This is a genomic window from Treponema succinifaciens DSM 2489 (genome assembly GCF_000195275.1).
Classification (GTDB): Bacteria; Spirochaetota; Spirochaetia; order Treponematales; family Treponemataceae; genus Treponema_D; species Treponema_D succinifaciens.
Window position 1 is genome coordinate 460,398 of record NC_015385.1, and the last position, 57,671, is coordinate 518,068.

At 41.3% G+C, this 57,671-nt stretch carries 48 protein-coding genes, 3 tRNA genes and 3 rRNA genes (1 of these 54 only partly in view); 44 read left to right on the forward strand and 10 right to left on the reverse strand.

From position 1 onward, the window contains the following. Positions 1-20 precede the first annotated feature (20 nt). The 4 genes from TRESU_RS02170 to TRESU_RS15050 all read right to left on the reverse strand — a co-directional run bounded on the left by TRESU_RS02170 (position 21) and on the right by TRESU_RS15050 (position 1,672). On the reverse strand, positions 21-686 hold the full coding sequence (locus TRESU_RS02170) for a hypothetical protein (protein WP_013700683.1): 666 nt from the start codon (positions 684-686) through the stop codon (positions 21-23). A gap of 26 nt (positions 687-712) precedes the next feature. Continuing rightward, positions 713-1,048 carry a PcfJ domain-containing protein gene (locus tag TRESU_RS02175; protein WP_081454743.1) on the reverse strand — a complete coding sequence of 112 codons (336 nt, stop codon included), beginning with the start codon at positions 1,046-1,048 and terminating at the stop codon, positions 713-715. Positions 1,049-1,197: 149 nt separating this feature from the next. Then, positions 1,198-1,470, reverse strand: a complete 273-nt coding sequence (locus tag TRESU_RS14825) for a hypothetical protein (RefSeq protein WP_013700685.1) — start codon at positions 1,468-1,470, stop codon at positions 1,198-1,200. Positions 1,471-1,501: 31 nt separating this feature from the next. Then, entirely contained in the window at positions 1,502-1,672 is a 171-nt protein-coding gene (locus tag TRESU_RS15050; RefSeq protein ID WP_169309726.1) for a hypothetical protein, read from the reverse strand. Positions 1,673-2,610: 938 nt separating this feature from the next. Here TRESU_RS15050 and TRESU_RS02185 point away from each other — a divergent pair. The 19 genes from TRESU_RS02185 to TRESU_RS02275 all read left to right on the forward strand — a co-directional run bounded on the left by TRESU_RS02185 (position 2,611) and on the right by TRESU_RS02275 (position 22,117). Next, a 16S ribosomal RNA gene (locus TRESU_RS02185) occupies positions 2,611-4,153 on the forward strand. Positions 4,154-4,233: 80 nt separating this feature from the next. Continuing rightward, positions 4,234-4,307: transfer RNA gene (locus TRESU_RS02190), tRNA-Ala, on the forward strand. A 76-nt stretch (positions 4,308-4,383) separates the two neighbouring features. Continuing rightward, positions 4,384-7,331: ribosomal RNA gene (locus TRESU_RS02195) — 23S ribosomal RNA — on the forward strand. Positions 7,332-7,377: 46 nt separating this feature from the next. After that, positions 7,378-7,487: ribosomal RNA gene (rrf, locus tag TRESU_RS02200) — 5S ribosomal RNA — on the forward strand. The 16S, 23S and 5S rRNA genes sit together here with 1 tRNA gene alongside, the layout of an rRNA operon. A gap of 260 nt (positions 7,488-7,747) precedes the next feature. Continuing rightward, positions 7,748-8,905, forward strand: a complete 1,158-nt coding sequence (locus TRESU_RS02205; RefSeq protein ID WP_245535656.1) for an ISAs1 family transposase — start codon at positions 7,748-7,750, stop codon at positions 8,903-8,905. 108 nt (positions 8,906-9,013) lie between these two features. After that, complete coding sequence (locus TRESU_RS02210) at positions 9,014-9,760, forward strand: hypothetical protein (protein WP_013700688.1); 747 nt, start codon at positions 9,014-9,016, stop codon at positions 9,758-9,760. Beyond that, positions 9,761-10,366: a penicillin-binding protein activator LpoB gene (locus TRESU_RS02215; RefSeq protein ID WP_013700689.1), complete on the forward strand. Its 606-nt coding sequence runs from the start codon at positions 9,761-9,763 to the stop codon at positions 10,364-10,366. Between the two features lie 68 nt (positions 10,367-10,434). Then, a complete protein-coding gene (locus TRESU_RS02220) occupies positions 10,435-11,841 on the forward strand; it encodes a COG3014 family protein (RefSeq protein ID WP_013700690.1) in 1,407 nt (468 codons plus the stop codon). After that, positions 11,829-12,863, forward strand: a complete 1,035-nt coding sequence (locus TRESU_RS02225) for an LPP20 family lipoprotein (protein ID WP_013700691.1) — start codon at positions 11,829-11,831, stop codon at positions 12,861-12,863. Before TRESU_RS02220 ends, TRESU_RS02225 begins: the two co-directional genes overlap by 13 nt. Before the next feature lie 47 nt (positions 12,864-12,910). After that, a tRNA-Asn gene (locus TRESU_RS02230) sits at positions 12,911-12,983 on the forward strand. Between the two features lie 181 nt (positions 12,984-13,164). Continuing rightward, the gene (htpG, locus tag TRESU_RS02235) at positions 13,165-15,135 is read left to right on the forward strand and encodes a molecular chaperone HtpG (RefSeq protein ID WP_013700692.1); all 1,971 of its coding nucleotides are present in this window, start codon (positions 13,165-13,167) and stop codon (positions 15,133-15,135) included. A gap of 99 nt (positions 15,136-15,234) precedes the next feature. Further along, positions 15,235-15,966, forward strand: a complete 732-nt coding sequence (locus tag TRESU_RS02240; protein WP_013700693.1) for a GTP pyrophosphokinase — start codon at positions 15,235-15,237, stop codon at positions 15,964-15,966. 195 nt (positions 15,967-16,161) lie between these two features. Continuing rightward, positions 16,162-16,536: a metal-dependent transcriptional regulator gene (locus TRESU_RS02245; RefSeq protein ID WP_013700694.1), complete on the forward strand. Its 375-nt coding sequence runs from the start codon at positions 16,162-16,164 to the stop codon at positions 16,534-16,536. Position 16,537: 1 nt separating this feature from the next. Further along, on the forward strand, positions 16,538-17,977 hold the full coding sequence (gene argH / locus TRESU_RS02250; RefSeq protein ID WP_013700695.1) for an argininosuccinate lyase: 1,440 nt from the start codon (positions 16,538-16,540) through the stop codon (positions 17,975-17,977). 22 nt (positions 17,978-17,999) lie between these two features. Next, entirely contained in the window at positions 18,000-18,770 is a 771-nt protein-coding gene (locus TRESU_RS02255) for an amino acid ABC transporter substrate-binding protein (protein ID WP_013700696.1), read from the forward strand. Positions 18,771-18,837: 67 nt separating this feature from the next. After that, on the forward strand, positions 18,838-19,512 hold the full coding sequence (locus TRESU_RS02260) for an amino acid ABC transporter permease (protein WP_013700697.1): 675 nt from the start codon (positions 18,838-18,840) through the stop codon (positions 19,510-19,512). Next, the gene (locus TRESU_RS02265) at positions 19,496-20,254 is read left to right on the forward strand and encodes an amino acid ABC transporter ATP-binding protein (RefSeq protein ID WP_013700698.1); all 759 of its coding nucleotides are present in this window, start codon (positions 19,496-19,498) and stop codon (positions 20,252-20,254) included. The genes TRESU_RS02260 and TRESU_RS02265 overlap by 17 nt, the downstream gene beginning before the upstream one ends. A 69-nt stretch (positions 20,255-20,323) precedes the next feature. Next, positions 20,324-20,397: transfer RNA gene (locus TRESU_RS02270), tRNA-Asp, on the forward strand. 70 nt (positions 20,398-20,467) lie between these two features. Continuing rightward, entirely contained in the window at positions 20,468-22,117 is a 1,650-nt protein-coding gene (locus TRESU_RS02275; RefSeq protein WP_013700699.1) for a putative manganese-dependent inorganic diphosphatase, read from the forward strand. Between the two features lie 6 nt (positions 22,118-22,123). On the opposite strand, the gene TRESU_RS02280 is transcribed toward TRESU_RS02275, so the two are convergent. Next, complete coding sequence (locus tag TRESU_RS02280) at positions 22,124-22,477, reverse strand: Hpt domain-containing protein (protein WP_013700700.1); 354 nt, start codon at positions 22,475-22,477, stop codon at positions 22,124-22,126. A 288-nt stretch (positions 22,478-22,765) separates the two neighbouring features. On the opposite strand from TRESU_RS02280, the gene TRESU_RS02285 reads away from it, so the two are divergent. From TRESU_RS02285 to TRESU_RS02300, 4 genes are read left to right on the forward strand one after another with little or no spacing between them, the layout of a single operon-like run. Then, a complete protein-coding gene (locus TRESU_RS02285; protein ID WP_013700701.1) occupies positions 22,766-23,728 on the forward strand; it encodes an ATP-binding cassette domain-containing protein in 963 nt (320 codons plus the stop codon). Continuing rightward, a complete protein-coding gene (locus TRESU_RS02290) occupies positions 23,715-24,440 on the forward strand; it encodes an ABC transporter permease (RefSeq protein ID WP_245535689.1) in 726 nt (241 codons plus the stop codon). The genes TRESU_RS02285 and TRESU_RS02290 overlap by 14 nt, the downstream gene beginning before the upstream one ends. Positions 24,441-24,443: 3 nt before the next feature. Continuing rightward, positions 24,444-26,510 carry a Gldg family protein gene (locus tag TRESU_RS02295; protein ID WP_013700703.1) on the forward strand — a complete coding sequence of 689 codons (2,067 nt, stop codon included), beginning with the start codon at positions 24,444-24,446 and terminating at the stop codon, positions 26,508-26,510. Positions 26,511-26,527: 17 nt separating this feature from the next. Continuing rightward, on the forward strand, positions 26,528-27,070 hold the full coding sequence (locus TRESU_RS02300; RefSeq protein ID WP_013700704.1) for a DUF4340 domain-containing protein: 543 nt from the start codon (positions 26,528-26,530) through the stop codon (positions 27,068-27,070). Between the two features lie 7 nt (positions 27,071-27,077). Here TRESU_RS02300 and TRESU_RS02305 read toward each other — a convergent pair whose 3' ends face one another. Continuing rightward, positions 27,078-27,845: a pseudouridine synthase gene (locus tag TRESU_RS02305; RefSeq protein WP_013700705.1), complete on the reverse strand. Its 768-nt coding sequence runs from the start codon at positions 27,843-27,845 to the stop codon at positions 27,078-27,080. Between the two features lie 443 nt (positions 27,846-28,288). Between TRESU_RS02305 and polA the strand changes: the two genes are divergently transcribed. From polA to TRESU_RS02405, 20 genes are all read left to right on the forward strand, one after another. Then, the gene (gene polA / locus TRESU_RS02315; protein WP_013700706.1) at positions 28,289-31,078 is read left to right on the forward strand and encodes a DNA polymerase I; all 2,790 of its coding nucleotides are present in this window, start codon (positions 28,289-28,291) and stop codon (positions 31,076-31,078) included. Further along, the gene (gene coaE, locus TRESU_RS02320) at positions 31,078-31,674 is read left to right on the forward strand and encodes a dephospho-CoA kinase (protein ID WP_013700707.1); all 597 of its coding nucleotides are present in this window, start codon (positions 31,078-31,080) and stop codon (positions 31,672-31,674) included. Before polA ends, coaE begins: the two co-directional genes overlap by 1 nt. 113 nt (positions 31,675-31,787) lie before the next feature. After that, positions 31,788-32,726: an SPOR domain-containing protein gene (locus TRESU_RS02325; protein ID WP_013700708.1), complete on the forward strand. Its 939-nt coding sequence runs from the start codon at positions 31,788-31,790 to the stop codon at positions 32,724-32,726. Between the two features lie 5 nt (positions 32,727-32,731). Continuing rightward, positions 32,732-33,214 (forward strand): Cys-tRNA(Pro) deacylase, encoded by a 483-nt coding sequence (gene ybaK, locus TRESU_RS02330; protein WP_013700709.1) that lies wholly within the window; start codon positions 32,732-32,734, stop codon positions 33,212-33,214. Positions 33,215-33,285: 71 nt separating this feature from the next. Then, on the forward strand, positions 33,286-34,635 hold the full coding sequence (rsxC, locus tag TRESU_RS02335; RefSeq protein ID WP_013700710.1) for an electron transport complex subunit RsxC: 1,350 nt from the start codon (positions 33,286-33,288) through the stop codon (positions 34,633-34,635). Beyond that, positions 34,632-35,663, forward strand: coding sequence for an RnfABCDGE type electron transport complex subunit D (locus TRESU_RS02340; RefSeq protein ID WP_013700711.1), 1,032 nt, complete (start codon positions 34,632-34,634; stop codon positions 35,661-35,663). The genes rsxC and TRESU_RS02340 overlap by 4 nt, the downstream gene beginning before the upstream one ends. Further along, positions 35,660-36,262 (forward strand): RnfABCDGE type electron transport complex subunit G, encoded by a 603-nt coding sequence (locus TRESU_RS02345; RefSeq protein WP_013700712.1) that lies wholly within the window; start codon positions 35,660-35,662, stop codon positions 36,260-36,262. Before TRESU_RS02340 ends, TRESU_RS02345 begins: the two co-directional genes overlap by 4 nt. A 1-nt stretch (position 36,263) precedes the next feature. Further along, positions 36,264-36,881 (forward strand): electron transport complex subunit RsxE, encoded by a 618-nt coding sequence (gene rsxE / locus TRESU_RS02350; protein ID WP_013700713.1) that lies wholly within the window; start codon positions 36,264-36,266, stop codon positions 36,879-36,881. Continuing rightward, positions 36,878-37,456: an electron transport complex protein RnfA gene (locus TRESU_RS02355; protein ID WP_013700714.1), complete on the forward strand. Its 579-nt coding sequence runs from the start codon at positions 36,878-36,880 to the stop codon at positions 37,454-37,456. The genes rsxE and TRESU_RS02355 overlap by 4 nt, the downstream gene beginning before the upstream one ends. A gap of 17 nt (positions 37,457-37,473) precedes the next feature. Beyond that, positions 37,474-38,295: an RnfABCDGE type electron transport complex subunit B gene (locus TRESU_RS02360; RefSeq protein ID WP_013700715.1), complete on the forward strand. Its 822-nt coding sequence runs from the start codon at positions 37,474-37,476 to the stop codon at positions 38,293-38,295. Between the two features lie 27 nt (positions 38,296-38,322). Continuing rightward, positions 38,323-38,487, forward strand: coding sequence for a hypothetical protein (locus TRESU_RS15055; RefSeq protein WP_013700716.1), 165 nt, complete (start codon positions 38,323-38,325; stop codon positions 38,485-38,487). Then, positions 38,484-39,977, forward strand: a complete 1,494-nt coding sequence (locus TRESU_RS02365) for a Na+/H+ antiporter NhaC family protein (RefSeq protein ID WP_013700717.1) — start codon at positions 38,484-38,486, stop codon at positions 39,975-39,977. The genes TRESU_RS15055 and TRESU_RS02365 overlap by 4 nt, the downstream gene beginning before the upstream one ends. Positions 39,978-40,144: 167 nt before the next feature. Next, positions 40,145-41,440 carry a uracil-xanthine permease family protein gene (locus TRESU_RS02370; RefSeq protein WP_013700718.1) on the forward strand — a complete coding sequence of 432 codons (1,296 nt, stop codon included), beginning with the start codon at positions 40,145-40,147 and terminating at the stop codon, positions 41,438-41,440. A 4-nt stretch (positions 41,441-41,444) separates the two neighbouring features. After that, complete coding sequence (gene upp / locus TRESU_RS02375) at positions 41,445-42,080, forward strand: uracil phosphoribosyltransferase (RefSeq protein WP_013700719.1); 636 nt, start codon at positions 41,445-41,447, stop codon at positions 42,078-42,080. Between the two features lie 90 nt (positions 42,081-42,170). Then, on the forward strand, positions 42,171-43,988 hold the full coding sequence (locus tag TRESU_RS02380) for an alanine--tRNA ligase (RefSeq protein ID WP_013700720.1): 1,818 nt from the start codon (positions 42,171-42,173) through the stop codon (positions 43,986-43,988). 61 nt (positions 43,989-44,049) lie between these two features. Next, a complete protein-coding gene (locus tag TRESU_RS02385; RefSeq protein WP_013700721.1) occupies positions 44,050-45,129 on the forward strand; it encodes an MOSP complex formation periplasmic protein, TDE1658 family in 1,080 nt (359 codons plus the stop codon). Positions 45,130-45,138: 9 nt separating this feature from the next. Then, on the forward strand, positions 45,139-45,624 hold the full coding sequence (gene nusB / locus TRESU_RS02390) for a transcription antitermination factor NusB (RefSeq protein WP_013700722.1): 486 nt from the start codon (positions 45,139-45,141) through the stop codon (positions 45,622-45,624). Then, on the forward strand, positions 45,621-47,483 hold the full coding sequence (locus TRESU_RS02395) for a tetratricopeptide repeat protein (RefSeq protein WP_013700723.1): 1,863 nt from the start codon (positions 45,621-45,623) through the stop codon (positions 47,481-47,483). The genes nusB and TRESU_RS02395 overlap by 4 nt, the downstream gene beginning before the upstream one ends. A 134-nt stretch (positions 47,484-47,617) precedes the next feature. After that, positions 47,618-47,890, forward strand: a complete 273-nt coding sequence (locus TRESU_RS02400; protein ID WP_013700724.1) for a co-chaperone GroES — start codon at positions 47,618-47,620, stop codon at positions 47,888-47,890. A gap of 251 nt (positions 47,891-48,141) precedes the next feature. Beyond that, positions 48,142-48,993: a sigma-70 family RNA polymerase sigma factor gene (locus TRESU_RS02405; protein WP_013700725.1), complete on the forward strand. Its 852-nt coding sequence runs from the start codon at positions 48,142-48,144 to the stop codon at positions 48,991-48,993. On the opposite strand, the gene recG is transcribed toward TRESU_RS02405, so the two are convergent. From recG to dnaE, 3 genes are read right to left on the reverse strand one after another with little or no spacing between them, the layout of a single operon-like run. Further along, entirely contained in the window at positions 48,974-51,160 is a 2,187-nt protein-coding gene (gene recG, locus TRESU_RS02410; RefSeq protein WP_013700726.1) for an ATP-dependent DNA helicase RecG, read from the reverse strand. The two genes, TRESU_RS02405 and recG, sit on opposite strands and share 20 nt — an antisense overlap. Beyond that, the gene (locus TRESU_RS02415; protein WP_013700727.1) at positions 51,161-51,742 is read right to left on the reverse strand and encodes a YggT family protein; all 582 of its coding nucleotides are present in this window, start codon (positions 51,740-51,742) and stop codon (positions 51,161-51,163) included. It abuts the gene before it with no gap. A gap of 21 nt (positions 51,743-51,763) precedes the next feature. Continuing rightward, the gene (gene dnaE / locus TRESU_RS02420; RefSeq protein ID WP_013700728.1) at positions 51,764-55,405 is read right to left on the reverse strand and encodes a DNA polymerase III subunit alpha; all 3,642 of its coding nucleotides are present in this window, start codon (positions 55,403-55,405) and stop codon (positions 51,764-51,766) included. A 130-nt stretch (positions 55,406-55,535) separates the two neighbouring features. Between dnaE and TRESU_RS14595 the strand changes: the two genes are divergently transcribed. Beyond that, complete coding sequence (locus TRESU_RS14595) at positions 55,536-55,739, forward strand: transposase (protein ID WP_281054711.1); 204 nt, start codon at positions 55,536-55,538, stop codon at positions 55,737-55,739. 106 nt (positions 55,740-55,845) lie between these two features. Here TRESU_RS14595 and TRESU_RS02425 read toward each other — a convergent pair whose 3' ends face one another. Further along, positions 55,846-57,671, reverse strand: the 3' portion of a protein-coding gene (locus tag TRESU_RS02425) for a methyl-accepting chemotaxis protein (protein WP_013700729.1). 280 nt of this gene lie beyond the right edge of the window; 1,826 of the gene's 2,106 nt are visible here — the last part of the coding sequence; its start codon lies beyond the right edge, outside the window; its stop codon occupies positions 55,846-55,848.

Genomic DNA, 57,671 nt, shown 5'->3' on the forward strand with positions numbered 1-57,671 from the left:
GCGATTTGGTTCAGTGCGTTTTACACACCATTTTCCCAACTTCCAAAGCAATATGACGACTGACGAGCCATTACATCTCCCGATTCATCTCCATATTTTTTGAACGATTCAAAAGCCGCCTTTAGCTGATTCTCGTTTTTTGCAATTTCATGCGAGCCGTGTATCATACAGAAATTTTCTGTTCCGAATGAAGTTCCAAAATTCTTTTCATACACATCTTTAAATGAAAAAAGCTCGTCCTTGTCAGAAAAAACTCCGAAACGAAGTCCGCAGTCTTCACGGTCAAGAAGCTTCCATTTTTTCTTGATTTTCTTCCATGCGGCAACCGATTTTTCTTCATCAAAATCATTTTTCTGCTCAGGATACAAAATTTTTGGAATTGCACTCTCTGGCTCAAGACACGGATTTAACAAAAGCATTTTTGTGCAGATGAAAACTGAAACGGCATAAAATGCACCGAGAGAAGATGCAATCACAAAATCCGCATCTTTTACATCAGAGGAGATTTTCTCAAATGATTCCTCTGGCTTTAAGAGGTCGTAAGTATTGGCAGAAAATTCATATTTGCCAGACCACTCATCTTCAAGCATTTTTTTGACATTCTGTGCAGATGAGCCGTTTCCGCTACCGCCAAGACCGTGAATGTAGATTGCTTTTCTTTTTGCTTCCATTGATTTACTATTCATTTTTATTCTGACTCATATCTTTTACTTTAAAAGACTTTCTTGAATTTTATATTCTTTGCACGGCACCATTCCTGATATGCAAGTAAATCTTCGCCCTGTAAAACCCGATTTCCTGGTCCTAGTGCCTGACGGATGCTGAATTTTGGTGAAACTTCAATGCAAATCCTATACTTATTCTTGTATTTTGCATACACGATTGTGCAATATTTTTTGCGAGCCAGTTCTGTATAACACCAGCCCACGCAATTGTGCATTTCACTTCCGACTGTCCTCAGTTCTGCGGAGCTTTGGGTCACATAAAAACAATAACGGTCTTCATCTTTTACTTCGACAGTTTCAATTTTTCCGTCACCTGTGCGAATCGTAGTCCTATTTTCGCCACATTTATAGGCAAGGTCAAGGTATGGTTACGCTCAAGACCTTGACTAGAGTTTTTTAAGATTTGTATAAACCCTAAAAAAAAATCCACGCAAGGCTTGCTTGCGTGGAGAAAAAATATACGCGAAATAAGTTATTTTCGTGTGTATTTGTTGCCTTCGTCATCAGTGAACGTTGTACCATTACCACTAATTGTACAAGTTCTCGTTTCAACTTTGCTTGAATCAAGAGCTACGAGCGGACAGTTTGAATTGGTGATTGTTAAAGAATTTTTACCTGAAAGCAATGCTCCATACATAAGTTCTCCAATTTTGTCTTCATCAACTTGGCTTACAGATGTACAATCTACAGAGCCATCTTTTGTCGGGTCAGTTGTATAAGAACCCTTCTCATAATCTAAATCCATAGTAAGAGTTTTACCGTGATCAGTAACCTTACTATACAAGGTGCACTGTATAGTTGTTATTGCTGTAAAAACTAATGGTTCCAGTTCTATCGTCAGAATCCGTGCTAGAGTATGCAACAAGAGCTGATCCTGAACCATCATCGTCATCAGAACAAGATGCGAATCCAAATCCAAGTGCTGCGACCGCCGCAAACACTGCCAATGTATTTAAAAATTTTTTCATAAAATAAACCCCTTAAAAAGTTGATATAGCAGTATTTTACAGAGAGCAAAGCGGGCGCAAAAGTGCGTTTTACGCACTGAAATCTGCCATGCTGCCAAAATCTTTTCTATTAATAGGTCAAAATTTGAGTTTTGCAACAGATGAATTAAATAGCAAGAACCACTTCTGCGCGTCTTCAGTAAGATGAAGCAAAAAGGCAGAAATGTCTGAACTATAATGTAATCAGACTGTCTTCAGTCATGGCATTTCTGCGTTGTTTTGAGTGTGGTGATTCAAAATTTTACGGAGGATGCTTTTTTTTTAATTCATCTAAAACTTAAAATCCAACCTATTATATCTACCCCGGAAAATTGTCAGTGTTTTTTGATAACGCTCAGCACGGCGAATTGATGCGCTTTTTGTTGTGGCTTATTCAGTTTTTATATTAATTAACTTGAAATTTGAGTTCTAAATAAGTCGGGGGCTGAAAAAGTTTTGATAGAAGGTCAGGCCGGAGTTTAGAATGTAAGCAACTATGCTATAGAAAAAATAGCGGAACATTCCTGGAATACTTCTAGTCTTGTGGTATTCAAGCTGAAAATTGTTTTTCAACGTTCCCCCGGCCGTAAACTGTTTACAGCCGGAGCTGGACTTATAAAATTATCTTGGACTGTAGTGAAAAAAATATAAAAAAAAGCGGTTTCAAGGTGTTGACACATCCGTGTGATATGCGGTATATTAATGTCCACCTGCGGCGGCAAGCCGCAAGCTTTTTGAAAGGCATTTATCAGGGATGGACAGCAAAAGCAAGAAACGCTTGTAGGAGAGCAGTTTTGTCGGTGTGTGTTATAGGCGGTCAGATTCGAGAAGATGAGAGGGCCTTTTGAGGCTCTGCGTGTTTATGGAGATCTCCGGTCCCCTCGGGGGCCGAGGAAATAGGCATGGAGAGTTCGATCCTGGCTCAGAACGAACGCTGGCGGCGCGTCTTAAGCATGCAAGTCGGGCGGGATTCACGCGCTTGCGCGTGGTGAGAGCGGCGGACTGGCGAGTAACACGTGGGCGACGCGCCCTCCGGACGGGAATAGCCTGCAGAAATGCAGGGTAATGCCGGATGCGAACACACGGGCTGGAGCCGTGCGTGGAAAGCCCCCACGGGGGCGCCGGAGGAGCGGCCCGCGGCCCATCAGCTGGTAGGCGGTGCAAGGGACCACCTAGGCTACGACGGGTACCCGGCCTCAGAGGGCGGACGGGCGCATTGGGACTGAGATACGGCCCAGACTCCTACGGGAGGCAGCAGCTAAGAATATTCCGCAATGGGGGGAACCCTGACGGAGCGACGCCGCGTGGGCGAGGAAGGCCGGAAGGTTGTAAAGCCCTTTTGCGCGCGAGGAATAAGGGGAGGAGGGAATGCCTTCCCGGTGACTGTAGCGCGCGAATAAGCGCCGGCTAATTACGTGCCAGCAGCCGCGGTAACACGTAAGGCGCGAGCGTTGTTCGGAATCATTGGGCGTAAAGGGCGTGTAGGCGGCCCTGCAAGCCTGGCGTGAAATCCCGGGGCCCAACCCCGGAACCGCGCTGGGAACTGCTGGGCTTGAGCCGCTGTGGCGCAGCCGGAATTCCAGGTGTAGGGGTGAAATCTGTAGATATCTGGAAGAACACCGATGGCGAAGGCAGGCTGCGAGCGGACGGCTGACGCTGAGGCGCGAAGGCGCGGGGAGCGAACAGGATTAGATACCCTGGTAGTCCGCGCAGTAAACGATGCACACTGGGTGTCCGGGCATGAGCCCGGGTGCCGAAGCGAACGCGTTAAGTGTGCCGCCTGGGGAGTATGCCCGCAAGGGTGAAACTCAAAGGAATTGACGGGGGCCCGCACAAGCGGTGGAGCATGTGGTTTAATTCGATGGTACGCGAGGAACCTTACCTGGGCTTGACATACACAGGGACCGCCTGGAGACAGGCGGGCGCAGCAATGCGCCTGTGAACAGGTGCTGCATGGCTGTCGTCAGCTCGTGCCGTGAGGTGTTGGGTTAAGTCCCGCAACGAGCGCAACCCCTGCCGCCAGTTGCCAGCATGTAGAGGTGGGCACTCTGGCGGAACTGCCGGCGACAAGCCGGAGGAAGGCGGGGACGGCGTCAAGTCATCATGGCCCTTATGTCCAGGGCTACACACGTGCTACAATGGCAGGCACAGAGTGAAGCGAGGCCGCGAGGCGGAGCGAAACGCAGAAAACCTGCCGTAGTCCGGATCGGAGTCTGAAACCCGACTCCGTGAAGCTGGAATCGCTAGTAATCGCGCATCAGCACGGCGCGGTGAATACGTTCCCGGGCCTTGTACACACCGCCCGTCACACCATCCGAGTCGGGGATGCCCGAAGCGGGCAGGCCAACCGAAAGGGGGCCGCTCTCGAAGGTATGCCCGGCGAGGGGGGTGAAGTCGTAACAAGGTAGTCGTACCGGAAGGTGCGGCTGGATCACCTCCTTTCTAAGAGAAGGGGAGCGGCAAGTGTGCGCCGCAAGAAGGGCGTTTCTTCTTGACGCTTCTGCTGTCTGTTCCTTGTGCCTGGGGATTTAGCTCAGTTGGCTAGAGCATCGGCTTTGCAAGCCGAGGGTCAGGGGTTCAAGTCCCCTAATCTCCAGTAACGAAGAAAGCTGTTTGAAACTGATAGGGAAGGAAGACGAGACGAGAAGGTAAGAAAGAGGAAGAGGCAATATGGCCAAGCGAGAACAGGTCCATGGCGGATGCCTTGGGGCCGCAAGGCGATGAAGGCCGCGGCAAGCTGCGAAAAGCCCGGGGGAGGAGCACACATCCTGTGATCCCGGGGTAGCCGAATGGGGCAACCCGCGCGCCGGGAGGCGCGCACCGCGCGGGCGAATGAAATAGCCCGGCGGAGCCACACCGCGTGAAGTGAACCATCTAAGTAACGCGGGAGAAGAAATCAACAGAGATTCCCTGAGTAGCGGCGAGCGGAAGGGGAGGAGCCCAAACCGCCTAGAGCGGGGTTGTAGGGCCGCATGGGGATGACCCGCGGAGGGGAACGAATCGGGACGCGCAGCGGAAGGAGCCGGAGAGCTCCGCCGGAGAGGGTGACAGCCCCGTACGCGCAACGCGCCCCGCCTCCGTGATGCGGTGCCTGAGTAGGGCGGGGCACGAGGAACCCTGCCTGAATCCGGGTCGACCACGATCCAAGGCTGAATACTCTGCGGCCACCGATAGCGAAGAAGTACCGTGAGGGAAAGGCGAAAAGAACCCCGGCGAGGGGAGTGAAAGAGAACCTGAAACCATGGACCGCCAAGATGCCGCGGGCACAGGAGCTTGCGGCGTGTCTTTTGTAGAATAAGCCTGCGAGTCGCGGTGCGCGGCGAGGCCAAGGGATTGCAGTCCCGGAGCCGGAGGGAAACCGAGTCCGAACAGGGCGGAGAAAGTCGCGCGTCGCGGACCCGAAGCCAATGTGATCTTACCATGGGCAGGGTGAAGCAGGGGTGAGACCCTGTGGAGGCCCGCACGGTAATCTGTTAAAAAAGGTAGCGATGACCTGTGGTAAGGAGTGAAAGGCTAAACAAACATGGAGATAGCTGGCTCTCCCCGAAATGCCTTTAGGGACAGCCTCGCGCAGGGACGCCGGAGGTAGAGCTCTGGACGGGAGAGGGGGAGTCAAATCCTACCGGTTCCGACCAAACTGCGAATGCCGGCGCCTGTCGCGCGGGAGTGAGACTGCGAGCGACAAGGTCCGTAGTCGAGAGGGAAACAGCCCGGACCGCCGGCCAAGGCCCCAAAGCCATGCTGAGTGTGAAATGAGGTGCGGATGCGCAGACAGCCAGGAGGTTGGCTCAGAAGCAGCCATTCCTTGAAAGAGTGCGTAACAGCTCACTGGTCGAGCATCCGCGCGCAGACAATGTAGCGGGGCTAAGCATGGCGCCGAAGCCGCGGATTCGCGCCTTATGGCGCGACTGGTAGGGGAGCATTCCGCTGACCCATGAAGGCGCGCCCGCGAGGGGCGCTGGAGGAGGCGGAAGAGAGAATGCAGGCATAAGTAACGAAAAGACGGGTGCGATCCCCGTCCGCCGGAAGCCCGAGGTTTCCAGGGTAAAGGCAATCTGCCCTGGGTAAGCCGGCCCCTAAGGCGAGGGCGAAAGCCGTAGCCGATGGGAAATCGGTCCATAGTCCGATGCTTCCCCATGTTTCGAGGGCAGGACGCATGAGGCGAGGCCAGGCCGGAGAACGGTAGTTCCGGCCGGAGCGGCGAGGCGTCGAGGGCGGCAGGCAAATCCACCGCCCGAGCCGAGCCGTGAGCGAGCGGAGAGAAAGTCGAAGCGAAGCTGGCGCAGCCATGGTGCCGGGAAATACTGTCTAAGGCCAGGCATGGGGGAACCGTACCGCAAACCGACACAGGTGGGCAGGATGAGAAATCCGAGGCGCACGAGCGACCTCGCGTTAAGGAACTCGGCAAAATGCGCACGTAACTTCGGGAGAAGTGCGGCTCATGTTAGAGATGATAATGAGCGGCAGAAAGCAGGCCCAGGCGACTGTTTATCAAAAACACAGCCATCTGCGAACCAGCGATGGGACGTATAGGTGGTGACACCTGCCCGGTGCCGGAAGGTTAAGGGGAGCGGTCAGCCGCAAGGCGAAGCTGCGAACCGAAGCCCCGGTAAACGGCGGCCGTAACTATAACGGTCCTAAGGTAGCGAAATTCCTTGTCGGGTAAGTTCCGACCCGCATGAATGGTGTAACGATTCTGGGCGCTGTCTCAACGCGAGACTCGGTGAAATTTATGTTCCGGTAAAGAAGCCGGATACCCGCAATTAGACGGAAAGACCCCGTGAACCTTCACCGCAGCTTAGCGCTGGGACCCTATTCGGCATGTGTAGGATAGCTGGGAGCCTGCGAGGCGTGGCCGTCAGGCTGCGCGGAGGCGCCGGTGAAATACCAGCCCTGCCGGATGGGGTTTCTAACCCGGCCCCTTGAGCGGGGGCGGGGACAGGGCTAGGCGGGCGGTTTGACTGGGGCGGTCGCCTCCCAAACAGTAACGGAGGCGCGCGAAGGTCCCCTCACTCCGGTTGGGAATCGGAGCGCGAGTGTAAAGGCACAAGGGGGCTTGACTGCGAGGCAGACATGCCGGGCAGGTGCGAAAGCAGGTCTTAGTGATCTGGCGGTTCCGAGTGGAAGGGCCGTCACTTAACGGACAAAAGGTACTCCGGGGATAACAGGCTGATTTTCCCCAAGAGTTCACATCGACGGGAAAGTTTGGCACCTCGATGTCGGCTCATCGCATCCTGGGGCTGGAGCAGGTCCCAAGGGTTTGGCTGTTCGCCAATCAAAGCGGTACGTGAGCTGGGTTCAGAACGTCGCGAGACAGTTCGGTCCCTATCTGTTGCGGGCGTTGGACGCCTGAGTGGGGCTGCCTTTAGTACGAGAGGACCGAGGCGGACAGACCTCTGGCGTGCCGGTTATCCTGCCAAGGGTAGGCGCCGGGTAGCTAAGTCTGGAAGGGATAACCGCTGAAAGCATCTAAGCGGGAAGCCCGCCACGAGACTAGGCGTCCCTAGGGGACGTGATCCCCCTGAAGGCCCCCGGGAGAATACCGGGTCGATAGGCCGCAGGTGCAGGCGCGGCGACGCGCACAGCCGAGCGGTACTAATAGGCCGTGAGGCTTGGCCATATTACCGTTTCCTCTGGACACCGCGTCCGTTTTCCTTTGTCTATACGCCGGCCGCCATGGCGGGGAGGACATGCCCGTTCCCATCCCGAACACGGAAGCCAAGCTCCCCTGCGCCGATGATACTGCCCATGGCGGGAAAGTAGGTAGCGGCCGGCTTTTATCTTATACATGCTTTCATGCCCCTTCGGAAGGGGCTTCTTTTTTTTCCGAGCGGGATGCCGCAGGAGCCACGGAGCCCCCCCCGCGGTTTCCAGCACCTTTGTTGACATCCTGCCGTTTTGAATTATGCGGGTAATGAAAAATAAATTCTATTTTTTTAACTTGTACTTAACTGTTTTTTTGCTTGACAATCAGGGCAAACGCATGTAAAAATTTTTTGTTTAAATCTCTAAACTACTATTTAAAAAATGCACAAAATGGTAAAATTCCCCTTGGGTGGAATTATGCTTTTAAGAGAAAGTCTGGAAGAAATAGACGATTTTAGAGTAAAAAGGTGCAGGAAGTTTGAACTGGCTGATATTTTCCTGCTGGTTTTGTTCGGGCTGCTAAGCGGCATCAAGGACATTGAGCACATAGCTGAATGGGCGGAGGAAGCGGAAGAGTCCATCAAGGGGCTGGTGAAGTTTGAGTTCGGTCCGCCAAGTGCCGACACAATTCTCCGGGTTTTCAGAAATGTGAACGCAGATAAAATCGAGAAAGTTTTTATAAAGTGGGCTCATGGAATTTACGAGAAAGTAAAAATTGAACCGGACAGAACAATTGTTGCCATCGACGGAAAGACGATGTGCGGCTCAAACAAGGTCACGGGAGCAAAGGGAATTCACATTGTAAGTGCATGGGCAGATGAACTGTCCCTCATTCTTGGGCAGGTAAAGACAGATGAAAAGTCAAATGAAATCACTGCAATTCCTGAGCTTCTGGAACTGATTGATATAAGGGGAATGATAATCACAATCGATGCAATGGGCTGCCAGAAAAAAATCTGCGAGAAAATTAAGGAAAAAAAAGCAGACTATGTTCTTTCTTTGAAAGGAAATCAAAGCACGACACACGAAGCCGTAAAAGACTTTTTCTCTATGGATGAAAAGGAGCTTGCAAAATACGGAGTTATAAAAAGCGAAAAGGAATGTAATCCTGACCATGGACGAATTGAAAACAGGCAGTATTACCTGTGCACGAACCTGTCGTGGCTGGAGAATAAAGATGAGTGGCCGGGACTTAAGGCTGTTGCCATGGCACGGGAAGAACGGACTGTAAATGGAAAAACTTCCACAGACATCAGGTTTTTTCTAACTTCACTTGATAACATTGAACTTGTGAAAAAATCAATTCGACTACACTGGGGAATTGAAAACCGCCTTCACTGGTGTCTTGATATGACTTTCAATGAGGACTACAAAAGGCACCGAAAGGATCATAGTCCGGAAAACATGACAGTTATGCGCCGGCTTGCATTAAATATCTTACGCCAAGCAGAAAAACCGGAGAATAAAAAACAGGACAGTTTAAGCAAGCGCACGATCTGGTTTCGGGAAAACCGCCAGTTCCGCCAAACGGTTTTAAGGCTCCTTTAAAATTTCACACTTTCTGTAATTTTATCAGAAAGTGTTTTTACATGCGTTTGCCCTGGCTTGACAATGCTTCAGTATTTATAATACTATTTCTAAATTGGAGGTTTTAAATTGAAAAACTTAGTTAAATGTGTAGCTGTTGCTTTTTCAGTAATAGCACTTGCTTCATGCGGAACAACAAAAGAAACTGTAAAAGTTGTAACAGGTGCTTATGAGCGTTTGGATTGGCAGGGAAGAGCAACTGGAGCAGAAGTGCCGAATTGGGTTGTTGCTGTGGGTGACAATAATAAAAGACAGATTGTAAAAGAGCTTGATCTTGATGGCTATATGGTTTGGAGTTTCAACTCAAACGGACCGGATTTGGATTTTCTCCAGAACTGGACAGACAAAGTTGAACTTCAGAGCAATGTTGCACAGTCTATCAGCACTTCAATTGGACGCGCTACAGAAGCTTCTTTGAAATCAGAGCAGAGTATTGATACTACAAAAAGCGACAAGGCTCTCAAAGATGTTACAACAGTTCTTTCAAATGTACGTGTAAATGGTCTTGAAAAAATTGCTTCATACTGGATTAAGAGCCGCTTCTCTGAATCTGCAAAGCCAAAGGCTGATTCTGATTACAAGACAATGTATACTTACTATTCTGTATGGGCTTTGAAGACCGATTTGTATCAGAGACAGATTAATGCAGCAATGCAGGATCTTCCTGAAAACACAGCACAGGATCCTCTTCTTATGAAACTCATTACAAGATCAATTGAAAAGACAATTCTTAATGAAGATTCAAGTGTTAGTTCTGTATCTTATGACGCAGAAACAGATACTGTAACTTATGAAGAGCCTGGAGCTGAATTCTAAATGAAGAAGTTTGCTTTTTTGTTTGCAGCTGTTTTCACTGGTCTTATAATGGTTTCATGCGGAAGTACAAAAGTTTCTCGCGTTGATTCTGATGAGGTTATTGATTTAGACGGCTACTGGAACGAGTCTGATGTCCGCATTGTTTGTGATTCTCTTATTGAAGAATGTATAAGTTCTCCTAGAATTGCAAAATTTGAAGGACAGCAGGGGCGTGCTCCAGTTGTTATAATTGATTCTATACGCAATCAGAGCAGCGAGCATATTGATACTTCGATTGTTGAGAAGAAATTTCAGACTGCAATAATTAATTCTGGTGTTATGGAATTTGTTTCTAGTAGCACAGAAAGACAGGCACTTAGAGAAGAAAAGGCTGATCAGGCTGACCATTCAACTTATGATACTGCAAAGGAAATGGATCAGGAAACTGGAGCTGACTTCATGCTTAAAGGTTCTGTTAAGACTATTGTTCAGTCCGCTGGCGACAAAACTGTAAGAACTTATTATGTTTATGCAGAGTTGCATGACATTAGAACAAATAAAATTGTTTGGATGGCAGAAAACGACAGCATAAAGAAAGTTATTAAACGTCAGAAAGCAAAGCTCTAGTTTGCACAAAACAGGCATCTTCGGAAATTTTCCGAGGATGCCATTTACTTTAAATCGGAGACGTTTTTATGAAAAAGCTCTCGCTTCTTTCTTTGCTTTTTGTATTTTTTTTTCTAGCTGGATGCGCTTCTACAAAAGTTGACTTGGAAGCCGAAAAATATTTTTCTGAAGGAAATTATTCAGCATCTGCATCCGTTATTCAAAAATCAATAAATAAAAAAAATCCGCCGATAGACAAAGCTCTTGATGTGGCGATTCTAAATCATTATTCAAAAAATTATTTGCAATCTTCAAAGGACTTTAACAAAACTGATCGCCAGATGGAAGATGCTTACACAAAGAGTATCTCAAAATCAACAGGTGCGGCTTCTTTGAATGAAAATATTTCCGATTATACTGGAAATGTTTACGAATATCTTTTGATAAATGCATTTAATTCTTTGAACTATTACAACATGGGTGAATTTGATGAAGCTCTTGTTGAAATCAGAAAGATTGAAAATAAACAAAAAGAATATATTTCAAAATACGGTGAACTTGCTTTGCAGGACTTGGACGTAGACACTGAAACTCTTACTGAATCTGCAAAAACAATGAACGTGAATATGCGTGAAGTTTATAGGCAGACTCCGCGAAAACCTACGGAAGATGACATCTACAAAGATTCTGCATTTGCGCATTATCTTGCTGCTTTGATGTATATTAAGGATAAAAGCGGAACTCCAGAACTTCATGTCCGCGAATATGAGGCGATAAACCGAGGCATAAAATGCGCTTCTTTGCGTGATGACTTGAAAATTCCTTCTGGAATGGGAAGATTGGATTTCGTTTCGTTGGCTGGAAAAATTATTCGCCGTAAAGAAGGAACTGTTTATTTTCCAAGTTTTGCGGCGAATGGAACTCCGATTTTTTTAACTTCTGTAACGATTGGAGACATTACGATTCCGGCTTTTAGACTGAAATATGTTTATCCTTATGTTGAAGCGGATAAAAACGGCAATCTTGTAAAGCCTAGTGATTCAATTTCTTCTATAAAAGTTACGCTTTCTGATGGAAGCAATGATCGCCTTAACCTTATTGAATGGTTTGACGAAGCTGTTCAAAAAGATGTTGCTTTAAGAGCACGCAAGGATTTTATAAGAAGCATATTCCGTAGTACAACAAAAAAAGCTGCCGCTGTAACATCTGCCGCTGTTGCCATAAGAGCTACTCCTGAAAAGTTTCGGTCAATTACAGAAATTGCGGTTACAAAAGCTCTTGACGCTGTGGATTTAGCTGAAACTGCGGACATTCGTCAGTGCCGCTATTTCCCGAGCTTTGCAGCTGGCGGTGGTTTTACTTTAAAGCCTGGAGTTTATTCAGCGAAAGTTGAATATTTTGATACAAATGAAAATCTTGTCGGAACAGAAACTTTCGAGAATTTGGAAGTAACTGCTGGTCGTCCGACTATTGTGGAGTCAATATGTATAAAATAACTAATTTTTTTGCATTGCTTATTTGCGGAATTTCAGTTTGTTTCGCTGCCCGCGTAAAAGAACCAACTTGGGTGAGTGTTCCGAAAAAAGTTTACAATCCTGAAAAATATCTTTCTTACGTTGGAAAAGCAAAAGATAAATCTCAGGCAGAACTTCTTGCGGTAGAAGGAATTGCTTCTGTTTTTGAGCAGGATGTTGCTTCTGCTTCTGTGTCTTCTTCAAGAATGGAACAGGCAAGTAATGAAGGAAAAGTTGCAATTGCAAAGTCTCAGAATTTCAATTCAAAGATAATGCGGAAAGTTGACGTTGACTCTCTTGTCGGCATTGAAATCAAAGAATATTGGACTGATGCTGAAAAAAACATTTATGTTATTGCGGTTCTTGACAAGCCGAAAACTTCGCTCCTTTATTCCAATATGATTGAAAAAAACAATGCGGAAATCAAAAAACTTTTGAACGCCAAAACAGACGATGAATTTTCTTTTGAAAATTATGCGCGGATTGACTTTGCACGTGAAATTTCTGTTTTAAATGAAAAATATCTTTCACGCCTTTCTGTTATTGATTTTGACAAGGCTTCAGAATTGGAAAAGCAGACTGTGAGCGCCGCTGATATAAATGCGATGCTTCTTCAGATTGCAAAGCAAATTCCAGTTTATGTTTATTTTCAGAATGATTCTGACGGCAGAGTTCGTTCCGCTTATGCAAAAATGCTGAATTCGTTTGGCTTTAGAACTTCGCAGGAAAGAAATGAACGCTATTCGTTTACAGGAAGCATGAACTTTGAGCAGAATATTCCAAAAGACAAAAGTTCTGTTCAGTGCAGATATACTTTTAAAGCTGATTTGAAGGATTCTGCATTTGCGCAAAATCTTTTTACACTTTCATTTGACGGAAGAAATTCAAGCAATTCTTATTCTGATGCACAGAACCGTGCTTTGCGTGCTATTGAAGCTCGTGCCGCTGGAAATTCTACAGAAGAATTTAGGAAATTTTTGCAGAATATTGTAGTTCATTATTGACAAAAAAATACATTTTCTGTAATATACTTATACATTCGTAACCGAATGCTCCCTTAGCTCAGTCGGTAGAGCAATGGACTGTTAATCCATGTGTCGCTGGTTCAAGCCCAGCAGGGGGCGCATATAAGACAGCTAATTTGGCTGTCTTTTTTGTTTTAAATTTACAGTTAAAATTTGTTTTTTTCTTGAATTTTTATTATATTTATTGGCAATCAAAAAATTTTAAAATATAGAACTTTTTTTCGCTTAATTTCTTGCTTTTATTGCAGATTTTCAGCCTGAAAAGTTTTGGAGTAAAATCATGGCAAAATATCAGTTTCAGACGGAAGTTAATCAGCTTTTAAAACTTATCATTCATTCAATGTATTCAAACAAAGATATTTTTCTGCGTGAAATTGTTTCAAACGCTTCAGATGCGTTGGACAAATTAAAATATCTTACGGTTTCTGATGATAAATATAAGGATGTTGCTTTTAATCCTCGCATAGACATTTCTTTCAATGAAGAAAAAAAGATTCTTTCAGTTCAGGATTCAGGAATCGGAATGGACGAAGAGGATCTTACAAATAATTTGGGAACAATCGCGCGTTCTGGAACAAAAGCCTTTATCGATATGCTTTCTAAAAATGGAAGCGGCTCTTCGGATTTGATTGGGCAGTTTGGTGTTGGTTTTTACAGTGCATTTATGGCGGCGAGCAAAATTGATGTTTACACAAGGAAAGCTGCTGGCAACGGAAAAGTTTTGCATTGGTCAAGCGACGGAACAAATTCCTATGAAATTGAAGAACTCACGGAAAAATCAGAAGCTTACTGTCAGTATGGATTTGACAAATCTGAAACTGTTGGTTCCGTTATTGAAATTCATTTGAATGACGATTCCAAAGATTATGCTTCAAGATGGAAAATTGACGAGCTTATAAAAAAATATTCAAATCATATTGCTTTCCCGATTTATCTTCATTATGTTCAGACAAAATACAACAAGGACGGAAAGGCTGAAGGAACTGAAAATAAAGTTGACCAGGTAAATTCTGCCAGCGCGCTTTGGAAGCGGAACAAGAGCGAACTTAAAAAAGAAGATTACAATGATTTTTATAAGACAATCAGCCATGATGGAACAGATCCGCTGATGTACGTTCACACTCATGCGGAAGGAACTCAGGAATACACGACTTTATTTTATGTTCCACGCACTGCGCCGTTCGATATGTATCAGGCTGACTACAAAAGCGGCGTTAAACTTTATGTAAAGCGTGTTTTTATAACTGATGATGACCGTGAGCTTTTGCCGTCTTATTTGCGTTTTATCCGCGGTGTTATTGATTCGGAAGATTTGCCTTTGAACGTGAGCCGTGAAATTCTTCAGCAAAACAGAATTCTTGAAACTATAAAAACTCAGTCTGTAAAAAAACTTTTAAGCGAATTCAAAAAGCTTGGTGATGAGGCAAAAAAGCTTGAAGCAAAAACTGAGATTTCAGATGGTGAAAAAGAAACTCTTGAAAAATGGCACGATTTTGTAAAGTCATACAATCGTCCTTTAAAAGAAGGTCTTTATTCTGATTTTGCAAACCGTGATGAAATTGCAGAGATAATACGTTTTAAGTCAACTGCGGATGAAGGCAGTGGTGAAAACAAATGGACAAGTTTTGCCGATTATGTTCAGCGCATGAAACCTGATCAAAAATCAATTTACTATATCAGTGGAAGCGATGAAAAAAATCTTCGTTCTTCTCCTTTGCTTGAGGCTTATAAAAAGAAAGGATTTGAAGTTCTTATCATGGCGGATGACATAGACGATATTGTTATTCCTGCATACGGAAAATACAAGGACTTTGAGCTTAAATCAGTTAGTCGCGCCGGAAGTGATGAAGAGCTTGGAGTTGACAAGGAAGAAGCTAAGAAAAAAGAGGAAGCTTTCAAGCCTGTTCAGGAAAAAATAAAGAAAGCTCTTGAAGGCCGCGTAAAGGATGTTGTTCTTTCAAAGCGTCTTTCTGACAGTCCGAGCTGCATTGTTGTGGACGAGAATGATCCGAGCCTTCAGATGGAACGTATGATGAAAGCGATGGGACAAGGCGGCGGAGATTTTGTAAAGCCGATTCTTGAAATAAATGCGGATCACGCAATTGTAAAAAAACTGGAAGGTCATGTTTCAGAAGATTTTGTAAAAAATGTAAGTGAAGTTCTTCTTGATCAGGCGCTTCTTGTAAGCGGCGCGGAATTAAAAGATCCTGCTGATTTTGTAAAATCACTGAATTCTTTGCTCGCTGAATAAAATTGTATGCAAAAGGCTTTCTGGTTTTCCTGGAAGGCTTTTTGCTTTTTTTATGAGAAATTATTTGTAACGATAATTGCGCATTTTTATTTTTTAGATATGGAAAAAATTGAAACTCCTGATGAATATTTAGTGGAACACGACAATGATCATTTGCAGGGAAAAGAGCTTGCAAAAATTTCATCATTGAATGAAATCAACTCGATGAATCCTAATGATTTTATAAAGATGGCTTTTGAATTTCAGAAGCTCATGATGATTTACGAAAGCGCAATAAAGCAGGTTGTTACAAAACTTGAAATTTTAAACAAAGAATATAAAGTTACAGGCAGAAGAAATCCGATTGAAACAATAAAATCCAGAATAAAATCACCTGAAAGCATTGCCGAAAAACTTGAAAAACGAAAATTGCCGTTTACATTTGAGTCTATGACAGAAAATCTTACGGATGTTGCCGGTGTTCGTGTAATCTGTCCTTACATTTCGGATATTTACACTATAAGGGATATTCTTTTAAAGCAGCCGGACATAAAGCTTTTGAAAGAAAAGGATTACATAAAAGAGCCCAAGAAATCCGGCTACAGAAGTCTGCACATTGTTGTTGAAACGATTGTTTATCTTTCGAATACCGAGCATAGGGTTCCAGTTGAAATTCAGCTTAGAACAATTGCAATGGATTTTTGGGCGAGTCTTGAGCATGAACTTAGGTACAAAACTGAATCTCATATTCCAGCCGGGATTCGCCGTGAGCTTTTGAGATGCGCGGAAACAATCGCAATGACTGACCGTGAAATGGAAGAAATTGCAATTGAGCTTCAGGCTTTGGATTGATCTGCTGGCTATTTCTTTTGAATTCTTGATATTACTAGAAAACTTTTTTTTTCTATAGTATGATGTGTTTGTCTTAGAAATTTCCGTTTGGCAATTTTTAGATGAAAAATCTTATATCAACTGCGCATCTTCATTTGATTGCGGATGTGCTTAAAAAGTCAAGATTTTTTTTCGTTGGCTTTTTGGGAGATTCAATTGTCAGAATTACACGAGTCCGGTGAAGACTATCTTGAGGCAATTCTCAGATTAAAAGAAGAAAATGGAGTTGCAAGGTCCGTTGATGTTGCAAAGCGTCTTGGTGTTTCCAAGCCTAGTGTTAGCCGGGCGATGAGCATTTTGGGCGAAAACGGATATATTACAACTGGCCACATCGGTTCTCTTGAGCTGACTGAAAAAGGGCAGAAAAAAGCCGAGTCCGTTTATGCGCGCCATGTTCTTCTCACAGATTTCCTTGTAAAAATTACTGGCGTTGACAAAGCTCATGCGGAAGAAAATGCGTGCAGAATTGAGCATGATATTGATGAAGATATAAAAGACGGAATTCAAAAGTGGATGGAGCAAAATAAATAAAATGTCAGACGTAAATGAAAAAAATCACGGCACATTGACTGGCGATAATCATGCTGCTCTTTGGAGCGGAAGATTTACAGAAGGTCCGGACGCCGCTGCGGTTGAGTTTGAGACTTCTATCCGTGTTGATGAAAGAATGGCTCTTGATGATATTCACGGTTCGATTGCCCATGCGCAAATGCTTGGCGAACAGAAAATAATTTCAAAATCAGAAAGCTCTGAAATTGTAAAAGGCTTAAAGTCGATTGAAAAAGATTTGATTTCCGGCGAACTGAAAATTGACTATAGTGCGGAAGATATTCATTCATTTGTTGAAGCCGTTCTTACAGACCGCATTGGTGAGCCTGGAAAAAAACTTCATACAGGGCGTAGCCGAAATGACCAGATTGCGTTGGACGAACGTCTTTATTTGCGTCGCATGATTCCCTGCATCCAGAATGAAATTTTAACTCTTATAAAAACACTTTCTGAAATCGCTTCAAAAAATAAAAAATCCTTGCTGACCGGCTATACTCATATGCAGCATGCCCAGCCGGGAACTTTGGCTCAGCATCTTTTGGCATGGGCTTCTATGCTGGTGCGCGACTGGGAGCGTCTTGAAGATTCTCTTAAGAGAATTGAAAAATCTCCTCTTGGCTCTGGAGCTTTGCAGGGAAGCACTTTGCCTCTTGACCGCGAGCTTGTTGCAAAAAAACTTGGATTTTCCGGAGTTACTGAAAATTCTTTGGACACAGTTTCTGACAGAGATTACTGCATAGAATTTACTTCGGATTTTGCGTTGCTTCAAAGCCACTTAAGCCGGATGTGCGAAGAAGTTGTTTTGTGGTCAACAACAGAATTTTCATTTGTTGAGCTAAGTGAAAAATGGTCAACCGGCTCTTCAATTATGCCGCAGAAAAAAAATCCAGACTTTGCTGAATTAATCCGCGGAAGAACAGGAAAAGTTTACGGAGATTTGATAAATCTTCTTACAATGGTAAAAGGCCTTCCGCTTGCCTATGACAGGGATTTACAGGAAGACAAAGAGCCTTTGTTTGATGCCTTTGACACTGTTGAAGCGAATTTAAAAGTTTTTACGGCAATGGTTTCTTCTGCAAAATGGAATCTTGAAAAAATGGCGTCAAGCTGTGAAGGCGGCTTTGCAAATGCCACGGATTTGGCAGAGTATCTTGTGCGCAAAGGGCTTCCGTTTAGAACTGCGCATGGAGTTTCTGCAAAAGCTGTCCGCATGGCAATTGATGCGGGGCTTTCAAAAATTGAAGATTTGTGCCTGGAGGAATTTAAAAAATGCTCTCCGCTGATTGAAGATGACGTTTATGAAATTCTTTCACCAGAATCCTGTGTGGAAAACAGAAAGACAATCGGCGCACCTTCTTCTGAATCAACTTCAGTTCAAATAAAAGCTTTGCTTGCGTTTTGTAAAAAAAGCTTAAAAAAATAATTTTATAAAAGGAGTTTTCAAAATGAAAAAAATTGTTGCAGTTATTTGCGGACTTGTGGTTTGCCTTTCAATGGCGAGCGCAAAAAAGAAATCATCTGGAAAATTTGTTCTTGGGCTTGATGATTCATTTCCGCCGCTTGGATTCCGCGATAAAAATAATGAAATTGTAGGCTATGACATTGACCTTGCGCGCGAAGTTGCTTCTCGCCTTGGACTTGAACTTGTTTGCCAGCCGATTGACTGGTCTACAAAAGAAATGGAGCTTAACACTGGAAAAATCGACTGCATTTGGAACGGACTTACTTTAACTGAAGAAAGAAAACGCGCAATGGCTTGCTCTGAGCCTTACCTTGCAAATGCGCAGGTTGTTGTTGTCCGCAATAATGGTGAAATAAAATCACTTTCGGATTTGAAAGGAAAAAAAATCGGAGTTCAGGCTGGTTCTTCTGCACAGGAAGCAATTGACGGTGCGCCGGATTTCAAAAAAAGCCTAAAGGAAATCGTTGAGTTCAAAGAAAATGTTACTGCTCTTAACGACCTTGAATTTGGAAATCTTGATGGAGTTGTAATGGATTTGGTTGTTGCAGGATATAGCATTACGCAGGGAAAAAAGCCGCTTGTTATTCTTGATGAAACTCTTGCTCCTGAAGAATACGGAATTGCATTCAGCAGAAAAAACAAGTCCCTTCGCGATAAAGTTCAAAAAACACTTTTGGAAATGCAGGCTGACGGAACTGTTGCGAAAATTTCAACAAAGTGGTTCGGCTCTGATATTTCCACAATCGGAAAATAATTATATTTTGTAAAATGCTTTTGCGTCTGGAAAAATTCCGGGCGCATCTTTCTAAAGTAAATTTTAAATGATTGAATTTTTATCTGAATATTTTCTAAGAATCAAAATCGGAAAACTTCTTGCTGTAATGCTTCAAAGCACTTGCGTCAGTTTGGAAGTTTTTTTTCTTACTCTGATTTTTTCTGTTCCGCTTGCGCTTTTTATTTGCTTTGGAAGAATGTCGGCTGTAAAAATTGTGGCTGGAATTACAAATCTTTTTCTGCTGATAATCCGCGGAACCCCTCTGATGCTTCAGCTTATTTTTGTTTACTTTGCGCCCCAGATGATTTTTGGAATTGGCTTTGACAGATTTACGGCTGCGATTGTGGCGATGGTTATAAACTATGCGGCGTATTTTGCGGAAATTTACCGTGGAGGAATTCAATCCATTCCGTTTGGCCAGTATGAAGCTGCAAAGGTTTTGGGCTTTACAAAAAATCAGACTTTCTTTCGTATTATAATTCCGCAAGTTGTGAAACGTATAATTCCGCCGATGGGAAACGAAGTTATTACTCTTGTAAAAGATACTGCGCTTGTTCAGGTTCTGGGCGTGGCGGAACTTTTTCATGTTGCTCAGACTCAGAGCGGACGGCTTGTTAGCGTTATGCCTCTTTTTATTGCAGGCGTTTTTTATTTTATAATGAACTGGGTTGTTTCTAAAGCATTTGATTTCACGGAGAAAAAACTTGGCTACTACAAATAGTGAAATTATAAAAGTTGAAAATCTGAAAAAAAATTTTAGCGGACTAGAAGTTTTAAAGGGCGTTTCATTTTCTTTGCACAAGGGCGAAGTTCTTGGAATAATCGGTCCGAGCGGAAGCGGAAAGTCCACATTGCTTCGTTGTGTCTGTCAGCTTGAAAAAATTACGGACGGTTCAATTTCTATTTGCGGACAAAACATGGTTACGGACGGCGTTTATGTCGATAAAAAAACTTTGAGAAAAATCGGCTTGAACGTTGGACTTGTGTTTCAGAATTTCAATCTTTTTCCACATTTTTCAGTTTTAAAGAATATTACTGAGGCGCAGAGAGTTGTCCTTGGAAAAGAAAAGTCCGAAGCGGAAGAAACTGCGATTTCACTTTTGAAAAAAATGAATCTTGAGCAGAAAGCGTCGTGTTATCCTTGCGAACTTTCTGGCGGACAGCAGCAGCGTGTTTCTATTGCGCGCGCATTGGCACTTAAGCCTGAAGTTTTGTTTTTTGACGAGCCTACATCTGCTTTAGATCCTGAGCTTACTGGAGAAATTCTTGCTGTAATCCGTGAACTTGCCGAGGAAAAAATGACAATGGTTGTTGTTACTCATGAAATGTCTTTTGCCCGGGACACAAGCGACACAATTATTTTTATGGACGGCGGAGTTATTGTTGAGCAGGGAAAAGAAGTCATTGAAAATCCAAGGGAAGAACGCACAAAGCTTTTCTTGAAGCGTTTTAATGAAAAATAAGTTTTTTGTGTTTTTAAGAAAAGCTATTGACAATATAAAGTGCTTTTTGATATGATATTATCACCTTTTGGGGTGTTAGCGAAGCTGGTTATCGCGCTGGCCTGTCACGCCGGAGACCACGAGTTCGAGTCTCGTACATCCCGAAGTCAAGCATCTGTTTTTATACAGGTGCTTTTTTTTGCCTTGGTGCTATCATGTTGTTGAGAGGAATTTATGACAAATAAAGTTTACATAATCGGACACAGAAATCCCGATACTGATTCAGTTGTTGCAGCTGCTGCTTATGCAAGGCTCAAGCATCTTCTTGGAAAAAAAGAATACATTGCTGCCCGCGCTGGAAAATTAGCTCCGCAGACAGAATATATTTTCAAGAGATTTAAAGTTGAGCCGCCTGAATATATTCCGGATTTGATTCCTAAAACTGAATATTACATGAGCGGAGAATATTCTTCTGTAGATCAGGATGTTCCGCTTTGGAATGCTGTGGACAAAATGATAAGCACAAATTCTTCTGTTCTTCCGATTGTCAATGTGGACGGAACTTATCAAGGACTTTTGAATTACAATGCGTTTGCCTTGAATTCATTTAAAATTCTAAGTCCGAAAAAAGATGACATTTTTTTAACAAGCATAAAGCTTATAGAAAAAACTTTGGGCGCAGTTCCGATTGTGGAATTTAACGCTGACGATTATTTTAAATGTTCTTTGATGGTTGGCGATGACGATGCTGATTCTTTTAAGAGCCTTCTTTCTGAGCACAAAAGTGAAAACATTGTTGTTATTACAGGCGACCGTGAAGATATTCAGAAAATGTCAATTGAAGCAAAAGTGCGCGCGGTAATTGTTACAAAAGATTACGTTATAAAAAAAGAGCTTAGAGAACTTGCCCGCGAAAATAAAGTTTCAATTATTTCCGGCCATGATAGCACTGTTGCAACCGCGATGCTTGTAGAATATTCATCTCCTGTAAGTTCTATGGCTGACACAAAAATTCTTCCAGTGAAGGCAAGCGATACAGTGCAAAAAATCCGCGCCCAGCTTGCGCAAAGTCCCACCAGATGCTTGCCTGTTGTTGACGATGATTTTAAAGTTATCGGAATAATCAGTGAAAGCGATTTGCTGCACGAAGCGAATATTCAAGTTATTTTGGTTGATCACAATGAGCCGCAGCAGGCAGTTGAGGGAATTGAAAATTATATAATTAAGGAAATTATTGACCACCACAAAATAAATACGTTTGCAACCCGGATTCCAATTAATTTTATAAACAAGGCTGTCGGCTCAACAAGCACGATTATTGCGAATCTTTACCGCGAAAACAGAATTTCAATTCCGAAAGACATGGCTTCAATTCTTTTATGCGGAATTCTTAGCGACACTTTGATTCTTCAGTCTGCGACGACAACCGAATATGATGTTCTTACCGCTGAATATTTGAGCAACATTACCGAGCTTGACATAAAAACTTTGGGAAACGACATTATAAAAAGTGGAAGCCACATAGACGGACGTTCCGCGGAAGAAGTTGTGCATCAGGATATGAAAGAATATTCTGAAAACAAATTCAAATATTCTGTGAGCCAGATAGAAGTTGACAGCACTCGTGAAATTGTTGAGCGCAAAAAAGAATTCCTTGATTGCCTTGAACAGGAACGAAAGTCGAAAGGAGCTTTATTCAGCGCGCTTCTTGTAACGGACATAACAAAATTGAGCTCGATAATGTTTTTGGCAAGCGATCCAAAATTTGAAGCCGTCATAAATTTCCCGAAACGTGATGAGCATATTTATTATATGAAAGATATTGTTTCGAGAAAAAAACAGCTGATTCCTTTGCTTTCTGAATTGACTGCAAAAGTGAATTAAAATTTTCTACAGATATTTTTTTATTGTTTCTACGATTTTATTCTGAACCGGAAGAATTTCCTGAAGCTTTGCTTTTGCTTCTGGAATTTTTCCTTGGCGCAGAAAGTCTGTAATTTCAGTGTAAGATTTGTAAAGCGGAGTTACAGAAAGATTTCCTGCGTTTCCTTTTAATGTGTGCGACTTGGAAATTGCATTGCTAAGATTTCCACTTGCGATGTCTTGCTCAATTCCGCTGTTCTGTTCAATTGAATCTGGAAATTTTTTCAGCATCATTTCCAAAAGCTGGCTGTTGCCCATAAACCGTTCAAGCGCAGAGTCCATGTCGGCGCCAAGATTTTTCAATTCATTTATCAAATCCACAAAATCCCTCCAGAAAAAATAAAAATTATTTTACTAGATTAAATTTCAAGTTTTTGTAAAAGTAATTGCTAAACTGTCATTCTCGTGCTATGACACGAGAATCTTTGTAAATTTAGATTATCGGGTCAAGCCCGATAATGACATTAAACTATGAAACTCTGTATCTGACCTAATTATATATCAATTTTTTATTATTTCAAATTTATTTTTTGCCTGGATTTCCGGCGGAATATAACCTTGTGAAGTTTAGTTTGTTTTATTATATTAGTAAAAATTAATGAGGTTTATATGATTGAAGTTGAAAATGTGTCTAAACTGTTTGGAAATTTCCGGGCGGTGGACGGCATAAGTTTTTCTATTCAGACTGGGGAAATCGTGGGGCTGCTTGGTCCGAACGGAGCTGGAAAAACAACAACGATGCGAATGATTTCCGGTTTTCTTGAGCCTGATTCTGGAACTGTAAAAATTGACGGACTTGATGTTTTAAAAAATCCAGTTGAGACAAAAAGAAAAATTGGATATATGCCTGAAAGCGCGCCGATGTATTCCGACATGATTGTTGCCGATTATTTAAAATACATTGCTGAAATTGAAGGCCGGAATCCTGCTGAAAAATGCCGTGAGCTTGCCGAAGTCTGCGGACTAAAAGAAGTGATGCACAAAAATATTGGAGAGCTTAGCCGCGGAAACAGACAGCGCGTAGGTCTTGCCCATGCTCTTATGGGAAATCCTGAAATTCTTATTCTTGATGAGCCGACAAGCGGACTTGACCCGAATCAGGTTTTGGAAGTGCGCAATTTGATTAAGCAAATCGGAAAAACTCACACTGTAATTATTTCGACTCATATTCTTAGCGAAGTTGAAATGCTTTGCGGCAGAGTTATTATTATTTCCGGCGGAAAAAAAGTTGCCGACAGTCCGACAGAAGAGCTTCGTGAGCATTTTGGAAATTCGTCTGAAGTCCAGATTTGTGTTTCCGGGGCTTCCACAGAAGAGGCTGAAAAAATATTCCGCGGCATAAATGGCGTTTCAAAAATTCATTCAAGTTTAAATGATGGGAAAATTGAATTTAGAATTTCAGCTGAAAAAAACATTGAAGTTAGACCAGAACTTGCAAAGGCTTGCGTGCAGAACGGCTTGGAGCTTTTTGAAATGCAGCAGAAAAAGAACAGTCTTGAAGATGTGTTTAGAAGTTTAACTTCTGCACATGATTCTGAAAATGGAGTGTATGATAAAAATGAAGAAAAATAAATCTTGGATAGTCATTATGAAACGGGAACTCTGCTCGTATTTTACAAGTCCTGTTGCTTACATTGTTGGCGCGTTGTTTCTTTTGTTCAGCGGATTTTTATTTTTTTCCACATTCTTTTTGGTGAATCGTCCTGAACTTAGAAATTTTTTTGAGTTGCTTCCTATATTGTTCAGTTTTTTTATTCCGGCTATGACGATGCGAATTTTCAGCGAGGAAAAAAAGAGCGGAACAATGGAAACTTTGGTTACGCTGCCTGTTACAAATTTCGACATTGTTGCAGGAAAATATCTTGCAACTTTTGTTTCTAGCATTGCGCTTTTGATTCCGACTTTTTTTTATGTTGCAGCTTGCGCAATTTTTGCATCTTCGCGGATTGATTTTGGTCCTATTGTCGGCGGATATTTGGGAGCTGTGCTTTTGGCTTCGGCTTTTTGTGCGATTGGAATTTTTGCTTCGTCTGTTACAAAAAATCAGATTATTGCATTTTTCCTTGCGTTTGCGATTTGCATTTTCCTTACGATGATTACAGTTTTTTCTGTTTTGCTTCCGGGAATTTTAGTTGGACTTGCTTCGTTCATTTCTTCCACGAGCCACTTTATGTCAATTTCGAGAGGCATAATTGATTCGCGTGATATTTTGTATTTTGTTTCTTTGACAGCAGTTTTTGTTTCTTTGACAGTCTGCGTAATTTCAAATCAAAGGAAAGGTTGAAAAATGAAAAAGGAAAATAAATTTATTTCATGGATAAAAAATCCTTCCGCGGACATCTGGCTTTTTATAGTTGCCGTTGTTCTTTTAAATCTCGTTGCTTCCCGTGCTTTTTTTAGAATTGACTTGACGGAATCAAAATCATATTCACTTTCATCTTCGAGCAAGGAAGTTGTAAAAAGCCTTGAGGAGCCTCTGAATGTAAAAGTTTTCTTTTCTGCAAATCTTCCGTCGCCTTATTCTAATGTTGACCAATATGTAAAAGATATTTTGACTGAATACGGAAATTCCGCGAACAAAAATTTCAGCTGCGAATTTTTTGACATGGAAGATTACGACAACCAGAGAATTGCAAGAGGCTATGGACTGAATCAAATTCAAATCCGCGAGCTAAAGAATAATGAAGTCGGCTTGAAAAATGTGTTCATGGGAATTGTTCTTTCTTATGCGGACCAGATAGAAAAAATTGACGGCATTTCTTCAAGCGATGGATTGGAATATAAAATTACTTCCGCCATTGGAAAAATTATTTCCAGCACAAATATTCTTGCGGGACTTTCTGACAATGTAAAAGTTTCGCTTTACAAATCTGAATCGCTTGAGCAGTTTAATATTGCTGACTTTGAAAAAATTGACGATGAAGTTGGCAAGGCATTTTCTGCGGCGAATAAAAAATTTAAAGGCCGGCTTGATTTTAAATCTGAAAATCCTGACTCTGAAACTTCTCTTGCGCTCGGAAAAAAATATGGAATCCAGTCAGTGTCTTGGAAAAATCCCGATGGAAAAATTGAATACGGAACAATCGGGCTTGTTGTTGAGTACGGCCAAAAAGTTCAAGTTGTTCCGCTTAGACTTACGAATGCAATTTTTCAGTATGTTGTTTCGGGGCTTGGCGACTTGGAAGAAAATATTGAAGAGTGCGTGAAAACTGTTGTTTCAAAAACTGATGTGATTGCTTATGTTACGGGACACGGCGAGCATTCCCTTGAGGATAAAAACGATTCAATGTATTTGAAAACCCTTCTTGCCGACACTTATGATTTGCAGGAAGTAAATCTTCTGGAAAATGAAATTCCGATTTCTGCGCAGTCGTTGATTGTAAACGGTCCTAAAGAAAAATTTTCAGATGCTGAGCTTTATAAAATTGATCAGTTTGTTTTGCGCGGCGGAAACGCAATTTTCTTTGTTGATTCAATTGACGAGATTATGCCTTATGGCGAAATGGCTTATTACAGCCAGCCTGAATATGTTCCTGTTGAAAACGGACTTGAAAAACTTTTTGACAGCTACGGAATAAAAGTCGGCAGTGAATATGTTATGGACGAAAAATGTTTTTCCCAGCTAACCCAGCAGTATGGAAAACTTGACTTTTACTATACGCCTCTGATTCAGAAAAATTGCCTTGACCAGAAAAATCTTATATCAAAAAATCTTGGCAATATTTTCTTTCCGCAGACTTTTGAAATTGATATTTCTGGCGCAAAAGAAAACAAAGATGCAAAAGTTTCTGTCATTGCAAAAACTTCTGAAAAATCCTGGACTGTTCCTGTCGCAGAAAATTTTGTTTTAAGTCCTATGTCAATTTTCCCTCCGAAAGAAGAAGATAAGTTCAGTTCTAAAAATGTTGCAGTTTTACTTGAAGGAAAATTTAAAAGCGCGTTTGAAAAATCTCCTCTTGAAAGTGATTCTGAAAATGTCTTGGCTGCAAAAAATCATTTGGACTCAAGCATTCAAAGTTCCAAAATATTTATTGCTTCTACATCTTGCATTGCAACCGCAAAGTTTGGTCTGCTTCAGGAAGATTCACAAACTCCAAATTCATATTTTGTCCGCAATGCAGTTGACTACATGAACGGCAAAGAAGATTTTTGCTCAATGCGCACAAAGAACCTTTCGCTTAACACGCTCAAAATGTCTTCTGGAAAATTTGCGCTTGCAGTGAAATATTTTAATCAGGTTGGGCTTGCAGTTCTTGTAGCCTTGGGCGGACTTTGCGTGTTTGTTCTGCGCCGCCAGCACCGTGAAAAAATTCGAATGGCTTACGACCCGGAAGATCCACGGCAAAAACAATAATTTAAATGGAGCTAGGAATGAAAAATATTTACACAAGAAAAATAGTTCTTCTTTCATCGATTGCAGTTCTGCTCGTGATTTACATTCTGCAGATTTCTTTTTTGGGCAGATCGAAAGTAAAGACCGTTTACACAAATGAAGAAATTGATTCTGTTGAAATAACAAAAAACGGCGGACACATTCTTTCTCTTAAAAAAGAAAATGAAAAATGGCTTGTTGAAAATTTTCCTGCCATGGAAAACCGCGCGAACAGAATTGTGAATTCAGTTAACGAAATAAAAATTCTTTCAACAGTGTCTTATGATTTAAGCGACTTGGAACGCTACGGCTTGACTGATGAGAATGCTGTAAAAGTTGTGGCTTCTTCCGGCGGAAAAATTTTGCGCACTTTGTATGTGGGCAAAGACTCTGTTGCAGGAAGCCAGTGCTACGTGCGCCTCGATGACGAAAAGAAAATTTATCTTGCGCAAGGTTCATTGAAGTCAACTTTTGAAGTTTCCGTTGACGAAATAAAAGAAAAGCCCAAGACGGAAAATTCGCAAGAGGCAGAAGCTGAATAAAATCTTATCACTTGAACAGCAGGGAAAGTTCTTCACTTGAAAGTTCTCTGCTGTCTCCCGGCGCAAGCTTTTCATCCAGCGCAAGGCTTCCGATTGAAATTCTTTTTAAGAAGATAACTTTGTTTCCTTGTGCGCTGAACATCCGCTTTACTTGATGAAATTTTCCTTCTGTTATTGTGAGGCGGCAGGAGTTTGCGCTGTTCCATTCCAAAATTGCCGGCCTTGAAATAAATTCCCTTTCATTTTTTTCAGGCGGAATAAAAAATCCTTCGCTGAATTTTTTTTCAAGGAATTTTCTTTGCTCTTCTGGTTCACTTTTTTCAAGCTCAACGTAGTAAGTTTTTTTTACATGGAAAAGCGGATTTGCAAGGCTGTGCGAAAAGTCCCCGTTCGTTGTAAAAATCAAAAGACCTTCCGTGTCTGTGTCCAGCCGTCCAACCGTGTGAATTTTTTGCAGCGAATTTTCTTTTGCATAGTAAAAATATTTTTGCGGAATAAAGCTGTAGACCGTTTTGTAAAGCCCATCGTCTTTTGTGGAGCAGATGGTTCCAGACTTTTTGTTCATCATAAGATATATATCCGGTGCAAGATTTTTTTTGATTCCGTCTATGGAAAGTTCATCCGTTGCCAAGTTCAACCCGAATCCGCTTTCAAGAACTCTTGTGCCGTTTACGCATACATTGTGCTTCTGCAAAAGCCTGCGCACTCTTCTGTGTGTGCTGATTCCACGCCGGATAAAAACCGTGTCCAGCCGTTCCTTAAAAAGTCCGTCCATTTGCAAAAGTATATATGTGCATTTCTGAAAAATCAACTTTGTTTTTTATGAAAAAAAATGTTTTCCGTTTATGAAATTTCTGCATTGCATGACGAAACGTGTTTTTCTGTTATGAAATAATTTCACGCTTCGCCCAGTGTGTTTTCTGTCCGTGCGGAAAATTTCACGAGCCGCCCAATGTATTTTTTACTTGTGAAATTTCTGCATTGTACGGCAAAAGGCATTTTCTGCAAATGAAATTATTTCATGGCTTGCCCAGCACGTTTTCTTTGAATGAAATCATTTCGCAAGTTGAAAAAATCCGTTTTTTGTAAATGCAGGAATTTCATTCACTGCCCAAGCCGTTTTCGTGTTAAAAAATGTAGATTTTTATAATCCGTGTGGCAATTTAAAGCTGCGCCGCCTCTCTTTTTTTTAGTTTCAAGCTGTGGTAAAATCATTTCATGGCAGAAGAAAAAACTGAAGATAAGACTGTATATATTCTTGATTCCTACGGCTTGATTTACAGGGCGTACTTTGCGCTTTTGAATCATCCTCTTACAAATCCCGGCGGAGACAATATAAGCGCGCTGGTTATTTTCTTTAAAAATCTGAAGGCGCTTATTTCAAAATACAATCCGTGCTATCTTGCTGCGGCGTTCGATTCGCGTGTCAAGACTTTCCGGCATGAGCTTTACGCGGAATACAAGGCCAACCGTGCCAAGACTCCAGAAGATTTGCACGCTCAGGTTCCTTGGATAGAAGAAATTCTTGAGGCGTTGGAAATTCCTGTTTTGCGCTACGATGGATTTGAAGCTGATGATATTATTGCGACTGTTGCAAAAAAATGCGCGCAGGAAAACCGGCCGTGCAGAATTCTTAGCGGCGACAAGGATTTGCTTCAGCTTGTTACGGACTCTTGCTTGGAAATGCAGCCGGACAGAGCCAATGGAGGCTGGGAAGTTATCGGCGCGCAGGAGGTTCTTGAAAAGTGGGGAATTCCGCCTGAAAAAATTCTTGACTACCTTTCGCTTGTGGGCGATGCTTCTGACAATGTTCCGGGCGTGAAGGGCGTGGGCGACAAGACTGCTATAAAACTTTTGACCCAGTACGGAACTCTCGATGAGATTTATGCTCATGCTTCTGAAATAAAAGGCGCGCTTGGAGAAAAAATCAGGAACGACAAGGACAACGCTTATTTTTCAAAGAAGCTTATAACTTTAAGATACGATGTTCCTGTTGAAATTGATTTTGAATCTTTCTGCACAAAAAATATAAATTTTAAGTCAGGCGCGGAAGTTCTTGAAAAATACGGAGCTTATGCGATTGCAAAAAGTTTTGCTTCGGAAACTGCGGCGGAAATTCATTCAGAAGAAAAATTAACTTTACAAGAAGAGCCGGAAGAAAAAAAAGTTCTGTCGGTAAAGCAAAATGAAGGCGACTACAAGCCTTGCACAAATCTTGACGAGCTGAAAAGTTTTGCGCAGAGCATTTTGGAATCCGCGGAAAAAATTGTGGCGTTTGACACAGAAACCGACAGCCTGAATACGCACGAGGCGAATCTTGTTGGTTTTAGTCTGAGCGTTGAAAAAGGAAAGGGAATTTATGTTCCTGTTATTTTGAGCGGCGGAATGTTTGCTCCGGAGACGATTTCTAAAAAAGACTGTCTTGCTGTTCTTGAAAAACTTTTTGCAGAAAAAGAACTTACGCTTGTAATGCACAATGGAAAATTTGACCTTGAAGTTCTTGCCGCAAACGGAATGAGTGCAAAAACTGAATGTAAAATTTTTGACACGATGATTGCCGCATGGCTTTTGAATCCTGCCGCTTCTGGAAAATCTCCGTACAGCCTTGAATTTCTTGCGGAAACAAAGCTTGGGCTTAAAGGAATTGAGTTCAAGGACATTGTTCAGAAGAACCAGACTTTTGCGGATGTTCCTTTGGAGAAGGCTTTTAAGTACGGCGCGGAAGATTCTGATTTTACGTTGCAGCTTTATTATCTTTTAAAAGATGAAATAAAAAAATCAAATCTTGAAAAGCTTTTTTATGAAATGGAAATGAAAGTTCTTCCGATTCTTGTTTCCATGGAAATTCAGGGAATCCATCTGGATAAGAAAAAACTGAATGAGTATAAAGATGAGCTTGCAGTTTTGATTTCAGAAAAGGAAAAAGAAATTTACAAAGAGGCCGGCTGCGAATTTAACATTGCCTCTCCAAAGCAGCTTCAAGAAATTTTATTTGAAAAACGAAATCTTCCTCATGGTAAAAAAACGAAGACTGGCTACAGCACAGATACAGCCGTTCTTGAAGAGCTTGTGTTTTCTACAAATGATCCTCTTCCAAAAATGATTCTTGATTACCGTTCGTACACAAAACTTCAAAGCACTTATGTTGAAGCATTGCCTTTGCTGGCGGACAAGAACGGCAGAATCCATACTTCGTTTTTGCAGACGGGAACTGCCACAGGTCGTCTTTCAAGCCGCGATCCAAATTTGCAGAACATTCCGGTGCGCGACGAGTCTGGAAGAAGAATTCGTTCTGCGTTTACAGCTGTGCCTGGAACAGTTCTTATTTCCGCGGATTATTCTCAAATTGAACTTGTTGTTCTTGCGCATTTGAGTGGCGATAAAAATCTTTGCTCTGCGTTTATAAATGGAATCGATGTCCATAAATCTACAGCCGCATTGATTTACGGAATTTCCCCAGAGCAAGTAAAGCCTGAGCAACGACGTTTTGCAAAGACTGTAAACTTCGGTGTGATGTACGGAATGAGCGCGTTTCGTCTTGCAAATGAACTGAACATAAGCCGGACTGAAGCAAAGAATTTCATTGACCAATATTTTTCAACGTATTCCGATGTTAAAAAATTTCTTGATGAAACAAAACGCATGGCAAGAGAAAACGGCTATGTTGAAACGATTACCGGGCGCAGACGTTATATCCCGGAAATAAAAAGCTCAAGCAAAATTGTGCTTCAGGGAGCTGAAAGAATTGCGATAAATACTCCGATTCAGGGAAGCGCGGCTGATATTGTAAAAACTGCGATGATAAAAGTTCAGGCTGCATTGGAAAAATCCGGCACGGGCGCAAAGATGCTTTTGCAGGTTCACGATGAATTGATTTTTGAATGCCCGGAAGACAATGCGGGAAATGCAATTTCAATTATTCAGCGCGAAATGGAAAATGCCGTTCAGCTGAAAATTCCATTGCGTGTGAGTGTTGAGCGCGGAAAAAACTGGGGAGAATTCCACTGATGGTTTTGTGTGTTACAGGACCGATGGCGGCAGGAAAAAATGCGGCAAGTTCAATTCTTGAAAGCATGGGATTTGCTTCGATTGATGCGGACTTGATTGGCCATGACGCAGTTGAAATTTGCAAGGGAAAAATTCTTGAGGAATTTTCTTCTTTGGCGCAGAAAAATAAAATTCAGCTTTTAAATCCAGATGGAAAAATCAACAGAAAAAATCTTGGGCAGCTTATATTTAAAGATAAAATGCTTGTGAAAAAACAGGAGAACATTGTATTTCCGTATATAAATTCAGTTTTGGAAAAATTCATAGATGCCAATTCTGAAAAAAATATTGCGGTCAATGCGACTGTTTTGTACAAAGTGAATGCAATGAAAAAAATTGATAAAATTCTTTTTATTGACAGTCCGGCTCTTGTTAGATTTTTGCGCGCTAAAAAAAGAGACAGAATGAAATCGCTTCAGATTATTGAAAGATTTTTTTCTCAAAGATTTTTGTTCAGCCAATATAAAAAAACTGGAATTGAAATTTTCAGAATCATAAACTGCGGAAATCTTTCTTCGCTTCAAAAAAAAATTGAGCGCGTAGTTTTTAAGAATTAATAGGCTTTTTAAACTTTAATTTTCCTCTAAATATCTTTTTTTTAATGCCGATATTCTTTGTATGGAATACCGGCTTTTTGTTTTATTTTTGAAAGCTGGCAGGGGATAAGATTATGGAACAGAAAAGAACTATTTGGATTGTACTTGCGGCTGGAATTTTTTTGTCAGTTGTGCTTGGTGCCGCTGTAATTCTTTATGCGTCTGAAGCTAAAAAAAATACAACTGCTCTCTATCAGCGTTCTGCTGGCTCGGTTTGGATGTCTCCAGAAACTGCACAGCAAAAACACGCGGAATCATTTTCAAATGGAATTGATTTTCCGAGCGAGCCTCCTGTTGAAGAAAAAAACATAAATCCTGCGGAAGTAAATAATTCTTCTGTAACTTCAAATATTGAATCTCCTGCGGAAGGAAAAACTTCTATTGAAAATACTGACTCAAGAATTGCGCAGACAGACAACGTTACTGTTATTTCTACAGGAAACACAAGCGTTTATAATGTTGGAGACACATCGACTACAACAATTGATTTGAACGCATTGAAAAACACAGCTTCCGCATCTAGCAATGTTACAGCTCAGAACAAGGCTGCTGAAACTGCAATCAGAGAAACAAATGCCGTTCACCGCAATGTTGAAAAAGATTCTCCTGTAGTTGAAAAGAAAATTTCTTCACCAAAGGCTTCTGCGTCTAGCAATAAAAATTCAATTTCTTCAAAAAGCTCTGCGCAAGTTTCTTCAGCTCCAAAAAAATCAACACAGTCTTCTGCTTCAAAAACTGCGCCGGCAAAAAAAGTTTCCGACAGATTCTGGGTTCAGGCTGGCTCTTACACAACGACAAAAAATGCTGACGAAGCCAGAGGAATTCTTGAGTCGAATAAAATTCCATGCGAAGTCTTTACATTTACAGATGCAAAAGGCGTGCTTCATTACCGCGTAAGAGTCGGACCTTATACAACAAAAAGTGAAGCAGAATATTGGAAGCAAAGAATCGATACAATTTCTTTGTTTGCAAAAAATGGAACTTACGTTACAAATACTAGCGCGGCAAAATAACTAAAATGAAAAAAACAAATGCAATGCGCATTTTAGACAGTTTGGAAATTCCTTATGAAACAAAAGAGTACGACGATGACGGAGAGCATTTGCTTCATAAGGGAGCTGCCTTGGAGCTTTCTGAAAAACTTGGAATAAATCCTGAATGCGTTTTTAAAACGATAGTCATGCGCACGGATTCAAAAGAGACTGTTGTTTTTTGCCAGAGCGCGGTTTATGAAATCAACTTGAAAAAGGCCAGAGCTGCTTGTGGCGCAAAAGAAGTTCATCCTGCTAAGCCTGAGGAACTTTTGTCGCTTACAGGATATATCCGAGGCGGCTGTTCTCCAATTGGAATGAAACGGAAATACAGAACTTTTATTGATGAAACAGTTTCGCTTTATGAAAAGGTTTATGTCAGCGCAGGAATCCGCGGACTTCAGCTTGTGATTTCTCCTTCTGATTTGATAAAAGCCAGCGATGCCCAGCCTGTTGATTTAATTCTTTAACGGATTTCACCACTAGAATTCGTTGTTTGAAATTATCGACTTTTTGCGATTTCTATAGTAAAATTGTTTCCATGAAAACACACACTTTTAAAGGCGGAATCTTTCCGTTGGAAATGAAGGAGCTTACAAATAAATGCCCTATAAAAGAGGCGTTTCCTTCTTCAAAAACGGTTACGATTCCAATCACCATGGGCGGCGCACCAAACACTCCGCTCGTAAAAGTTGGAGATTCTGTTGCAAAAGGACAGAAAATAGCTTCGGGTGAAAAATTCATGTCAGTGCCCGTCCATTCTTCTATTTCAGGAAAAGTAAAGAAGATTCAGAATTTTACCGTTACTGGCGGAATGACTGCGCCTTGCATTGTTATCGAGTCTGACGGTTCGGACAATGTTGAATTCCTGGAGCCGCTAGATCCGTTTACCTGTGGAAAAGAAAAAGTTCTTGAGCGGATAAAAGATGCTGGAATTGTCGGAATGGGCGGCGCGTCTTTTCCTGCGCATGTAAAATTAAATCCTCCAGAAGATAAAGAAATAGATTACGTTCTTGTCAATGCCGCTGAATGTGAGCCTTATCTTACTTGCGATGAACGCACAATGATTGAAACTCCGGAAAAACTTATAGACGGGCTTGCGATTATTTTGAATCTTGTTGGCGCGGCTGGAATAATTGCGCTTGAAGACAACAAGGCTTATATAAAACCTTCCCTTGAAAAAATTATAGTTGAAAAAGGCTATGCGGATGATATTCGCGTGATGCTTGTCAAAACAAAATATCCGCAGGGTTCTGAAAAATTTATAGTTTCGTCTTGCCTTGGCGTTGAAATTCCTTCGGGAAAACTTCCTGCCGATGCTGGCGTGATTATTTCAAATGTTGGAACTGTCTGCGCGATAAGCGATGCTTTTAGGCTTGGAAAACCTTTGATTGAACGCAGCCTTACAATTTCAGGCGGCGCAGTAGAAAATCCATGCAATTTAAGAGTTCCAGTCGGAACAATGATTTCAGATTTGTCTCCTGAATTTTTTTCTTTAAAAGAAAATTCAGCTGTGAAAATTATTTCCGGCGGTCCGATGATGGGCTTTACGATGCCTGATATGAATTTTCCAGTTGCAAAGGGAACAAGCGGAATTACTTTCCTTACAAAAGATGAAACTTATCTTGTTGATGAAGAGCAGTGCATTGGCTGCGGAATGTGTGTGTCTGTCTGCGCAATGCATTTAAGCCCGGTTCTTATGGTTCGTGAGCTTAAGGCTGAAAATATTTCAAATGCTAAAAAACTTGGTCTTATGGACTGCATTGAATGCGGTTGCTGTGCTTATGCTTGTCCGGCGAATGTTAGGCTTGTTCAGCGTTTCAGAATTGGAAAGTCTATTGTAAGAGAACAGATTGCGGCGGCAAAAGCAAAGGAGGCTGTAAAAAAATGAACTCTGAAAATAAAATGTTTCTTTCTTCTAGCCCGCATTTTACAGCTGGGCTTTCAACTCAAAAAATAATGCTTGCAGTTTTGATTTCTCTGCTTCCTGAATGTATTTATGGCGTTATTGTTTTTGGACTTCCTGCTTTGGCGACAATTCTTGTTTCTGTTGCTTCGTGCTTTGTTTTTGAATTTTTGTTTCAGAAAATCACTCGTCAAAAAATTGTTGTTTCAAATTTGTCTTGCTGTTTAACAGGCGTCTTGCTTGCTCTTGTAATTCCGTCTACAACGCCTTTGTGGATGACAGTTCTTGGCGCGTTGGTTGCGATTGTTATTGCAAAGGGACTTTTTGGAGGAATCGGAAGCAACGTTTTTAATCCGGCGCTTACTGGACGTGCTTTTATGTTTATAAGTTTTCCAGTTGCTTTGGGCGCGTCTTGGTTTAATCCGGCGACCGATGCAATTTCAAGCGCAACAGTTTTGAGTCAAGTTAAGGCAGGCTCTTTTGTTGCTGACAGTTCAGTTTATCTTCAATATTTTTTTGGAAACCGAGCCGGCTGCATTGGCGAAACTTCAATTCTTTTGATTTTGCTTTCGTTTGCATTTCTTGCTTTTACAAAAATAATCGACTGGAGAGCACCAATTGCAATGGTTGGAACTGTTGCTGTCTGCACATTTGTTTCCGGCGGAGATGTTCTTTTTGCGCTTTTGAGCGGAGGACTTTTGTTCGGAGCAACTTTTATGGTTACTGATTATTCAACTGCTCCTGTTACAAAAAAAGGCCGTCTTGTATTTGGCTTTGGCTGCGGACTTATAACTTTCTTGATAAGAAAATTCGGCGGATACCCAGAAGGTGTAATGTTCAGCATTTTGATTATGAATGCTGTGGCTCCGTTCTTGAATAATCTTTCAGCAAGAAAATATGGCTACGGAAAAAAAGGAAACAGAAAGCCTGCTCCTAAAAAAATAATTCAGGATTTTGATGTTTCAAATGCAGTTCCTTTAGAACAGAAAAAAAATGCGGAGGCTGAAAAATGAGCCAGAAAAATTCAGTCTTGGAAATGCTTGGACTTGGAATTGTCCTTGCGATTTATGCAATGGCGGCTTGCACAGTTCTTGCTGTTGTAAATAATTTTACTTACGGACGGATTGCGCAGAATAAACTTAACAAAGCGAATGCCGCAATGAAAGCTGTTGTAAAAGACGCAGATTCTTTTGAGGCTGTTGATTCATTTCCTGCAGCATCAAATTCTTCTATTACAATACAAAATATTTTTATCGCAAAGCAGGGTGGAAACGTGATTGGCGGAGTTGCCCAAGTTACAGGTCCGACTTATGACAAAGGCACAATCATGGTTGGAATGAAATCCGACGGAACTGTTACAGGCTTGCAGTTTTTGGAGCTTACTGATTCTCCGGGATTCGGCTTGAAGGCAAATGATCCGACTTTTACTCTTGCCAGCGGAAAAACATTTTACGGACAATTTGAAGGAAAAAATGCCAAAGACGGATTTGTTGCCGGTCAGACTTTTGACTCTATTTCCGGGGCGACAATAACTAGCGTTGGCATTGGCAATCTTATTTCCGCAGGAACAGAATGCCTTTTAAAAGTTCTTGATGGACAGGAGTTTAATTGATATGAACAAGCAGCTTCAAATTTTTACAAACGGTTTCTTAAAGGAAAATCCGCTTTTGGTTTTAAATATCGGCTTGTGTTCTTCGCTTGGAGTTACAACAAGTATTTTTAACGGACTTGGAATGGGAATGAGCATGACATTTGTTCTTCTTATGAGCGAGCTTGTAATCAGCGTTTTTAGAAAATACATTCCCAACGCAATCCGCCTTCCAATTTTTATAATTATTATTGCGGCGTTTACAACTATTGTTCAGTTTGTGCTTCAGGCTTATGTTGAATCTTTGTATGATGCGCTTGGAGTTTTTCTTCCGCTGATTGTTGTAAACTGCATTATCATGGGACGCGTTGAATCTTTCGCTTCAAAAAACAATGTTGGAAATTCTATTCTCGATGCGCTCGGAATGGGAATTGGCTACACTTGCGTTCTCGTTGTGATTTCGCTTGTGCGTGAATTTTTTGGCGGCGGAACTTTGATGGCTGGAACTTCTGTAAAGCTTGAGCTTATTCCTGAAGCGTACAGAATTGGAATTTTAAACAGCGCGCCGGGCGGCTTCATTGTTTTTGGACTTCTTGGTGCGGCAGTTCAGGCTTTAAAAAATAAAAAGGAGGCTGCAAAATGACTGATATGATTCAGCTTTTTATAAAGTCAGCAATTGTTGACAATGTTGTTTTTATTCAGTATTTGGCAATCTGTCCTTTTATTGGAATGACTGCTGAAACTGGCAAGGCTTCTGGAATGGGACTTGCTACAACTTTTGTTATCATTCTTGCAACTGTTGTTACTTGGCCTTTGTATAAATTTGTGATGATTCCGCTTGGATTGGAATTTTTGCAGACATTGTTTTTCATTCTTGTAATTGCATCTCTTGTTCAGCTTGTTGAATTTTATCTGAAAAAATCCGCGCCTGGACTTTATTCTTCAATGGGCGTTTATCTTGCGCTGATTACAACAAACTGCGCGGTTCTTGGCGTTACAATAAACTGCATAAGCAAAGACTACAATTATATTCAGAGCATTGTTTATGCTTTTGGAACAGCCTGCGGATTTCTTTTGAGCATGGTGATTATGTCTGGCGTAAGAAGCAGAATTAAAATTGCAAAAATTCCTGAAGCTTTTAAAGGAACTCCAATTCTTTATGTTGCCGCCGGACTTTTGAGCCTTGCGTTTTTAGGCTTTAAAGGTCTTATAAAATAATTCAGCGGAGGAACTTTATGAATACGATTATTTTAACAGTTGTTATTGCTCTGCTGATTGGTTTTGTTCTTGGCACACTTCTAGGGCTTTTTAAAAAAATATTTTCAGTTGAAGTTGATCCAAAAGTTTCCCAGGCAAGAGAAGCTCTTCCCGGCGCTAACTGCGGAGGATGCGGATATGCTGGTTGCGATTCGTTTGCTGTGGCTGTTGTAAAAGGCGAAGCTCCTGCAAATGGATGTGTTGCAGGCGGACCGTCTGTTTCTACGGCGTTAAATAAAATTTTGGGCTTGTCTGGCGATGAGTCTGATTCTGCAAAAAAGGCGGCTGTTCTTGCTTGCCACGGAACAACTGAATGCGCTGGAACAAAAGGAATTTACAACGGCGTTCAGACTTGCAAAGCCGCCCAGCTTTCCGTGAATGGAACAAAGCTTTGCGCTTTTGGCTGCATTGGTCTTGGCGACTGCGTTTCTTCTTGTCCGTTTGGCGCATTGTCAATGGGAGACGACGGGCTTCCTCATGTTGATTATTCAAAGTGTGTTGGCTGCGGAAAATGTGCAAAGGCTTGTCCTAAAAAACTTTTCAGCATTACAAACATTGAATTAAAAGGTCCTGTCGCGCTTTGTTCTTGCCATAACGACAATAAGCCTCAGATTAGAAAAGACTGTTCTGCCGGATGCTTTAAATGCGGAATTTGCGCAAAAAAATGTCCTGAGCAGTGCATTGATCTTTCTTCTGGAATTCCTGCGGTTGATTATTCAAAATGTACAAGCTGCGGAACTTGTGTTTCCTCTTGCCCTGACAAAGTTTTGAAATTCATGCAGGAACTTACTGCTGTATAAAATTTGTTTTATAGATAGGAGGTTTCTATGACAAATGTTCAGGTCATAAAAGAACTGACAAATTTAAAAACTTATTGTTCTGCAACTTCTTTGGATGTAGTTGAGTATGCAATAAAAGTTTTTCAGAAACTTGAAAGCTGCGGAATTTCAGAGCCGCTGGAAACTGAATTTAAGAAAGAGGAAGAAAAATGATAGGAACATTTTGGTCTTTAGTTCCGCCGGTCGTAGCAATTTGTCTGGCGCTTATAACAAAGGAAGTTTATTCTTCTTTATTTATCGGAATTTTAATTGGCGGTCTTTTTTATTCAGGATTCAGTTTTGCAGGAACAATAAATCATGTTTTTAAAGACGGGTTCGTAGGCTCTCTGTCTGATTCTTACAACGTAGGAATTTTGATTTTCCTTGTTATTCTTGGAATAATGGTTGCGCTCATGAACAAGGCTGGTGGTTCTGCGGCTTTTGGTGAATGGGCAAAAAAACGCATAAAGTCAAAAAAGAATGCGCAGATTGCAACTATTTTTCTTGGAATAATTGTTTTCATTGATGACTATTTTAACTGCCTCACAGTTGGAAGCGTAATGCGTCCGATTACAGACAGATATAAAGTTTCAAAAGAAAAACTTGCTTATCTTATTGATTCAACTGCGGCTCCAGTTTGCATTATTGCGCCTATCAGTTCTTGGGCTGCGGCTGTAACAGGATTTGTTGAAGGCGAAGACGGATTTCAGCTTTTTATAAAAGCGATTCCTTATAATTTTTACGCGCTTCTTACAATTTTTGCTCTTTTTGCAATTGTTATTTCCGGAGTTGATTTTGGTCCTATGAAAGGCTTTGAAGCTTTGTCATCTTCATCTTCTTCCAATGAACTTGAAGAGGAAAAACTTCCAACTGCAAAAGGAAAAGTTCTGGATCTTGTGTTCCCTATAATTTCGCTCATCGTTTTCTGCGTAATTGGAATGATTTATACAGGCGGATTTTTTGCTTCAGGCGAAGACCACCGCGGATTTGTTGCGGCTTTTTCTGGCTGTGATGCTTCTGTCGGACTTATGTACGGTTCTTTTGGCGCGCTGATTTTAACTTTGATTGTTTTTGTTTTGCGCCGTGTTTTGAGTTTTAAAGACTGCATGTCTTGTATTCCAGACGGATTTAAAGCCATGGTTCCTGCGATTTTGATTTTGACGCTCGCCTGGACTTTGAAATCTATGACAGACAGTCTTGGCTCAAAAGAATTTGTTTCATCATTTGTTCAGACTTATGCTTCTGGAATGCTGAATTTTCTTCCTGCGATTGTATTCGTAATTGGCGCGTTCCTTGCATTTGCAACTGGAACTTCCTGGGGAACTTTTGGAATTCTTATTCCTATTGTAGTCGCCGTGTTTAACGGAAGTGATTACAACCTTATGATTATTTCAATTTCAGCGTGCATGGCAGGAGCTGTTTGCGGAGACCACTGTTCGCCGATTTCTGATACAACTATAATGGCAAGCGCTGGCGCGGAATGTGTTCACGTGAACCATGTTAATTCGCAGCTTCCTTACGCACTTTCCGTTGCAGGCGTTTCTTTTATTTGCTATCTGATTGCGGGTCTTGTAAAAAATCCAATTCTTCCTATTTTGTTCGGAATGATTGTGATTGCAGGATTTTTATTTTTCCTTAAAAAACATCAGAAAGCAGAAGCTTAAACTTAGGAGTGTAACAAAAACTTTGACTGAAATAGCGTCAAAGTTTTTGTTCACAAGTTTGCGTTGCAAACTTCTTGTTGATTGCATATTCTCATTTCATTGTGAATATGCTTAAAAAGCCAAATCGAAAGTTTATACTTTCTCATTGACTTTTTATTGGAGTAAAAATGTCTAATGATAATTTAAATGCGGTTTATGATGCGCGCACTTTGGGAAAGCCTAGAATGCTTGCGCTTGGTGTTCAGCACATGTTTGCAATGTTCGGCGCAACGGTTCTTGTTCCGCAGCTTACGGGGCTTAGCGTTTCTTCTACGCTTTTGTTTGCCGGAATCGGAACTCTTATATTTCATTTTTTTACAAAAGGAAAAGTTCCGGCTTTCTTAGGCTCGTCGTTTGCTTTTCTTGCCGGCTACATGACAATCGCCCCGAATGGTGAAAAACATCTTTTGCCTTATGCGTGTCTTGGCGTTGCTTGTTCTGCTGCTTTGTATTTTTTGCTTGCTGTTCTTGTAAAAGTTTTCGGTGTAAAAAAAGTAATGCGCTTTTTTCCGCCGGTTGTAACAGGTCCGATTATAATTTCGATTGGACTTACGCTTTCACAGTCGGCAGTAGACAATTGCTCAAGAAACTGGCTTGTTGCTTTTTCTGCGGTTCTTGTAATTGTTGCCTGCGTTATCTGGGGAAGGAGAATGATAAAAATTATTCCGATTCTTCTTGCGGCTGTCGTTTCTTATGTCTTTGCAGGAATCCTTGGCGAAGTTGATTTTACTTCTGTAAAAAATGCGGCTTGGATTGGGCTTCCGGTTCTCAAGGAAAATACAGTTTTTGCAATTTTTGAAAATCCAGACACTTCATTAATTATAACTTCTATAGTTACGATTGTTCCGATTGCGATTGCAACCATGATGGAGCATATCGGAGATATTGCCGCCATTTCATCAACTGTAAACAGAAATTATTTTGAAAATCCCGGACTTCACAGAACACTTTTCGGCGACGGACTTGCAACTCTTGTTGCTTCACTTTTCGGCGCACCTGCAAATACAACTTACGGCGAAAATACCGGCGTTCTTACTTTGTCAAGAGTTTACGATCCTCGTGTAATCAGAATTGCAGCGGTGATTGCGATTTTGTTTTCGTTCTCTCCAAAGTTTGCGGCGTTAATAAGCGCGATGCCGGCTGCGACTTGCGGCGGAATTTCAATTGTTCTATATGGAATGATATCCGCAGTCGGCGTAAGAAACATTGTTGAGAGCCAGGTTGATTTCAAGAATTCACGCAACGTAATTATCGCGGCTCTGATTCTTGTTCTTTCAATCGGAATAAAATATAGTTCCGCCGGAGCTGTAAACATTCACATCGGCGGTCTGACTCTCGGACTTTCCGGCTTGGCAACTGGAGCTTTGATTGGAATCATTTTGAATATGCTTTTGCCTGAAAAAAAGGCTTCGGAAAAAGAGTAGCTTTATGGAAAATAAAAATGTAGTTTTTTTAAATCATCCGCTGATTCAGCATAAAATTTCAATGCTCCGCGATGAAAAAACTGGAACAAATGAATTCAGAAAACTTGTTGAAGAAATTGCAGTTTTGATGGGATATGAAGCTTTGCGCGATCTTCCGGTTGAAGATGTTGAAGTAAAAACTCCGATTGAAACTTGCAAAACTCCGATGCTTTCTGGAAAAAAACTTGTTGTTGTTCCGATTCTTCGCGCTGGACTTGGAATGATGAACGGAATGCTGACTCTTGTTCCTTCCGCAAAAGTCGGGCACATCGGTTTGAGCCGCAATGAAAAAACTCATCAGGCTGAAGAATATTACTGCAAAATGCCGGATTCTCTTGATCAGCGTCAGATTGTAATTGTTGATCCGATGCTTGCAACTGGAGGCTCTGCAGTTTCCGCAGTTGATTTTATAAAAAAGCGTGGCGGAAAAAACATAAAATTCATGTGCATAATTGCTGCTCCAGAAGGCGTTGAAGTTTTAACAAAAGCTCATCCTGATGTAAAACTTTTCATTGGCCACCTTGATCGTTGCCTGAATGAAAACGCATATATTTGTCCTGGTCTTGGAGATGCCGGAGACAGAATTTTTGGAACAAATTAGTTTATGTTAAAAATTCGTGCTTCGTTGATTTTTAGCGGAGCATGAATCCACAATTGACTATTTAAGTATTTAGTTTTACTATAGATTGCTATGACTGCAAACGAGTTACGTTCAAAATATATTGAATTTTTTAAATCAAAGAATCATGTTGAAATTTCAGGCCAGTCTTTAATTCCTGAAAACGATCCTTCCGTACTTTTTACAACTGCCGGAATGCATCCGCTTGTTCCGTATCTTTTGGGAGAAAAACATCCGGCAGGAACACGCCTTACAGATTACCAGAAATGCATCCGCACAGGTGATATTGATGAAGTGGGCGACCCTAGCCATCTTACCTGCTTTGAAATGCTGGGAAACTGGTCGCTGGGCGATTATTTTAAAAAAGAATCAATCGGCTTTTCCTATGAATTCCTTACAAGCCCAAAATGGCTCGGTCTTGATCCGCGTAAAATTTCTGTGACAGTTTTTGCCGGCGATGACAATGCTCCCCGCGATGAGGAAGCCGCTACTTACTGGAAAGAAAACGGAATGCCGGAAGACAAAATCGCATATCTTCCTGCAAGCGACAACTGGTGGGCTGCAGGTCCTACCGGTCCATGCGGTCCTGACACTGAGATTTTCTACTGGGTTGGAGAGGGACTTCCTCCTGCCGGCTCCAACAAAGGAACGGACAGCGAAAACTGGATGGAAATCTGGAACAACGTTTTTATGCAGTACAACCGCGTTGATGAAAAAACTCTTGTGCCGCTTCCAAAGAAAAATGTCGATACCGGAATGGGTCTTGAGCGCACAAACTGTATTCTGCAGGGAAAAACATCTGTCTATCTTACCGAGGTTTTCCAGCCGATTATTGCAAAAATCGAGGAGCTTTCTTCCTATAAATACGGCACGGATGAGGAAAAGGACAGAAGCGTCCGGATCATCGCAGACCATTCCCGCTCGGCGGTTTTTATTCTTGGCGACCAGAAAGGTGTTTCTCCTTCAAATGTCGGTGCGGGCTACGTTCTCCGCCGTCTGATCCGCCGTGCAGTCCGCCACGGAATGAAGCTCGGAATCGAAAAGAATTTCCTTGCGGATATTGCACAGGCAGTAATCGAAAATTTCAAGTGTGCATATCCGGAGCTTGAGCAGAACAAGGAAAAGATTTTCACGGAGCTTTCCGCGGAGGAAAATAAATTCCGCGACACTTTGCGCAAAGGCGAGGCGGAATTCCAGAAGCTTCTTCCGAACCTGATGAAAAATCCCAAGAAGGAAATTTCAGGCAAAATCGCATTCAGGCTTTACGACACATTCGGATTCCCGCTTGAGCTTACTCAGGAACTTGGTGCCGAAAACGGATTCACCGTCGATGTCGAGGGATTCAAGGAGGCCGAGCGCAAGCATCAGGAGGCTTCAAAAACTCAGGATGCAGGTGCTGCCAAGGGCGGACTTGCCGAACAGTCGGACACAACCACAAAATATCACACGGCGACCCACCTGCTTCAGCAGGCGCTTGTCAATGTTCTTGGAGACAAAGTCGCGCAGAAAGGCTCGAACATCACGAATGAGCGTATGAGATTTGACTTCACGTTTGACCGCCCGATGACAAAAGAGGAAATCCAGAAGGTCGAGGACATTGTGAACGAGCAGATTAAAAAAGATTTGCCTGTTACGATGGAAGTCATGCCGCTTGAAAAGGCGACGGCAGAAGGGGCGCGCGCACTGTTCACGAACAAATACGGCGAGGATGTGAAGGTCTACACAATCGGCGAAAAGGACAACTGGTTCAGCAAGGAAGTCTGCGGCGGACCGCACGTCCAGCACACGGCGCAGATCGGCGAATTCAAAATCCAGAAGGAACAGTCATCTTCCGCAGGAGTACGCAGAATCAGGGCTGTAATTTCCGGTGGACTTCCGTTGGAAAAATAACTGTGTAACCGAACATAATAATAACTGTTTATTAATAAATGAATTAAAAGGATGAATTTTCATGAAAAAATTTTCTATTGGACTATTGATTTTCTTTGCTGCATTAGGAGCATTTGCCCAAAGTGATTTGCAGCCACTTGCAGTTGTAAAACTTAATAAATCAGAAACAATTACTGTAAAGCAGCTAAAAACACGCGCAAATTTCATTCAGAAGCAGTACGGAATGGAATCTCTTCCTATTGAGCAGAAGCAGGCTCTCTTGGAAAATCTTATCGCTGAAAAACTGATTACTCAGGCAGCGGCAAAAGAAGGACTTTCTGTTACAGACAGTCAGGTTGATGATGCTTTCTTGAATACATTTAGCCAGCAGCTTGGCACTCGTGTTTCAGAAGCTCAGCTTGAAGACTTGATTAAAAAGCAGACAGGAAAATCCTTGGATGACTATATAAAAGAATATAGCGGAATGTCAAAGTCTGAATATAAGGCTTACTTGAAAAATCAGCTTATTATTCAACAATATATATTTTCAAAAAAGCAGTCTGAAATTCAGGCAGTGGCAGCAACTGATGAAGAAATCCGCAATGCTTATGAAATGAATAAGTCAACTTTTGTTTGGAACGACATGATGAAACTTTTCCTTGTTATGGTTCCAAAGGGAAGCAATGATATGGCGGCTCGTGCTTTGGCAACAGATTTAAGAAATAAATACAAAGGCGATTCAAAGAAATTAGAAGAAATTAAAAATTCAAACGAAAACGGAACTAATTACAGAGCTGGCGACATTACAGTTGCAAAAACGGCTCAGCAAGCTCAGCAGCTTGGATGGTCAATTGACAGGCTTAATGAGCTTTTTGGAAAATCCGCTGGCTATCTTTCTGAAGTTACAGAAACTGCTTCCGACTTCCAGTTTTATGCTGTTCTAAAAAGGTACGATGCAAAAATGCTTTCAATCAGCGATGTTGTTCAGCCAGAAACAACTGTAACTGTATACGATTATTTGAAACGCAATATTACTTCTCAGAAACAGAGCCAGTATTTTACAGAAGCCGCTCAGGAAATTTCAAAGTCGCTTGATATTCCTTCAAATGTTGACCGCAAAAAAACTGGCGATGCTCTTAAAAAGCTCCTTAATTGGCAATAGGAGTTTGTTGTGTCCAGAAGAAACGGTCGTATTTTTGCGGTTCAGGCTCTCTATTCCTATGATGTCGGCAAGGCCTCTCTTGAGGATTTGCTGAAGCTTGAATGGCTGAAAGAAGATTCTGAAAATAATCCAAGCGGAAAATTTGTCCTGCCCGAAACTGTAACGGAAACTTCTGAAACTGAAGATTTTTCCCAGTCGCGGGCGGAGTCCTATGATTTTGCACGTTTGCTGATTTCAGGAACAATAAATCATATTCAGGAAATTGATGAAAAAATAAAGGCGCATTTGACTGCGAATTGGAATTTTGACCGCTTGAACAGAGTTACACTTTCCATTTTGCGTATCAGCGTTTTTGCATTGCTTTATCAAAAAGAACTTAAGCCCACAATAATTATTGATGAAGCCATTGCAATTTCAAAAGAATTTGGAACAGACGATTCTTTTAGATTTATAAATGCAATTCTTGATACAATCAGCAAAGAAGAGGTAGCGTGAGCAAAAAATCAATCTGCATTGCGGCTTTGTGCTGCTTGGCGGCAGTTTTAGTTTGTTCATGCTCATCTCATTCTGAAGGTTCATCTTTTACTTCCGCGCTGGATTCTGTTGATGCCGCTGTTTCTCAGAATTCCGTGGAAGACGCTTTAAAATCCCTAAAAAAACTTGAAAAAAAAGCCTACGCTTCTTATGAATTCCTTGGAATTGCAAAACGCTATTTTTTCCTTGGCGAACCAAACTTAGCGGAACGAGTTTTAAAAAAAAGTCTTAAAAAAAATCCCAAAAATCCCGAGCTTTCCGCTGTGTATGCGAATTTTCTTTTGAGAAAAAATCGTCTTGAAGAAGCGTTTCAAATTTCACTTTGTTTAAAAAATTCCAGATATTCTTCGATTTATGCAGAATGCGTTTTAAAAAAAGCTTTGGTTGCTATAGAAAATGGCGAGCCTGTTTTGGAATCGGCATTCAATTCTGTTTCTCAAAAAAAGAAAAATAAATCTGCGGAAATAAAAACTTCGGAAGAAATAAAAGAAATTTTTTGCAGTCCGGATTTTATTTCTGTGTACAAAAATGCTTTTGATGGTTCGGATGAAACCCTCTGGATTTTTAATGCCGCTTCAATTTTTATGCGTGGCGGTGAATTTAAAAATGCAGTGGCTTTATATCCAAAGAAAATTTCTAGCAATAAGGAAAGCCTTTTTTGGGGCTGTGTTTTTTTTGATTCAGGGCTTTATGCGGAAAGCATTGCCGTTTTGGAAGCCAGCTCAAGACTTGCTTCGTTTGCGGAAAAAACTGATTTGCCCACAAAAACTGAAATCCTTTCTCTTGAATCAGATGGATTTTATATTGAAGGCGAAGAAAATTCTTCCGAGGAAATTCGTCAAAATCTTATTCAGAATTTTTCAAAGATTCCGCCGCAAATATACATGAACAGCGCAATGTTTGCCAAGCGGAATGGAAACTTTGAAACTGAGCAAAAACTACTCGAATTTCTTTCTGCTAATTTTCCTGATTATTTGCCTGGGCTTGCGGCTCTTGGAGAATTTTCACTTGAACAGATAAAAAATCAGCATGAAGATTTTCTTTCTCAAAAAATTAGAAACGCCGGATTAAAAACTTTGAGCATGGAAAAAAAAGCCAAAGTTCCGGTTGTGCCGTTTGATTCTGTTCTTGAAAAATTGGATTCTATTATTGCATCCCAAAGTTCAGAAGCCTTGGTTTTAAAAGACGCGCTTGTTGCTCAAAAAAATAAACTTGACAAAACTGAAAAGCCTGTTTCTGACATTTGGCTGATGCTTGAAAAAAATGTTTCCGCGGAAAATATTTATCCTGAATCTGTTTTAAAGCACTGCGTTTTTTCTCTTTTAAATGAAAATTCCGAGTCGGATGCGGAAACTCTTTTTGATTCGTATTACAAGTCGAAGTATGATTTTTTGCCTGAAGATTCGCCGGAAAATCTTGAGCTTTGGGAATGTGAGCTTTGCGCCTGGTTTGCCTGTAAAAAGGGAAACTTTAAATCTGGGATTTCTCTTTACAATTTTATCGCGGAAAATTATGGAAATCGGATTGTCGCATTAAATTCTTCTTCAAAAAATTCTTCAATTATAAATGCGTTTGTCAATCTTGGCGTTTTGTATGCCAGTGTTGACCGTCTGCCGGAAGCTTTGGATTCGCTTAACACGGCTTCCGCAAAATCATCTGAAGGAAAAGAAAAGTCTGAAATTTTGTTTAGAATTGCGCAGCTTGAATGGAAGCAAGGAAATTTGTATGGTGCTTCAAGAGCTTTAAAATACGCGCTTTCATTGGATTCTGAAAATAACAAAGCTCGTTTGCTTCAGAAAAAAATTCAGGCGGAAAAATGAAACTTATTTTCTATAGAATTTGACTTTCAGGGAAAAAATTTGTATTTTTATAGTATAAAAAAAAGAGCGCAATTGATTTATGTTGTCCGCTCAAAATTTTAAAAAATTTTCAAATATAGATTTGGAGGATTTAAATGAAAGTAAAGCCATTGGCAGACAGAGTTTTGGTAAAGCAGGTTGCCGCAGAAACAAAAACAGCTGGCGGTCTTATTATTCCAGACACAGCACAGGAAAAAACCCAGCAGGCTGTTGTTGAGGCTGTTGGACCGGGAACTGAGAAGGAAAAAATCACTGTAAAGCCTGGTGAAAAGATTTTGTATGATAAGTACGCTGGAACAGGAATTAAGATTGATGGTGAAGACTACCTCATTCTTAAAAACTGCGACATTATTGCTGTTGTGGAGTAATTTTTTATTTTAGGTGGGTCATTTTGGCTCGCTTTGAATCAACACTTTATGGGCTGTGTCATTTTGATACAGCCCTTTTGTTTTAAAAACTCTTAAAATCTGAAAAGCCACATTTAAATCAGCTTTTTTACTATTGAAATTAAAAAACTCACTTATTTTTAAAATTTTTCTTGTTTTTATATAATTCTCATACAGCTTGGCACGTTTTATGCTATTTATTAAGTAAATAAAAGCATAATGGAGGCAAGAAAATGACTAGTGTTTCAGCAAAAGATTTGGACGTTGTGAGGATTCATCTGAATGAAATAAAGAAAATTCCTCTTCTTACAAATGACGAAGAAATTCAGCTTGCAACAAGAGCTGCTGCTGGAGACAAAGCCGCAAGAGATAAACTTTTGACTTCCAATATGCGCTTTGTTATAAAAATTGCTTCACAGTATTTGAACAAAGGTCTTGAATACGAAGATTTGATAAGTGAAGGCTATCTTGGACTTATGAAGGCTCTCGACCATTTTGATGTAAGCAAAGGCTACCATTTTATATCTTATGCTGTCTGGTGGATTCGCCAGAGCATAATGAAAGCGATTGTTGATTTTGGTCGCCCGATCCGTCTGCCTGTAAATAAAGATGCTGAGCTTACTGAAATAAAAAGAGCGTGTCACAGCGTAAATCCGCATGGAAAAAAATCAGAGGAAGAAGAACTTGAAGAAGTTGCGCTCAAACTTGGAATGACAAAGCACCATATAAGAGAAATGCTTAATATTTCGCAGGAAATGATAAGCTTGGATTCTCCTATCAGCGGCGATTCTGATACTGCGCTTGTTGACACAGTTTCTGCCGGAACTTTTACGCCGGAAGATGCAGCTATCGATGCTTCTTTGAAAACTGAAATTGACAAGGCTTTTGTCGGCTTGGATAAAAAATCAGTTGAAGTTCTTAATATGCGCTATGGTCTTAATGGTCAAGGCGAAAGAACATTGAAAGAAGTCGGCGAGAAAATGAATCTTTCAAGAGAACGTGTTCGCCAGATTGAAAAACATGCGATTGCAAAAATCCGTGCAAACAAAATCTGCGATATTTCTCTTAAGGATTACGTTGCTTAAGCTGGCATAAAGCGTTGTAACGTGCGGTCTTGAGAATTTCTTTATCACGGCTTAAGTCGGCTATGTTCAATGCGAAATATCCTGACTGGGCTGTTCCAAAGACTTCTCCAGGACCACGCAGCTTTAAATCTTCTTCCGCAATGAAAAATCCATCGTTACTTTGGTGCAGTGCCTTTAATCGCGAGATTCCAGTTTCGGTGATATTTTTGCTGTAAGTTAAGAAGCAGTATGACTGGAATTTTCCTCGCCCGACTCTTCCGCGAAGCTGATGAAGTTCCGCAAGACCAAACCGTTCTGCGTGTTCAATTGCAATACAGGTTGCGTTTGGAACATCGACTCCGACTTCTACAACTGTTGTTGCAACAAGAACTTGAATATTTCCGCTTGAAAATTTTTTTAGTATTTCAGCCTGCTGTTCATCGTCAGTTTTTCCGTGGATAAGCGCACATTTGAAATTCGGATAAACTTCTTTTGAAAGAAAATCGAACATTTCTTCCGCAGATTTTAGCGAAGTTTTTTCAGTTTGTTCTGCCTGCGGATTTTCTGCGATTCTTGGGTAAACAAAATATGCCTGATGACCTGCATTCAACTCTTTTCTTATGGCTTCGTAGACGTTGCGTTCATTTCCGAAAACTGTAAGATAAGTTTTTACAGGAAGCCTTCCTTTTGGCATGGTTTTTATTACGCTTATGTCAAGATCACCGAATGCAGTCAGTGCCAATGTTTGCGGAATTGGTGTCGCGCTCATCATTAAAAGATCCGGAGAATGCGCCATGTGCTTGAATGAGATTCTTCCTTTTGAAATAATCGATTCTCTTTGCGTTACTCCGAATCTATGTTGCTCGTCTATTACCGCAAGCTGAAGATTTTTGTACTGCGTGTTTCTGCTGAAAAGCGCATGGGTTCCAATTACAATGTCAATATTTCCGTCTCTAAGAGCATTTAAAAGAGACTGCCTGCCAGAGGCTTTTAAATTTCCTGTGAGAAATGCAGTTTTGATTCCGGCTGGCTCTAAAAGTTTTGCGGCGTTTTCTGCGTGCTGGCGGGCAAGAAGTTCTGTGGGAGCGAGAATTGCGCATTGTCCGCCGTAGTCAATTGTACGTGCGCAGACAAAAAAGGATACAAGCGTTTTTCCGGAGCCGACATCTCCTTGCAAAAGCCGCTGCATGGAAAACGGAGGCTTTGAAAGTTTTTGCGGAGCGTTCAGCATTGTGTTGCATTCCGTCTGGCTTTTGTCAATATCGCGGTTCATTTCTAAAATTGAATTCATCTGATCCAATGTAAGTTCAAAATTCAAGCTGCTGAAAATCTGTTTCTGACGAGGCGAAAGGCTTTTCTGGAATTCATTTCTTATCTGCTCAAGACCTGTTTCTGAATCTGGCGTGGAAAAGTACGGATATGCTTCTGGAACAAAATCCTGCAAAGGCAAAGTTCCGCGGTGCATAAGAGCGCGTTCCAGCATTTTGTATTCAAAAAGGTAAAGCTCTTCGTAAATTAAAGTTTTTCTAGCTTCCTGCGCCTGATTCAAAGTTTGCGGCTGGTGAACAAAAAGAATCGCTTCGCTTTTATTTAAAAGATTCCGTTCTTTTATGATTTTGTCTGGAATTTCGTTGCTTATGTTTTTTGCGTATTGCTTTAATGCTTGCGCAACAGTTTTTCTGTAGACTTTTTGAGTGAGTCCTTCTGTAAGCGGATAGATTGGAATTACCGCACTGTCTGGAACTGGAATATTTTCAAAGTCCGCTAAATTTCCGTCGAATGAAATTCTTGACGCTTCAAAAGATGAAGACTGAAGCTCGTTGTATTTTGTTTCAAATTTTCCAGTTACGGCGATGATGCTTCCTTCTGGCAGAGATTTTTCAAGAAAGTCCCGGTTGAATGCGACAAGCCAAGCGTTTGCGCTTCCGTCGGTTATTGCGATTTTTAAGGTTTTCATTTTGCCGTAGCCAAACCACTGGTGAGCCGTTACTTTGCAGATTGTGTGGACTTTTGGAAAATTTACGTAATCTCTTAGCGGAATCCGTTTTGTTCTGTCTTCGTAGTCGCGCGGAAAAACAGAAAGCAAATCGGCCACTGTGAAAATATTCAGGCTGGCGAATTTTTTTGCCGCTGCCGGACCCACACCGGAAAGTGTTTCTACAGCGGCTCCAAGTTCAGAAAGAATCATTTACAAAATTATTGACAAAATAAAAGCTAAAAGAATTCTTAAGGCAAACTGCAAAAATAAAAGCGCGATTATTGAAATTATCAAAGCGGCTTTGTAAGTTATGCGTCTGCCAATTGCGAATGTTCTTGCGATTCTGTAGACAATCGATGAAATTGAACTGTCAATCTGATTTGCCATGAATCCGCTTGTGTTGTACGAATCTCTGTTTATCATTATCAAAATGAGCCGTATTGCAAAAAGGATTATTAAAAAGAAAATGAGCGATGACAGAATTGAAAAGAAAATTCCAAGAATCATTGCCAGAATCATCTGGAGATTTATGTAGCCTCCGTTTGCAAGGCTAGAAAAAAGCTGCGAGCCTGCGCCCAAAATGCATAACGCAAGCGCGGGACTAAAGTCAAAGCTTCCGAATCTAAGCCATTTTATTCCGCGGAAAAGATTCATGTATGGATCGCATATTTGAGCTAGAATATCCGCCGGTTTGCTGTATGAATAATTTGGAATCCAAGTGATTATTATTCGCAAAAGACATAAAAGAGAATATAGCGATAAAAATGCTGAAAATATTCTTAAGATAAACATGGCGTAAAACCTCCTGTGCCATTATTCAGTCCAGACTTCATTAACTCCGGAAATATCTTTTAGGCTGTCTATGTATTCCTTTGTGTTTGGAACGGTCAGCTGAGTGTTTGCCTTTACAACATAAGTTTTTCCATCTATTTCTATATGAAAATATACTAACAAAGTTCCTGTTCCGCCAAACAAAATATCTCTAAGCGGCGCGATTTCTTTTACAGAAGAAAAACCTTGCTCAAGCTGAATATGGATGCTTGAAATTGCCTTTTGCTGCAAAGTTGCAATATCTTCAATTGATTCTACAAGAAAACTTGGAACTTCCCTTTTGCCGTCAACTTTGCCTTTGAATGCGTAAACTTTTTCGGCTTCAATCTGGCTTGAATATTTTTCCCAAACAGGAGGAAAGAACGTTACGTCAATAAATCCCTTGTAGTCGGCGAGTTTTGCAAACGCCATCTGCTTGCCTTTTTTTGTCATTATGATTTTTAAATCTTGAAGCATTCCGATTGCAATGTACGTTTTGCCGGAATTTCTTGATTGCCAAGATGATCTTCCGCTTGATTCCAGCGATGCTTTTTCTGCCTTGTCTATTTTTGCCCAGCGTTCGATATTTTCGCTGTTGCAGGTTGCGCAGGTTTCTATTGCTGTTTTGTAGTCGTCCAAAGGATGCCCGGAAACAAAGCAGCCTATGAGTTCTTTTTCCATGTTAAGGCGCTCCATTTTTGGAAGGTCTTCGCATTCTTCAAATTTGAAGTCTTCGAATTCTTTTATTCCGGCATCTTCAAAAAGGCTTGCCTGCCCGTATTCCTTGGAAGCGTTCTTTTTATCTTCGTATTCAATTACGCGCTCAAAGTTCATGGTGAGAGTTGCACGGTTTTGTCCCAAGTTATCGAATGCGCCGGTTTTTATAAGGACTTCTATAGCTTTTTTGTTTACGTCTTTGCTGCTCAGCCGTTCAATAAAATCCACAAACGATTTATAAGGTCCGTTTTTCTCGCGCTCTTCAACAATAGCTCTTGCGGCGCCTTCGCCCATTCCTTTTATTCCCTTAAGACCGAACACAATATGTCCGTCGATAACATCAAAAATTGAGTCGGAACGGTTTACGTCCGGCGGATCAACTGGAATTCCCATTTTCCGCGCTTCTTCAATGTATTCAGGAAGAGTGTCTGTGGAAGTGATTTCGTTGGTCAGGTTTGCCGCCATGAATTCAGCTTTCTTATGGGTTTTAAGCCAGCCAGTTCTGTATGCAAGAACTGTGTAAGCCGCCGCATGGGACTTGTTAAATCCGTACCCAGCAAACGGCACCATTATATCAAAAATTTCATCAGCGTGTTCTTTTGTGTAGCCTTGCTTTATTGCGCCTTCTTCAAATTCAACTTTTTTGCCCATGAGGACTTCAAGCTTCTTTTTTCCCATGGCACGTCTAAGCATATCCGCGCCGCCGAGAGAAAAGCCTGCAATCTTCTGCGCAACCTGCATAACCTGTTCCTGATAAACCATAACGCCGTAGGTTTCCTTTAGGATTCCTTCAAGACACGGATCTGGATAGTGAACGGTTTCTGGCTTCCATTTGCCTTCAATGTACTGCGGAATATAATCAAGCGGACCAGGACGGTAAAGCGCGTTCAAGGCGACAAGCTCTTCCACGCATCTTGGCTGGCACTGGCGCAATATTTTCTGCATTCCCGGAGATTCAAACTGGAAAATTGCAACAGAGTCTCCGCGGCAGAACAAGTCGAATGTCTCGGAATCAGTTTCGCTTACGTTTTCTGTCTTGAATTCCGGCTCGTCTGGTTTTTTGTGCTTGTTGATTATGTTTTCGGCATAGCGGATTAGAGAAAGTGTTTTAAGCCCAAGGTAGTCGAACTTTACAAGTCCGCACGGCTCAATTATGTCCATTGTATACTGAACCGCAACTTCGCCTGTCTTTGGATCTTTGAAAACCGGCGCCCAGTCTGGAAGGGCAGTAAGTCCGATTACCATTCCAGAAGCGTGAAGACCAGTGTTTCTGATTAAGCCTTCAAGTTTTTTGCAAAGAGCAATCCAGCGGTCAAAAGTTTTTTTATCCAGCCCGATTGTCGTTTCTGGATTTTCGCTGATTGGAATAAGCTGTCCGCCGTCTGGAAATTTGTCTGTAGGCGGCTCAAGCGCGTTTTTCAGTTTTGCCTTTGGATTGTCTGGAATGCAGGCTTTTACTTTTGTAACAATTGAAAGCGGAATGTTCAGGATTCGTCCGACATCGGCAAGACAGTTCTTGGGCTTTAACGTTCCAAACGTTACAATGTGACCGACTTGAGGCTCTCCGTAAGTTTCTCTTGTGTGCTGAATGATGTTCTGCCTAAAATCGAAGTCCATGTCTATATCAAAATCCGGCATGGAAACGCGCTCTGGATTTAAGAAACGCTCGAAAATCAGCTTGAACCTGAACGGGTCAATGTCTGTTATAGTCATGCAGTATGCGACAAGGGAACCTGCTCCTGAACCGCGTCCCGGACCAATCGGAATGCCGTGTTCTTTTGCCCAGTTTATGAATTCCCAGACAATCAGGAAGTAGCCAGAAAATCCCATCTTAAAGATAATTCCAAGCTCATATTCGCATCGCCGCCTTATTGCCTGCGTGATTTCCGGGTAGCGCACTCTGAGACCTTTTTCTACAAGGCAGCGCACGTAGTCGTCCTGATTTTCCGTGTAGTCTTCGTGCTTTTGAAATTCGATTGGAAGGGAAAACCGCGGAAGGCAGCCTTTTAGTTCCGGCGTTGTGTACTGATGAATTGTAAGGTTGCACATATTGGCGATTTTTATAGTGTTCGCCATTGCCTCAGGGTAGTTCGGAAAAAGAATTGACATTTCCTGCTCTGTCTTTAAGTACCATTCTTTTCTTCCGCCACCCATTGTCTGATGAGGCTCGTCCAAAAGTTTCTTGAATCCAATGCACCTTAAAGCGTCCTGGGCTTCTGCATCGTCCTTGTTGCAGTAATGAACATCGTTTGTAAGAACAAGCGGAATATCCAGGTCTTTGGAAAGCTTTATGAGGTTGACTGCGACTTCTTTTTGCTCGTCAAGTCCGTGGTCTTGGATTTCTATGTAGTAGCGGTCCGGTCCGAAAAGCTCCTTGTATTCCTTTGCAACCCGGTATGCGTCTTCTTCCCTTCCATTTAAAAGCAATTGCGGAAGCTCGCCCTGAATACACGCGCTAAGGCAGATAAGTCCTTCGTGGTACTTTTTTAGAAGCTCAAAGTCTATTCTTGGTTTTCCGTAGTAAAGTCCTTCTGTATATGCGATTGAAGAAAGCCATGACATGTTTTTGTAGCCAGTCTGATTTTCGCACAAAAGAATAAGGTGAAAGTAGTGGCTGTTTTTTCCATTTCGCCCGAACGGAACATCGTTGTGCTCTGTGTGGCTTCCCCAGGCAACATAAAATTCTTCGCCTACAATCGGATTTATTCCGTTTACGTGGCAGAGCTTTTCAAAGTTGAGCGAGCCGAACATATTGCCGTGGTCAGTAAGAGCCAGCGCCGGCATGTTAAGCTCTTTTGCCCTTGCAACAAGCGTGTCAATCTTGCTTGCGCCGTCCAGAATTGAATAGTCTGAATGGACGTGAAGATGAACAAAATTGCTAACCGGAGTTCCTTCCGGGGCATCAGGAAATTTATGATAGTCAGCCAAGCCAAGCTCCTTGCAGTTTTTTAGATGTCCTTATTCTAATAGAAAAAGCCTCTTTTTGCTAGGCAGATTTCCTTGTCAAGAAAGGGAATGGGGCTGTCCAAAAAGAAATGGGCAGCCCTGATTATTTTAAATTTACAATCTTCTTTCCAGTGAAGAATATAAAACTCTCATGAAAAAGCGTTCCACTGAATGTGAAACTGTCTTTGGACAGACAAAAGGCAATTTAGGCTTCAGGCGATTTCATCTTCGGGGAAAAGAAAAAGTTGGAACTGAATGGGGATTATTGATGCTGGGATATGATTTCAGGCAACTGATTCGATTAATGAACACCTAAGAAAAAAGCAATAAACGAAAATCTACAAAATTCATTTAAACATAAAAAAGACCGCCCTTTTTGAAGTCTGTTAATAACTTCTAGGACAGCCCCCTCTAAAAGTAAATTAAACCTTAAATAAATCTATCTCAGATCCAATTTGTTTGATATTTTCTGCAACTTTTCCAGAAATAGTAGAAAGAGCAGCTCCGGTTTCATTAATTTTTTCTGCACCTGTATGCATTTCTTCAATACTACCCTTCATGGTTTCGGTTGCATCCTGCAGCTTCTGAATCTCTGAAAGAATGTGCTTGTTACTTTCTGTCATTTCAGAAGAAGCTGAATGAACTTCAGATGTAGAATTATTCATAGACTTAAGGGCATCAATAATCTGTTTAGAACCAATCTGCTGTTCTTCCATTGCTCCCTTGATCTGCTCAACAATCTGACTGGTTTCTGCAATACTACGCTCAATTGCGGCAAACGCTGTATTAGTTTCATTAGAAACATTAACAACATCCTGAATTGTTTCCTGTATCTTCTGAAGCTCAGAACCAATTGTCTTAGACTGGTCTGTAGAAGTTTCAGAAAGCTTTCGAATTTCATCTGCTACAACGGCAAATCCCTTTCCTGCTTCGCCCGCATGAGCTGCTTCGATTGCCGCATTCATAGCAAGCAGGTTTGTCTGTTCAGCAATATTTGCAATTGCAGTATTGGCATCCTGAAGCATCTTTGACTGCTCTTCAATACGAATAATCTTTTCATTTGCATTGCTCTGAGTAGTAAAACCTTCACTTGAATGTTTTTGTAAAGTAGAGAATGAAGAAATCATCTTTCCTACAGAAATATTTACAGAATTTATGTTTCCAATCATCTCTTCTACTGCGGAAGAAGCTTCTGTTACACAAGCAGCCTGAGACTTAATCATATGCTCAAGAGATTCAATATTAGAACTAATCTGATTTACAGCACCAGCTGTTTCCTGTACTGAATCTGCCTGAGAAATAATCTGATTATTTACACTCTCAATATTTGCAATAATTTCTGTAATAGAAGCAGAAGTATCCTGTGTACTTGACTGCAAATCTGTATCTACAGTTATAAGACTTGTCTTTGAATTCTGAAGATTCTTTACAATTCCCTGCAGCTTTTCAACAAAGGCATTAAAGCCATTTACAACATCACCAATTTCATCGTTTGTAGCTTCTGGAATACGATGTGTAAGATCTGCATTTCCGCTGGCAATTGTTTCAATAGAATTCCTAACAGTTTTAAGAGGTTTAATAAGAAGCCCTATTAAGAAGAAAACAATTCCACCTGCAACAACGATTGTAAAAATGATGATAAAAAATACTGTAGTACGAAGACTCCTTAGAGAATTGAAATAAATATCAAAAGGAGCAACTGCAAATACTGTCCAGGTTGTTCCAGGGATTCTTTTGTAAGAAGCAAGAAGATGAGCGTGAGTATTAGGATCAACAAATTCATCTATACCTTCTTTTCCAGCAAAAATATTATTAAGAATAAGTCCGAGCCCCTGTGTATCATCAAGGGTAGCACCACCTTCTTCCTGACTTTTTTCTGTATCTTCATTTACATTTGCAATTGTAGAAGCAGTAGCCCAGTTAATTACTAAAGGATGCATTCCACCACCAATGTCTATATCTTTAATGGTTTCCTCTACAGAGTTTCCGCTGATAACCATTACAATTACACCAATCGGCCTATGGTTTTCATTATAAACCGGAACACTATAATGCTGAAGAATTGAATCTGTTACCGGACTATGAGTTGGATCTGAAGTGTAATCTTTACCCGCAAAAGCTTCTGTAAAATAAGCTCTGGTACCAAAATTCATTATGCGTCCATCACTTACTATAGCATCACCTTTTGCATCATAAAAAGCAAGATTCTCAAAATTATCTGCAAGTGTAGCAGAAATACTTTTAAGCT

Coding starts and splice junctions, on each gene's coding strand:
- TRESU_RS02170 (WP_013700683.1), bottom strand. CDS start 686: ATGAATAGTAAATCAATGGAAGCAAAAAGAAAAGCAATCTACATTCAC.
- TRESU_RS14825 (WP_013700685.1), bottom strand. CDS start 1,470: ATGGATTTAGATTATGAGAAGGGTTCTTATACAACTGACCCGACAAAA.
- TRESU_RS02205 (WP_245535656.1), top strand. CDS start 7,748: ATGGTAAAATTCCCCTTGGGTGGAATTATGCTTTTAAGAGAAAGTCTG.
- TRESU_RS02215 (WP_013700689.1), top strand. CDS start 9,761: ATGAAGAAGTTTGCTTTTTTGTTTGCAGCTGTTTTCACTGGTCTTATA.
- TRESU_RS02220 (WP_013700690.1), top strand. CDS start 10,435: ATGAAAAAGCTCTCGCTTCTTTCTTTGCTTTTTGTATTTTTTTTTCTA.
- TRESU_RS02225 (WP_013700691.1), top strand. CDS start 11,829: ATGTATAAAATAACTAATTTTTTTGCATTGCTTATTTGCGGAATTTCA.
- htpG (WP_013700692.1), top strand. CDS start 13,165: ATGGCAAAATATCAGTTTCAGACGGAAGTTAATCAGCTTTTAAAACTT.
- TRESU_RS02240 (WP_013700693.1), top strand. CDS start 15,235: ATGGAAAAAATTGAAACTCCTGATGAATATTTAGTGGAACACGACAAT.
- argH (WP_013700695.1), top strand. CDS start 16,538: ATGTCAGACGTAAATGAAAAAAATCACGGCACATTGACTGGCGATAAT.
- TRESU_RS02255 (WP_013700696.1), top strand. CDS start 18,000: ATGAAAAAAATTGTTGCAGTTATTTGCGGACTTGTGGTTTGCCTTTCA.
- TRESU_RS02260 (WP_013700697.1), top strand. CDS start 18,838: ATGATTGAATTTTTATCTGAATATTTTCTAAGAATCAAAATCGGAAAA.
- TRESU_RS02275 (WP_013700699.1), top strand. CDS start 20,468: ATGACAAATAAAGTTTACATAATCGGACACAGAAATCCCGATACTGAT.
- TRESU_RS02285 (WP_013700701.1), top strand. CDS start 22,766: ATGATTGAAGTTGAAAATGTGTCTAAACTGTTTGGAAATTTCCGGGCG.
- TRESU_RS02290 (WP_245535689.1), top strand. CDS start 23,715: ATGAAGAAAAATAAATCTTGGATAGTCATTATGAAACGGGAACTCTGC.
- TRESU_RS02295 (WP_013700703.1), top strand. CDS start 24,444: ATGAAAAAGGAAAATAAATTTATTTCATGGATAAAAAATCCTTCCGCG.
- TRESU_RS02300 (WP_013700704.1), top strand. CDS start 26,528: ATGAAAAATATTTACACAAGAAAAATAGTTCTTCTTTCATCGATTGCA.
- TRESU_RS02305 (WP_013700705.1), bottom strand. CDS start 27,845: ATGGACGGACTTTTTAAGGAACGGCTGGACACGGTTTTTATCCGGCGT.
- polA (WP_013700706.1), top strand. CDS start 28,289: ATGGCAGAAGAAAAAACTGAAGATAAGACTGTATATATTCTTGATTCC.
- coaE (WP_013700707.1), top strand. CDS start 31,078: ATGGTTTTGTGTGTTACAGGACCGATGGCGGCAGGAAAAAATGCGGCA.
- TRESU_RS02325 (WP_013700708.1), top strand. CDS start 31,788: ATGGAACAGAAAAGAACTATTTGGATTGTACTTGCGGCTGGAATTTTT.
- ybaK (WP_013700709.1), top strand. CDS start 32,732: ATGAAAAAAACAAATGCAATGCGCATTTTAGACAGTTTGGAAATTCCT.
- rsxC (WP_013700710.1), top strand. CDS start 33,286: ATGAAAACACACACTTTTAAAGGCGGAATCTTTCCGTTGGAAATGAAG.
- TRESU_RS02340 (WP_013700711.1), top strand. CDS start 34,632: ATGAACTCTGAAAATAAAATGTTTCTTTCTTCTAGCCCGCATTTTACA.
- TRESU_RS02345 (WP_013700712.1), top strand. CDS start 35,660: ATGAGCCAGAAAAATTCAGTCTTGGAAATGCTTGGACTTGGAATTGTC.
- rsxE (WP_013700713.1), top strand. CDS start 36,264: ATGAACAAGCAGCTTCAAATTTTTACAAACGGTTTCTTAAAGGAAAAT.
- TRESU_RS02355 (WP_013700714.1), top strand. CDS start 36,878: ATGACTGATATGATTCAGCTTTTTATAAAGTCAGCAATTGTTGACAAT.
- TRESU_RS02360 (WP_013700715.1), top strand. CDS start 37,474: ATGAATACGATTATTTTAACAGTTGTTATTGCTCTGCTGATTGGTTTT.
- TRESU_RS15055 (WP_013700716.1), top strand. CDS start 38,323: ATGACAAATGTTCAGGTCATAAAAGAACTGACAAATTTAAAAACTTAT.
- TRESU_RS02365 (WP_013700717.1), top strand. CDS start 38,484: ATGATAGGAACATTTTGGTCTTTAGTTCCGCCGGTCGTAGCAATTTGT.
- TRESU_RS02370 (WP_013700718.1), top strand. CDS start 40,145: ATGTCTAATGATAATTTAAATGCGGTTTATGATGCGCGCACTTTGGGA.
- upp (WP_013700719.1), top strand. CDS start 41,445: ATGGAAAATAAAAATGTAGTTTTTTTAAATCATCCGCTGATTCAGCAT.
- TRESU_RS02380 (WP_013700720.1), top strand. CDS start 42,171: ATGACTGCAAACGAGTTACGTTCAAAATATATTGAATTTTTTAAATCA.
- TRESU_RS02385 (WP_013700721.1), top strand. CDS start 44,050: ATGAAAAAATTTTCTATTGGACTATTGATTTTCTTTGCTGCATTAGGA.
- TRESU_RS02400 (WP_013700724.1), top strand. CDS start 47,618: ATGAAAGTAAAGCCATTGGCAGACAGAGTTTTGGTAAAGCAGGTTGCC.
- TRESU_RS02405 (WP_013700725.1), top strand. CDS start 48,142: ATGACTAGTGTTTCAGCAAAAGATTTGGACGTTGTGAGGATTCATCTG.
- recG (WP_013700726.1), bottom strand. CDS start 51,160: ATGATTCTTTCTGAACTTGGAGCCGCTGTAGAAACACTTTCCGGTGTG.
- TRESU_RS02415 (WP_013700727.1), bottom strand. CDS start 51,742: ATGTTTATCTTAAGAATATTTTCAGCATTTTTATCGCTATATTCTCTT.